At 44.5% G+C, this 56,041-nt stretch carries 60 protein-coding genes (2 of these 60 only partly in view); 33 read left to right on the plus strand and 27 right to left on the minus strand.

Features of this window, described 5'->3' with window-relative positions:
- The 6 genes from HUB64_RS18820 to HUB64_RS18845 all read left to right on the plus strand — a co-directional run.
- Positions 1-613 carry the 3' end of a hypothetical protein gene (locus HUB64_RS18820; RefSeq protein ID WP_173497612.1) on the plus strand. The gene continues 1,883 nt to the left of window position 1, outside the view, so only the last 613 of its 2,496 coding nucleotides appear in the window; the start codon falls outside the window, past its left edge; the stop codon is at positions 611-613.
- 11 nt (positions 614-624) lie between these two features.
- A complete protein-coding gene (locus HUB64_RS18825) occupies positions 625-1,584 on the plus strand; it encodes a hypothetical protein (RefSeq protein WP_168825213.1) in 960 nt (319 codons plus the stop codon).
- A complete protein-coding gene (locus HUB64_RS18830) occupies positions 1,577-1,879 on the plus strand; it encodes a hypothetical protein (RefSeq protein WP_131523173.1) in 303 nt (100 codons plus the stop codon). Before HUB64_RS18825 ends, HUB64_RS18830 begins: the two co-directional genes overlap by 8 nt.
- Complete coding sequence (locus tag HUB64_RS18835; protein ID WP_173497613.1) at positions 1,876-3,663, plus strand: hypothetical protein; 1,788 nt, start codon at positions 1,876-1,878, stop codon at positions 3,661-3,663. Before HUB64_RS18830 ends, HUB64_RS18835 begins: the two co-directional genes overlap by 4 nt.
- Positions 3,660-3,881, plus strand: coding sequence for a hypothetical protein (locus HUB64_RS18840; protein WP_173497614.1), 222 nt, complete (start codon positions 3,660-3,662; stop codon positions 3,879-3,881). Before HUB64_RS18835 ends, HUB64_RS18840 begins: the two co-directional genes overlap by 4 nt.
- A gap of 145 nt (positions 3,882-4,026) precedes the next feature.
- Positions 4,027-4,788, plus strand: coding sequence for a DNA adenine methylase (locus HUB64_RS18845; RefSeq protein WP_173497615.1), 762 nt, complete (start codon positions 4,027-4,029; stop codon positions 4,786-4,788).
- A gap of 434 nt (positions 4,789-5,222) precedes the next feature.
- Here HUB64_RS18845 and HUB64_RS18850 read toward each other — a convergent pair whose 3' ends face one another.
- Both HUB64_RS18850 and mutY read right to left on the minus strand, forming a co-directional pair.
- On the minus strand, positions 5,223-5,501 hold the full coding sequence (locus HUB64_RS18850; protein WP_011788659.1) for an oxidative damage protection protein: 279 nt from the start codon (positions 5,499-5,501) through the stop codon (positions 5,223-5,225).
- Between the two features lie 2 nt (positions 5,502-5,503).
- Complete coding sequence (mutY, locus tag HUB64_RS18855; protein ID WP_173243627.1) at positions 5,504-6,595, minus strand: A/G-specific adenine glycosylase; 1,092 nt, start codon at positions 6,593-6,595, stop codon at positions 5,504-5,506.
- Positions 6,596-6,795: 200 nt separating this feature from the next.
- Here mutY and trmB point away from each other — a divergent pair, with 200 nt between their 5' ends.
- The 5 genes from trmB to HUB64_RS18880 all read left to right on the plus strand — a co-directional run bounded on the left by trmB (position 6,796) and on the right by HUB64_RS18880 (position 11,187).
- Positions 6,796-7,512, plus strand: coding sequence for a tRNA (guanosine(46)-N7)-methyltransferase TrmB (gene trmB / locus HUB64_RS18860; protein WP_173497616.1), 717 nt, complete (start codon positions 6,796-6,798; stop codon positions 7,510-7,512).
- Positions 7,513-7,560: 48 nt separating this feature from the next.
- Positions 7,561-7,887, plus strand: coding sequence for a YggL family protein (locus HUB64_RS18865; protein WP_028761293.1), 327 nt, complete (start codon positions 7,561-7,563; stop codon positions 7,885-7,887).
- Entirely contained in the window at positions 7,887-8,801 is a 915-nt protein-coding gene (gene glsB / locus HUB64_RS18870; protein ID WP_113939414.1) for a glutaminase B, read from the plus strand. The genes HUB64_RS18865 and glsB overlap by 1 nt, the downstream gene beginning before the upstream one ends.
- 183 nt (positions 8,802-8,984) lie before the next feature.
- Entirely contained in the window at positions 8,985-9,806 is an 822-nt protein-coding gene (locus HUB64_RS18875; protein ID WP_173497617.1) for a YggN family protein, read from the plus strand.
- A 439-nt stretch (positions 9,807-10,245) separates the two neighbouring features.
- On the plus strand, positions 10,246-11,187 hold the full coding sequence (locus HUB64_RS18880; protein ID WP_006082526.1) for a LysR family transcriptional regulator: 942 nt from the start codon (positions 10,246-10,248) through the stop codon (positions 11,185-11,187).
- Between the two features lie 662 nt (positions 11,188-11,849).
- Here the strand turns inward: HUB64_RS18880 and HUB64_RS18885 are convergent.
- The 8 genes from HUB64_RS18885 to HUB64_RS18920 all read right to left on the minus strand — a co-directional run bounded on the left by HUB64_RS18885 (position 11,850) and on the right by HUB64_RS18920 (position 18,962).
- Positions 11,850-13,700, minus strand: coding sequence for a DUF885 family protein (locus HUB64_RS18885; RefSeq protein ID WP_173497618.1), 1,851 nt, complete (start codon positions 13,698-13,700; stop codon positions 11,850-11,852).
- Positions 13,701-13,852: 152 nt separating this feature from the next.
- Positions 13,853-15,019 (minus strand): radical SAM family heme chaperone HemW, encoded by a 1,167-nt coding sequence (hemW, locus tag HUB64_RS18890; RefSeq protein ID WP_028761289.1) that lies wholly within the window; start codon positions 15,017-15,019, stop codon positions 13,853-13,855.
- Positions 15,019-15,636 carry an RdgB/HAM1 family non-canonical purine NTP pyrophosphatase gene (gene rdgB / locus HUB64_RS18895; RefSeq protein ID WP_028761288.1) on the minus strand — a complete coding sequence of 206 codons (618 nt, stop codon included), beginning with the start codon at positions 15,634-15,636 and terminating at the stop codon, positions 15,019-15,021. The genes hemW and rdgB overlap by 1 nt, the downstream gene beginning before the upstream one ends.
- 122 nt (positions 15,637-15,758) lie before the next feature.
- On the minus strand, positions 15,759-16,193 hold the full coding sequence (locus tag HUB64_RS18900; protein WP_105251872.1) for a DUF4426 domain-containing protein: 435 nt from the start codon (positions 16,191-16,193) through the stop codon (positions 15,759-15,761).
- 135 nt (positions 16,194-16,328) lie between these two features.
- Complete coding sequence (gene yggU / locus HUB64_RS18905) at positions 16,329-16,634, minus strand: DUF167 family protein YggU (protein ID WP_028761286.1); 306 nt, start codon at positions 16,632-16,634, stop codon at positions 16,329-16,331.
- Positions 16,634-17,182, minus strand: a complete 549-nt coding sequence (locus HUB64_RS18910; RefSeq protein WP_105251874.1) for a YggT family protein — start codon at positions 17,180-17,182, stop codon at positions 16,634-16,636. The genes yggU and HUB64_RS18910 overlap by 1 nt, the downstream gene beginning before the upstream one ends.
- 46 nt (positions 17,183-17,228) lie before the next feature.
- Positions 17,229-18,047: a pyrroline-5-carboxylate reductase gene (proC, locus tag HUB64_RS18915; protein ID WP_173497619.1), complete on the minus strand. Its 819-nt coding sequence runs from the start codon at positions 18,045-18,047 to the stop codon at positions 17,229-17,231.
- Between the two features lie 216 nt (positions 18,048-18,263).
- A complete protein-coding gene (locus tag HUB64_RS18920) occupies positions 18,264-18,962 on the minus strand; it encodes a YggS family pyridoxal phosphate-dependent enzyme (protein WP_028761283.1) in 699 nt (232 codons plus the stop codon).
- 35 nt (positions 18,963-18,997) lie between these two features.
- On the opposite strand from HUB64_RS18920, the gene HUB64_RS18925 reads away from it, so the two are divergent.
- From HUB64_RS18925 to hemH, 4 genes are all read left to right on the plus strand, one after another.
- A complete protein-coding gene (locus HUB64_RS18925) occupies positions 18,998-20,035 on the plus strand; it encodes a type IV pilus twitching motility protein PilT (RefSeq protein WP_006082517.1) in 1,038 nt (345 codons plus the stop codon).
- A 9-nt stretch (positions 20,036-20,044) separates the two neighbouring features.
- Positions 20,045-21,157, plus strand: coding sequence for a PilT/PilU family type 4a pilus ATPase (locus HUB64_RS18930; protein WP_028761282.1), 1,113 nt, complete (start codon positions 20,045-20,047; stop codon positions 21,155-21,157).
- 186 nt (positions 21,158-21,343) lie between these two features.
- The gene (locus HUB64_RS18935) at positions 21,344-21,883 is read left to right on the plus strand and encodes a glutathione peroxidase (RefSeq protein WP_173497620.1); all 540 of its coding nucleotides are present in this window, start codon (positions 21,344-21,346) and stop codon (positions 21,881-21,883) included.
- Between the two features lie 32 nt (positions 21,884-21,915).
- Positions 21,916-22,929 carry a ferrochelatase gene (gene hemH, locus HUB64_RS18940; RefSeq protein WP_173497621.1) on the plus strand — a complete coding sequence of 338 codons (1,014 nt, stop codon included), beginning with the start codon at positions 21,916-21,918 and terminating at the stop codon, positions 22,927-22,929.
- A gap of 87 nt (positions 22,930-23,016) precedes the next feature.
- On the opposite strand, the gene ruvX is transcribed toward hemH, so the two are convergent.
- The 4 genes from ruvX to HUB64_RS18960 form a co-directional block, all read right to left on the minus strand.
- A complete protein-coding gene (ruvX, locus tag HUB64_RS18945) occupies positions 23,017-23,442 on the minus strand; it encodes a Holliday junction resolvase RuvX (protein ID WP_028761279.1) in 426 nt (141 codons plus the stop codon).
- Between the two features lie 29 nt (positions 23,443-23,471).
- Positions 23,472-24,035 carry a YqgE/AlgH family protein gene (locus HUB64_RS18950; RefSeq protein ID WP_028761278.1) on the minus strand — a complete coding sequence of 188 codons (564 nt, stop codon included), beginning with the start codon at positions 24,033-24,035 and terminating at the stop codon, positions 23,472-23,474.
- 66 nt (positions 24,036-24,101) lie between these two features.
- Complete coding sequence (gene yciH, locus HUB64_RS18955; protein ID WP_028761277.1) at positions 24,102-24,431, minus strand: stress response translation initiation inhibitor YciH; 330 nt, start codon at positions 24,429-24,431, stop codon at positions 24,102-24,104.
- A gap of 178 nt (positions 24,432-24,609) precedes the next feature.
- Entirely contained in the window at positions 24,610-24,927 is a 318-nt protein-coding gene (locus HUB64_RS18960; RefSeq protein WP_012587171.1) for a hypothetical protein, read from the minus strand.
- Between the two features lie 180 nt (positions 24,928-25,107).
- Here HUB64_RS18960 and HUB64_RS18965 point away from each other — a divergent pair, with 180 nt between their 5' ends.
- Positions 25,108-25,668 carry a DUF4136 domain-containing protein gene (locus tag HUB64_RS18965; RefSeq protein ID WP_028761276.1) on the plus strand — a complete coding sequence of 187 codons (561 nt, stop codon included), beginning with the start codon at positions 25,108-25,110 and terminating at the stop codon, positions 25,666-25,668.
- Positions 25,669-26,029: 361 nt separating this feature from the next.
- A complete protein-coding gene (locus HUB64_RS18970; RefSeq protein ID WP_028761275.1) occupies positions 26,030-26,671 on the plus strand; it encodes a trimeric intracellular cation channel family protein in 642 nt (213 codons plus the stop codon).
- 75 nt (positions 26,672-26,746) lie between these two features.
- Here HUB64_RS18970 and tpx read toward each other — a convergent pair whose 3' ends face one another.
- The 3 genes from tpx to HUB64_RS18985 all read right to left on the minus strand — a co-directional run bounded on the left by tpx (position 26,747) and on the right by HUB64_RS18985 (position 28,914).
- The gene (gene tpx, locus HUB64_RS18975; RefSeq protein ID WP_105251878.1) at positions 26,747-27,340 is read right to left on the minus strand and encodes a thiol peroxidase; all 594 of its coding nucleotides are present in this window, start codon (positions 27,338-27,340) and stop codon (positions 26,747-26,749) included.
- Between the two features lie 123 nt (positions 27,341-27,463).
- On the minus strand, positions 27,464-28,291 hold the full coding sequence (locus HUB64_RS18980) for a mechanosensitive ion channel family protein (protein ID WP_028761273.1): 828 nt from the start codon (positions 28,289-28,291) through the stop codon (positions 27,464-27,466).
- Positions 28,292-28,323: 32 nt separating this feature from the next.
- Positions 28,324-28,914 carry an OmpA family protein gene (locus HUB64_RS18985; RefSeq protein ID WP_028761272.1) on the minus strand — a complete coding sequence of 197 codons (591 nt, stop codon included), beginning with the start codon at positions 28,912-28,914 and terminating at the stop codon, positions 28,324-28,326.
- 343 nt (positions 28,915-29,257) lie between these two features.
- On the opposite strand from HUB64_RS18985, the gene ltaE reads away from it, so the two are divergent.
- Together ltaE and HUB64_RS18995 are read left to right on the plus strand one after the other, a co-directional pair.
- The gene (gene ltaE, locus HUB64_RS18990; RefSeq protein WP_173243661.1) at positions 29,258-30,271 is read left to right on the plus strand and encodes a low-specificity L-threonine aldolase; all 1,014 of its coding nucleotides are present in this window, start codon (positions 29,258-29,260) and stop codon (positions 30,269-30,271) included.
- Positions 30,272-30,465: 194 nt separating this feature from the next.
- Positions 30,466-31,941 carry an HDOD domain-containing protein gene (locus HUB64_RS18995; RefSeq protein WP_173497622.1) on the plus strand — a complete coding sequence of 492 codons (1,476 nt, stop codon included), beginning with the start codon at positions 30,466-30,468 and terminating at the stop codon, positions 31,939-31,941.
- Positions 31,942-32,036: 95 nt separating this feature from the next.
- On the opposite strand, the gene HUB64_RS19000 is transcribed toward HUB64_RS18995, so the two are convergent.
- The 6 genes from HUB64_RS19000 to HUB64_RS19025 all read right to left on the minus strand — a co-directional run bounded on the left by HUB64_RS19000 (position 32,037) and on the right by HUB64_RS19025 (position 38,152).
- Positions 32,037-32,585, minus strand: a complete 549-nt coding sequence (locus tag HUB64_RS19000) for a nuclear transport factor 2 family protein (RefSeq protein ID WP_173497623.1) — start codon at positions 32,583-32,585, stop codon at positions 32,037-32,039.
- A 23-nt stretch (positions 32,586-32,608) separates the two neighbouring features.
- Positions 32,609-33,433, minus strand: coding sequence for a zinc-dependent peptidase (locus tag HUB64_RS19005; RefSeq protein WP_173497624.1), 825 nt, complete (start codon positions 33,431-33,433; stop codon positions 32,609-32,611).
- A gap of 109 nt (positions 33,434-33,542) precedes the next feature.
- Positions 33,543-35,282, minus strand: a complete 1,740-nt coding sequence (locus HUB64_RS19010; RefSeq protein WP_173497943.1) for a GGDEF domain-containing protein — start codon at positions 35,280-35,282, stop codon at positions 33,543-33,545.
- Complete coding sequence (locus HUB64_RS19015; protein WP_028761267.1) at positions 35,269-36,672, minus strand: ABC transporter substrate-binding protein; 1,404 nt, start codon at positions 36,670-36,672, stop codon at positions 35,269-35,271. Before HUB64_RS19015 ends, HUB64_RS19010 begins: the two co-directional genes overlap by 14 nt.
- Before the next feature lie 279 nt (positions 36,673-36,951).
- Positions 36,952-37,386: a hypothetical protein gene (locus HUB64_RS19020; protein WP_028761266.1), complete on the minus strand. Its 435-nt coding sequence runs from the start codon at positions 37,384-37,386 to the stop codon at positions 36,952-36,954.
- A complete protein-coding gene (locus tag HUB64_RS19025; RefSeq protein ID WP_168824543.1) occupies positions 37,346-38,152 on the minus strand; it encodes an AAA family ATPase in 807 nt (268 codons plus the stop codon). Before HUB64_RS19025 ends, HUB64_RS19020 begins: the two co-directional genes overlap by 41 nt.
- A 524-nt stretch (positions 38,153-38,676) precedes the next feature.
- Between HUB64_RS19025 and HUB64_RS19030 the strand changes: the two genes are divergently transcribed.
- The 5 genes from HUB64_RS19030 (at position 38,677) to HUB64_RS19050 (ending at position 41,336) form a co-directional block, all read left to right on the plus strand.
- On the plus strand, positions 38,677-39,147 hold the full coding sequence (locus HUB64_RS19030) for a GNAT family N-acetyltransferase (protein WP_105251887.1): 471 nt from the start codon (positions 38,677-38,679) through the stop codon (positions 39,145-39,147).
- Positions 39,148-39,299: 152 nt separating this feature from the next.
- Positions 39,300-39,509, plus strand: coding sequence for a DUF3820 family protein (locus HUB64_RS19035; RefSeq protein WP_006082494.1), 210 nt, complete (start codon positions 39,300-39,302; stop codon positions 39,507-39,509).
- A 125-nt stretch (positions 39,510-39,634) separates the two neighbouring features.
- Positions 39,635-39,937: a hypothetical protein gene (locus tag HUB64_RS19040; protein WP_006082493.1), complete on the plus strand. Its 303-nt coding sequence runs from the start codon at positions 39,635-39,637 to the stop codon at positions 39,935-39,937.
- A gap of 189 nt (positions 39,938-40,126) precedes the next feature.
- Positions 40,127-40,645, plus strand: coding sequence for a GNAT family N-acetyltransferase (locus tag HUB64_RS19045; RefSeq protein WP_173497625.1), 519 nt, complete (start codon positions 40,127-40,129; stop codon positions 40,643-40,645).
- A gap of 166 nt (positions 40,646-40,811) precedes the next feature.
- The gene (locus tag HUB64_RS19050; RefSeq protein WP_173243682.1) at positions 40,812-41,336 is read left to right on the plus strand and encodes a GNAT family N-acetyltransferase; all 525 of its coding nucleotides are present in this window, start codon (positions 40,812-40,814) and stop codon (positions 41,334-41,336) included.
- Between the two features lie 247 nt (positions 41,337-41,583).
- On the opposite strand, the gene HUB64_RS19055 is transcribed toward HUB64_RS19050, so the two are convergent.
- Positions 41,584-42,294: a pirin family protein gene (locus tag HUB64_RS19055; RefSeq protein ID WP_173497626.1), complete on the minus strand. Its 711-nt coding sequence runs from the start codon at positions 42,292-42,294 to the stop codon at positions 41,584-41,586.
- A 13-nt stretch (positions 42,295-42,307) separates the two neighbouring features.
- Entirely contained in the window at positions 42,308-42,751 is a 444-nt protein-coding gene (locus HUB64_RS19060; RefSeq protein WP_173243685.1) for a DoxX family protein, read from the minus strand.
- 231 nt (positions 42,752-42,982) lie between these two features.
- Between HUB64_RS19060 and HUB64_RS19065 the strand changes: the two genes are divergently transcribed.
- The gene (locus tag HUB64_RS19065) at positions 42,983-43,876 is read left to right on the plus strand and encodes a LysR substrate-binding domain-containing protein (RefSeq protein WP_168824535.1); all 894 of its coding nucleotides are present in this window, start codon (positions 42,983-42,985) and stop codon (positions 43,874-43,876) included.
- A gap of 84 nt (positions 43,877-43,960) precedes the next feature.
- Here HUB64_RS19065 and HUB64_RS19070 read toward each other — a convergent pair whose 3' ends face one another.
- Positions 43,961-45,706 (minus strand): bifunctional UDP-sugar hydrolase/5'-nucleotidase, encoded by a 1,746-nt coding sequence (locus HUB64_RS19070; RefSeq protein WP_173497627.1) that lies wholly within the window; start codon positions 45,704-45,706, stop codon positions 43,961-43,963.
- Positions 45,707-45,850: 144 nt separating this feature from the next.
- Positions 45,851-46,942 (minus strand): CNNM domain-containing protein, encoded by a 1,092-nt coding sequence (locus HUB64_RS19075; RefSeq protein ID WP_028761257.1) that lies wholly within the window; start codon positions 46,940-46,942, stop codon positions 45,851-45,853.
- A gap of 151 nt (positions 46,943-47,093) precedes the next feature.
- Here HUB64_RS19075 and HUB64_RS19080 point away from each other — a divergent pair, with 151 nt between their 5' ends.
- From HUB64_RS19080 to der, 8 genes are all read left to right on the plus strand, one after another.
- Positions 47,094-48,215 carry a bifunctional tRNA (adenosine(37)-C2)-methyltransferase TrmG/ribosomal RNA large subunit methyltransferase RlmN gene (locus tag HUB64_RS19080; protein ID WP_028761256.1) on the plus strand — a complete coding sequence of 374 codons (1,122 nt, stop codon included), beginning with the start codon at positions 47,094-47,096 and terminating at the stop codon, positions 48,213-48,215.
- A 32-nt stretch (positions 48,216-48,247) separates the two neighbouring features.
- Positions 48,248-49,036: a type IV pilus biogenesis/stability protein PilW gene (pilW, locus tag HUB64_RS19085; RefSeq protein WP_028761255.1), complete on the plus strand. Its 789-nt coding sequence runs from the start codon at positions 48,248-48,250 to the stop codon at positions 49,034-49,036.
- Entirely contained in the window at positions 49,033-50,103 is a 1,071-nt protein-coding gene (locus HUB64_RS19090) for a RodZ domain-containing protein (protein WP_173497628.1), read from the plus strand. The genes pilW and HUB64_RS19090 overlap by 4 nt, the downstream gene beginning before the upstream one ends.
- Positions 50,104-50,151: 48 nt before the next feature.
- Positions 50,152-51,267: a flavodoxin-dependent (E)-4-hydroxy-3-methylbut-2-enyl-diphosphate synthase gene (ispG, locus tag HUB64_RS19095; protein WP_105251894.1), complete on the plus strand. Its 1,116-nt coding sequence runs from the start codon at positions 50,152-50,154 to the stop codon at positions 51,265-51,267.
- Positions 51,268-51,411: 144 nt separating this feature from the next.
- The gene (gene hisS, locus HUB64_RS19100) at positions 51,412-52,689 is read left to right on the plus strand and encodes a histidine--tRNA ligase (RefSeq protein WP_173243697.1); all 1,278 of its coding nucleotides are present in this window, start codon (positions 51,412-51,414) and stop codon (positions 52,687-52,689) included.
- 13 nt (positions 52,690-52,702) lie between these two features.
- Positions 52,703-53,323 carry a tetratricopeptide repeat protein gene (locus HUB64_RS19105; RefSeq protein ID WP_168824527.1) on the plus strand — a complete coding sequence of 207 codons (621 nt, stop codon included), beginning with the start codon at positions 52,703-52,705 and terminating at the stop codon, positions 53,321-53,323.
- Between the two features lie 11 nt (positions 53,324-53,334).
- Positions 53,335-54,522, plus strand: a complete 1,188-nt coding sequence (gene bamB / locus HUB64_RS19110) for an outer membrane protein assembly factor BamB (protein ID WP_028761250.1) — start codon at positions 53,335-53,337, stop codon at positions 54,520-54,522.
- Positions 54,523-54,601: 79 nt separating this feature from the next.
- Positions 54,602-56,041, plus strand: the 5' portion of a protein-coding gene (gene der / locus HUB64_RS19115) for a ribosome biogenesis GTPase Der (RefSeq protein ID WP_006082478.1). Its footprint extends 27 nt past the window's final position; 1,440 of the gene's 1,467 nt are visible here — the first part of the coding sequence; it begins with the start codon at positions 54,602-54,604; its stop codon lies beyond the right edge, outside the window.

The raw sequence follows: 56,041 nt of genomic DNA on the forward strand, positions 1-56,041 counted from the left end.
CACTGTCACCATTAATAGTGCCTTTACTGGTTTTGCGCCGCCCTTTGTGCTGACCGATGTCATTAGCGAACTGGCGTTAGTTTCAAGCTTTAGCGCAGGAAGCATAGTGCTGGCAAAACCTTTATCCCGCGAATACCCCATAGGGGCCACTGTGGCCAGTGTGCAGATTTTAGGTGATTTGCAGGCGCGTGTTGGCCAAGTACGGGATATGACCGCCTGGTCAAATAACTGGGATGTTGATGGTGCTCAAGCCACGGGTAATTTCAATGCCGTTGACTATCCGGTAGAAGTTAAAAATAACACTGCAGTAAACGAAGATTGGGTAATGATTATGACCAGTGAAACCGCGTTTCGCTGCGTAGGTCGCCGCCTCGGACAAATTGCGACTGGTGATACCCTCAATGATTTTGCCCCTATCAACCCCGTGACTAATACCCCTTATTTTGTGCTCAGAAAAGGCGCATGGGGTGGCGGTTGGCAAACGGGCGAGGCGGTGCGCTTTGCCACCTTTGCGTCATCAAAACCCATCATGCTGCTGCGAAATGTGCAGGTTGGCCACAGCCAAATCACTACAGATAAAGCCGTATTGTCATTTTTCGGTAACGAGTCATAGGAGCAATTGAAATGGGATTACCAGTTACAGTTTATCGCTACACAGACCCAGGTGCGCCACAGTTGGTTAATGCCACCCCCTCAGAGTGGATTAATATCCTAAAAAAAGTGCTGGTTGAGGGTTATGGCAATAAAGCCCCGCTAGGCTGGACTCTTGAATTCGAGAATGCCGCAGCGTTTAAGGTGGCATTTAGAAACTCACTCGCGAATGGTGGCTCAGGGGGCTATTTTCAATTTTGGTCAGCTAATGGTGGTAATACTTCGCAGCAAGGTTGTTATATAAAATGTGCAGGGGATATGTCTGCTATAGATGTGTTTTCTAAAGCTTGTGGTCTTAGAGCTGCAACACTTTCAAACTCTGGTAAAGGGTGGGAAATTATAGGTACATCAAGGGGATTCTACCTAATGCAGCATCGGACTGATTCACCAAAGATGCTTGTTGCTGCTAACACTATCTTTTGGTGTTACTTCATTGGTGATATTCATAGTTTTTATTCTAATGATATCAACTGTTTTTCACTTATTTCAGGTAATAACACCGCTGGTGATTTACCTTCAACACCTGCAGGTAGTGTCATTGGTTGGACTACGACACTTTCTGCCCAGTTATATGCGGTTGATGGTGTCAATACTAGCCGAATGTATTCAATGACTCTTCCGTTTATCAATACAAGCTCACCAGCAGCACCATTTCTTAACGATGCAGAGGTGTCGAACTTACAACATAATTTTGTTATGCCGTATTTAGAGATTGCATACAACAGCAATGATGCAAGTGGAGTTCCTGCAAATATCAGCACGTCATTACCAGTTTGTCGAGGGACAGCACCAGGGATGAAGGTTTCCTCATTTGTTGGCTACGGTAATAACAACTGGCCAGTTGATCGAATCTTTGACGGGATAACTTACATTTTACTCAGATCTGTTTACAACAATAAGTTATGGATTAGTACGGGTGACTGGTATGAGTAAATTTATCGATGTAAAACCCGTAAAGTCATCGATTTATCATCAAGCAGTTATAGATATTAAAGTTGATAACAACGCAGAGCGATTAATTGTAATGAATCGCTTAACATGCGAACTTTATTATGTTTTTAATTGCAATCAAGTGAAGAATGTCAAATTAATAATGCCATTGGAACATACAACAAACAATGAGTTATTGGTCGGCATACTTGATGATGACCGCAACTATAACGCTAAATTATTAGATGGTCGGCAAGCCGATTTAATTAATGGCAATCAAGTGACGATTCGCCCATGACAGCCATTGTTATCAATTTTGATAAGCCATGGATTGCCTCAGCATCACCTATTGTCATTAGCTTTACCGATGAACCCACGCCAGAGATACCAGAGGTACCCATTAGCCCAGGTACCATTGGTATAATGTGCGGCATAGGTATTGCGATTGCGCCGAGTGTTGCACAGCAGCTAACCATTAAAGAAGCCACCCAAAGCCATGCCACACAGTTAACGTCACAATGGCAAGTTGGCCATGTGACGCAAATCGTGACGGCCAAGTGGCAAGCCAAGGCATTAATGGGCATTACTGCCTCTGGAGTTTGGTGCTGGAATAACCTTGTGCCATGTAAAGCTGATTTGCTTTGGTTGGTGCCACAGTTACATGGTACGCAAGCCAATAGCCTATGGCTATCGCCAGAATCCGTGTCATCAAGGGTTGAAATGCTATGGCGGCAACCAGAGGCTACCACGCAGATTATCACGCTGGCTTTACTAAAGAGGGCGCTAGTCGCGACTGAGGTTAAGCTTGCCCACTCGAATATTCGTGCTGCAGGCGATATGAAAGGAATAGCATGGGGGCCACATGCGGCGCGGTGGGTGTGCTCGAGTAAGTATCGACCACCCAAAGGCAAGATCACCATTAACTTTAGCGATCCTTGGGTAAATGCAGCCAGCCCGATTGTGCTCAACTTTACCCCTTCACCAAACATTTGTTACTGGGATGATGGCGGCGGCCTGATAGGCACTAATCCACCATTACCTACCATTGATTTTAAGATCCCTATCGAACCGCAAATCAGAAGGAGTTACCTCATGCAGCCTCAAATCAGTTGTGTTCGTGTGAGTGACGGCGTTTCTGTGGTGCTCAAATCAGTATCTATTTCACAGTCCCGTTCGCAATGGGCCAGTAGCGGAAGCTTAGCGTTTTCATCCCGTATTGATGCCGAGCGTGCCGCTAATGAATTATTGAAAATAAGTATTAATGGCTATGACTTTTACCTGCTTTGCGAGTCTCCCAGCGAATCTAAAGCCTTTGGCAAAACCAGTTATAGCGCGACAGGTCGAGGCCGTTTAGCAACTCTCGCCAGCCCGAACCGAAAGGCCATCAACTATGTGAACGTAGTAGCCCGCAGCTTTATTGGCTTGATGGCCGATATCGTGGCCAATACTGGGTGGACTGTCGTCAGTAAAATTAGTGATTACCCTGTACCCGCAAACGCCTTTAGCTATGCCGCTAAAACACCCGCCGAAGCCATTAACATGATGGCCAACAGCATTGGGGCCATGCTCGATGTGAATGATGAAACTCAGACTATAACGGTGATCCCTCAGTGGCCAGTCGTGCCTTGGAATACCGCAAGCGCTATTCCCGATGTGATTTTGCATGATGGAGTGATCCTCGAATTTAACGAGCGTATCGATATTCGTCCCGATGCTAATGCAGTGTTTGTACGTGGTGAGCAACAAGGCGTGGCGGCGAAAGTGAAACGTTTCGGGACCGCTGGTGACAACTTTGCTGCTGATATAGTGGATAAGTTAATCACTGATAATCAAGCCGCGAGAATGCGTGCAACGGCCGAGTTAGCCAACGCAGGTAATAAGGTACAAAACAGCATTCGCGCTAAGGTCATGGCTGATTTGCCACCCATGCGACCAGGCATGTTAATTGGGGTTCGCAAAGGTGCCGAGGTGTTTAAGTCAGTGTGTGAAAGCTTCAGCATTAGTGGCAGCGTTAATGAGTCAACGGGGATGGTTACAGTGAATCAGACCGTGACGCTGTTGCGTAATGAGGTGGCAGCATGAGCAACATCTATCAACGCTTAGCGAACTTAAACCCTAGGCCCCAGCGCAGTGTTGCCACTGTGATTAGCGTGACAAATGGCACCACGACAGTACAGCACGCCGATGGCAGTTATCAGACCGTTTTGGGGGACTCAGTCACCAGTGGGAAAGTGTATATCGTCGATGGTCAGATCCAAGGCCAAGCCGCCGACCTGACGTATGTTGAATTAGAGATTTGATAAAAGAGAGCGGTCTAGCAATGCTACCAACACTGCTAGACCGTCAACACACAGGATTAGACCCTGTGAGCCAACCAAGGCTCCCTCACCGCGTCGACACGGCGAACCGAGCCTAGCATAAAAAATCCTAAAAAAGGAGGCTCACATGCCAAAACCGATTATCCCTTGGATGGGCGGTAAGCGTAGATTAGTTAAGCAGATTTTACCCATATTCCCTGAGCATCATACCTATGTCGAACCCTTCTGCGGCGGTGCAGCAATGTTCTTCAGCAAGGATGAGGCGAGGGTGGAAGTGGTCAACGATATGAATGGTGATCTCGTTAATCTTTATCGAGTGATTAAACATCATTTAGAAGAGTTTATAAGGCACTTTAAATGGGCTTTAATTAGCCGTGAAGAGTTTTTATGGCAGAAGAATACTAACCCTGAAACTCTAACCGATATTCAGCGAGCGAGTCGTTTCTACTATCTGCAAAAGCTGGCGTTTGGCGGGAAAGTATCAGGTCAGAATTTTGGGTGTTCAGCGTCTCGACCTGCTGGTTTGAACTTGTTAAGGATTGAGGAAGATCTCAGCGTTGCTCACCTACGCTTGGCAAGAACCTATATCGAGCGGTTGGACTGGGCAGAGTGCGTAAGACGATACGATAAGCCAGAAACCTTGTTCTATTTAGACCCGCCTTACTGGAGTACCGCAGGTTATGGTGTAGATTTTGGACTAGAGCAATATGCCTTGATGGCCGAGCTCGCGAAGACAATCAAAGGCAAGATGGTGATCAGTGTGAATGACATACCAGAGATGCGCGAGGCATTCGCTGGGCTACAAATGAAGACGCTGGGAATTAAATACACGGTAGGTGGCTCAGGCCGTTCAGGAGAGCAGCAAGAGCTACTCATCTGGAATTGGTAAAGTAAATGATAATGGCCACTCAATGTGACCAGTTCAGCTTTTTAGACTCCTGTTAAACCTCCAGTTTTTTTGGCTACATCACTATAAAAAACTGGCTAAAAATTGGTTGCTTGCACCCTGGTGACTATTGAGTACTTTGATGATTAGGTACTACGAAATGTTAAGGAGTGCGTAATGGGAAGAGAGAAAGCAAGGCAACTTCGGAAAGAAGAAGATTGGAATACCAAGGCGTTATTAGAGGATTATAGATGTGAGCTCCATGGTGGGTTAATCCCCTATGACGAAAGAGCGGTTTATTTTAAGACTAAGCGATGTGCATACTGTAACCACATTTTGTTGAAGGATGACTAAACGAAAGGCCCTCTTAGTGAGGGCCTTTGCTTTTTCTCATATAGGCGATACCATTTCTCACTTTGGTCGGCGCGCTACAAGAATTAATCTTGGTCTTTTTCTGGTACAAAACCTTCAATTTCAACATCTTTACCTTCAAATAGGAAAGAGGTCATTTGTTCTTCAAGAAATTTACGATCATCAACATTCATCATGTTGAGTTTTTTCTCGTTGATCAGCATGGTTTGCTTTTTTTGCCATAGGCCCCAAGCTTCTTTGCTGATGTTATCAAAAATGCGCTTACCTAAATCACCTGGATACAGTTGAAAGTCTAGGCCGTCGGCTTCTTTATTTAAATATACGCAATTGACTGTACGCGCCATGATTATTCCTTACTGACTGCGGATTGAACGAGTGATCCCAAATTGGCTAGCACGCGCTCGGTGGCGGCGGCGAGTCCCACTTTGGAAGGATGACTTATGTTATACCAGAGAGACTGGTTTTGTTCCATGACAGCGCCCACGCTCTCTTTATTGCCGAGGGCTTTATCTAGATTAAGCATCATGGGCTGAATATCTAAATGAAAGTGGCTAAATGTGTGCCTAAAGCCAGTTAACCATTCGAGTTGCTGCGCATCAAACCCTTGCTCTTCAAGATGAGTTTCAAGGGCGGCTTGGGTAGCGAATTCAGGGAAACACCAGAGTCCGCCCCAAATTCCCGCTGGCGGACGTTTAGCTAAAAAGACTTGGTTGTCTTGCATCATCACTAACATCCACGCCGCTTTGGTTGGTATGGTTTTTTTAGGTTTTTTGCCAGGGAAATCGGTTTGTCTGCCAATCAGTTGAGCTTTGCAATCAATCGCTACAGGGCAAGCGGCACAGTTAGGTTTGCTACGAGTGCAAATACTGGCGCCGATATCCATCATGGCTTGATTATATTTCTGAATATCTTGCTGCGGTGTGAAGGCATCCGTCAGTTGCCAAAGTTGCTCTTCAACCGTCTTTTGCCCTGGCCAACCTGCGATTGCCCCATGTCTTGCTAATACACGTTTTACGTTGCCATCGAGAATGGGGTGATGTTGCCCAAGTGACAATGACAATACTGCGCCTGCCGTCGAGCGGCCGATGCCAGGTAGGGCGAGCACTTGTTCAAAATGTGTTGGAAATAATCCCTGATAATCATCGCGGATTATTTTGGCTGCTTTATGCAGATTACGCGCCCTAGCGTAATAGCCAAGACCGGTCCAATGATGTAATACCTCATCGTCTGGCGCGTTAGCAAGTGCTAACACATCGGGGAAACGCGCCATAAATTTAAGATAATAGGGAATAACAGTCGCAACCTGAGTTTGTTGCAGCATAATTTCAGAAACCCATACGCGATATGGGGTTTTATCTTGCTGCCAAGGGAGGGTTTTACGACCGTGATTGTCGTACCAAGAGACGATACGTGTAGCGAAGGAGGCTGTAGATTTCATCGGCGCAGTGTAGCGGCAGTTATCTTCTTAGACAAGCGTCAAAGATAAGTTGGCAAGGGATCTAAAGCTAAAAATCGCTGCTAAATTCGCACTCTTAAATAATCTTGGTATACTTTCGCCCCATTAGTGCTTGCACTGTATGTTGAACTTTGGATAATGCCCTTCTTTTATGATGGTGTTGTCCACTAGACGAGGCAAAAATGAGCGAAGTCACTACCGCTGAATTTAATGAAGAAGGCAAGTATCTGCGCAAGATCAGAAGCTTTGTCCTGAGAGAAGGTCGCTTAACCAAAGGCCAAGCACACGCTATTGAAAGCCAGTGGCCAACAATGGGTTTAGATTACAGCCCAGTGCCATTGGTACTAAGCGACGTTTTTGGTCGTGAAGCTGATACTGTGCTGGAAATAGGCTTTGGCATGGGCGCCTCTTTAGTACAAATGGCTAAAGATGCACCAGAGCAAAATTTCATTGGTATTGAAGTACATAAACCGGGTGTAGGCTCTTGCCTCAGTGATGCCGCCATTGCTGGTGTGACTAATTTACGTGTGTATCATCACGATGCCATGGAAGTATTAGAACATGCGATTGCTGACGGTTCATTAGCCCGAGTGCAATTGTTCTTCCCAGATCCTTGGCATAAAAAACGTCACCATAAACGCCGCATCGTACAAGCTGAATTTGCCGAACTTATTCGTCGCAAGCTAAAAATTGGCGGTGTGTTCCATATGGCCACTGACTGGGAAGAGTACAGCGAGCATATGTTAGAGGTGATGCAAGCCGCACTGGGTTATCAAAACCAGTCGGCCGATGGCAGTGTTGTGCCGCGTCCTGATCATCGTCCATTGACAAAGTTTGAAGCCCGCGGCCATAGACTGGGTCACGGTGTATGGGATCTGATGTTTGAGCGTATCGCTTAATCACGAACTCAATTTTAGCTAATTTTAAACACAAAAGGGAAAATCACTATGGCAACTAATCGTAGCCGTCGTTTACGTAAGAAAATGCGCGTTGATGAATTCCAAGAGTTAGGTTTCGATATGGCTTGGACTTTTGATGCATCAGTATCTGAAGCCGATATCGATGCAACTGTAGATAAATTCATCGATGAAGTGATCGAAACCCGTAAATTAGGTTTCCATGGCGGCGGCCACATCGAATGGGAAGGCATTATCGCCACTCAAACGATTGGGAAATGTACCGAAGAAGATATTGCTGCAGTTAAGGCATTCTGGGCGACCCAAAAAGTGTCTCAGGTTGAAGTTAGCGAACTGTACGACATTTGGTGGGGTTAATGCCCGAGTTGGCATTACTTGAGGAAGTGGTCGAGAAAGTTCGACCCTTGCTCGGCCAAGGAAAGGTTGCAAATTATATCCCCGCACTGGCCAGCGTTGATGCTGGCAAATTAGGTATTGCCGTCACGACTGTTGACGGTGAAACTTTAGGTGCGGGCGATTACCTTGAGCCGTTTTCGATTCAAAGTATCTCTAAAGTTTTCAGCTTAACCTTAGCGTTAACTTTATATGAAGAAGCCGAAATCTGGAGCCGTGTTGGCAAAGAACCTTCGGGCCATTCATTCAACTCTTTAGTACAAGTCGAGTTAGAACGTGGCAAGCCGCGTAATCCCTTTATCAATGCTGGCGCGTTAGTGATTGCTGACTTATTGCAGAGTCGTTTAGGTGCTCCTAAACACAGAATGCTTGAGTTAGTCAGGCAACTAAGCCAAAACGATAAAGTGTGTTTCGATAAACAAGTTGCAGATTCAGAATATCAGCATAGTGCGCGCAATGCGGCGATTGCTTATTTGATGAAGTCGTTTGGTAATTTTCAAGGTGATGTTGATACTGTGCTGCGCACCTATTTTCATTATTGCGCCTTGAAGATGAATTGTGCTGACTTGTCTAAGGCCATGTTGTATTTGGCTAATCGCGGTAAAAGTATCACGGGGACTGAGCTTATCTCTCAAGTGCAAACTCGGCAACTTAACGCTCTGTTGGCGACTTCGGGCCTATACGATGGTGCGGGTGAGTTTGCTTATCGTGTTGGTATGCCAGGTAAAAGTGGCGTCGGCGGAGGTATTATTGCCGTGATCCCTGGAGAACTGTCGATTTGTGTATGGTCGCCAGAACTCGATAATAATGGCAACTCACTTGCGGGCACTGCGATGCTTGAGCATCTCAGTCAGCGTCTCGGTCGTTCTATTTTCTAGTCTTATCTCTCGTTTTTATTAGCACTATTAGACTAAATGTTAGCGAATTTCGCTAATGACCTTTTAGTGCTAACTTTTAAAAATTCAACATAATCAAATTGTTATAAAGTTGGCACGTCTCCTGCTATAAGCTATTCAGTAGTTTAGGTTTATCGAATTATTCAGATTAAAGGACGAACAAAAATGAAATTAAATAAGTTATTAACTGGATTTGCATTATCTGGCGTGATTTTAGGAACATCTAGCGTGCAGCTGGCGCAAGCACAAACAGAGCCAAAAATAGATGAACGCTGTGAAGTTTCCTTAAATTATGACGTTATGGTTGAGCCTAAAAAATTAGTCATGAGCGAGAAGGGCACAGAAAAGTATCGCATCGAAGTTGACAAGTTATTTGTGGAAGGTAAGCAAGTTAACTTAACCGACAAGCAGAAAAAATTGGTTACTCAATATGCCGATGAAGTTTCGACTCAAGTGCCAGAAGTGATTGAACTGGTGAATGAGGCAGTATCTCTTGCTTCCAAAGCGGTTGGTATGGCCTTAACACCTTTAATGGGTGATGCCGCTGGTGCAAAATTTGATGAAATGATGGCTGGCGTTCAAAAACGGGTTGATTCAGTGGCTTATAAGAATGGTGATAGCTTCTATTTAGGGGCGACTGAAGACTCGATGCAAAGTACATTTAACGATGAATTCGAGCAGGAAATGGAACAAATTGTCCAGAATTCAATTGGCGCAATTATGATGAACTTAGGTGGCCAAATCATGTCTGGTGGCGGTGAGAATTTTGAAGCCAAGATGGATACCTTCTCCAAAAAAATGGACAATTTAGGCCAAGATATTGAGCAACAAGTTGAGAGCCAATCTAAGGGATTAGAAGCTAAGGCTGACCGTTTGTGCGACCGATTTGAAAATTTGTTAGTGCTTGAAAATCAATTGCGCCAAGAAGTGCCAGAACTAGCACCTTATGTGTTGACACAAAACTCAACCAAGGAACTGCGTGAATAGTTCTTGTAAATAGTTCTTGCGAATCGCCCTTAGTTTTAACTGCAATAACTTCTATCTCCTTGTGCATGAGTCAAACTTGAATGCTACGCCCCTAGTCAATTTATCGACTAGGGGCTTTTTTATTGGCTACGGTTTAATCGTGGCGACAACCCTTATGGCTAAGTTGATGTGGCTTATAGGCTAGGCTTGCAGCGATTTAGTTCGGAATGTTACAGTCTAGAGACGAATATTTGGTATACTCTTAAAATATAATTAAAAGCTGGCATATCAGTCAGATATAACCCCCTACTTTAGTGGACTTTTTCGGTCTAAATCTCTGCGTTATATCATTTTGATGCGAGATATCAATGCTATGGTTATTTTTAAGCGATGATTACGCTAACCATAGCTGCTCACCGAAAGTTAATATCATTGTCGTAAACAGCTTAAGGCGACTTCCATGTTAGAACTGTTAGAACCTATTGCGATTTTTACTCATGTGGCCAGAGCAGGTAGTTTTAGTGCCGCCGCAAGAAGGCTTGGGATCTCTAAGTCTAAGGTCAGTACACAAGTCGCCGATCTTGAACATAGACTTGGTGTTCAATTAATTCAACGTACCACCCGCAGCTTAAGCCTGACTGAAGCAGGGCATTTGCTGTATCTGCAAGGTGAAGAATTGCTACGTGACGCTGAACAAGCGATAGCCAGCGTGCATAACTTAAATGATGCGACCCGCGGCGTGCTTAAGGTGGGAATTTCCCAATCCTTTGGGGTGATGCATATCATTCCTGCGTTGCCATCTTTTATGGCAAAACACCCTGAGCTTGAGCTACAAGTGAGCTTACTGGACCATAAAGTGGATGTCGTGAGCGAAGGCTTAGACTTACTGTTAACTATGTCTGAGCAATTACCGCTTGGCATGGTTGCTAGACCTCTGATGAAGTGCCAATTCCTGTTAGTTGCTTCGCCTGGCTATATTGCTCAACATGGCGAGCCAACTCGACCTGAGCAGTTAGTTGACCACAACTGTTTGGTCTATCAAGGCGAGTGGCACGAGCACAGCATGTGGCAATTTAAGAAGGGTGATGACTACTGTGAAATTGGCGTATCGGGTAATTTCAGGGTGGATAACGCACCAGCATTAAAATCTGCTGCAATCAGTGGTCTTGGGGTTGTGTATCTTGCGAGTTATCTGATGGAAGATGAGATTGCCAAGGGGACATTAGTGCCTTTACTGAAGGATTGGCAATTGACCCACCATCTGCCATTGCAGGCGGTTTATCCCCGTCGTAAGCACTTAGCACCTAAGGTCAGTTCTTTTATCGAATTCATCAAAGATCACATAGGAACGCCGCCGTATTGGGATGCACCCTATGTCGAATTATTCAGTAAACGTCAGTAAAATAGGAAACATTGTTCTCAAAAGCAGTCTTATGTGATTTCAAATTAACCAAGCACTTTTATGGCTATTTAAAATCAATACTTTAGATTGAGTTGGTGAGTACATTTGCTGATGGTTTTTTAGGGTGTTCTAAAGCACTTTTTTATAACATCCTTGAACTCTGTTCTTAATTGAATACAATGGTAACAGTTGATTCGGAATGATCTGAGTCCTATACGTTTATTGGAAATGACCCCTTTCAATTTTTGTGTACAGGTCGGCATTAATGCAGTTTTGGATCACAGCCAACAGAAGTTTGAGAACTAAAACAATGTTGGCTCTTTAAACCATCATCCTAGTTTTTGGTTTACCTCAGCCTTATCGCTGAGGTAATTTTTTATTGATGGTTTGTGCAGCCTTGGGCAAGCGTTTTGTCTCTCTGTACCCTAAAGTCGCAACTGTGTGTTAAGTGTGTGAAGGCGAGTGCTAAAGCATAAATTAATACAACAAATATAGTGACCCACAGTGAGAAGGGTTCTGTTATCTAACGGGATAATGGTACCAATAAAAAAGCCACTTTCGAGTGGCTTTTTTATTGGGCGTAGCTATATATGTCGCTTTAGTCGTGAAGCAGGTTAACAATGCTTCACGACTCAGCATTAAGGCATTAAAACATTAGGGTATTAGGCCTTCTTCTTACTGGCTATCCAGAGAGCGACTTGTTGTTCTAACACATCCAGTGGCAATGCGCCGTTAGCAAGTACTAGCGTATGGAAGTCGCGGATATCAAATTGACTGCCAAGCTGTTGCTCTGCTTTATGTCTGAGTTCCTGCAGCTTAATCATGCCCACTTTATAGGCTGTCGCTTGTGATGGCATAACGATATGGCGTTCAACCATTTTCACCGCATCTGATTTAGCATTTGGCGTATTGTCCACGTAATAGGCAATGCCTTGCTCGCGGGTCCACTTTTTAGCGTGGATACCAGTATCAACGACTAAGCGACAGGCACGCCACAACTCCATTGCTAGGCGACCAAAGTCAGAATATGGATCGGCGTAGAGTCCCATTTCTTTTGGGAAAGATTCGCTATATAAACCCCAGCCCTCAATATACGCGGTATAGCCACCAAACTTTCGGAACTTAGGAATATTTTGCAGTTCTTGGGAAATGGCAATCTGCATATGATGACCCGGAATACCTTCGTGGTAGGCCAGCGCCTCCATTTGGTATTTTGGCATGGCTTTCATGTCATATAGGTTTGCATAGTAGCTACCGGGACGCGAACCATCCGGTGCCGGTTGTTCATAGAAGGCTTTACCAGCAGATTTTTCTCTAAAGGCTTCAACCTGCTTCACTACCATGGCGGCTTTAGGTTTTACTTTGAACACTTCATCCAAGCGCGACTTCATATTGTCGATGAACTTAGTCGCCTCAGCTAAATAGGCGGCTTTGCCTTCGGCGGTATTGGGGTAGTAGAACTGGGGATCGTCACGCATAAAGCTAAAGAATTGCTGCAAATCGCCTTTAAAATTGACCTTCTTCATGATAGCACGCATTTCATTGTGAATACGTTCCATCTCAGAAAGTCCTAAGTCATGGATTTGATCGGCGCTCATGTTTGTCGTGGTCGTTCGTGCCAAGGCATTATTGTAATAGGCGGAGCCGTTAGGGAGTTTCCAAGCACCATCGCGGTCATCAGCTTTAGCTGCTAAGGTTTTTACGTAACTGATGAGTTTGTTATAGGCGGGCTCGACTTGAGTCACTAGTGCTTGTTCAGCTTGTTGAAGCAGTGCTTGCTTCTCTGTCTCTTGAATCGCTAATGCGTTCACTTTACGGCGAAAATCTGCGAGTAGCGCGCTATCGTCGCCCTTATCAAAAGGCGCACCTTTGATAATGTTTTGGCTGTCTGAAATCACATAAGCGAATACAAACTTAGGCGCGATAATGCCTTTATCTGCGCGAACGTCTAATACTGTCTGTAATTGACTTAAGCGTTTGGGCATGCCATTCAAGCGGCTGATATAGGCCTTAGCATCGCTGACATCTGTGATTTGATGTTGGTTAATTAAGAAGGAGGCGATCATAGAGTGGCCGCCATACATCTGATTCACAGGATAATTATGATAGCGCCATTGGTCATCTTCGATGTCATTTTGCAGATTTTGCTTCAGTAACGTGAGGCTAAGGTTTGTTTGTGGATCGAGTTTGGCCGCATCAATCTGATTGACTTGCGCCAGTTGTTTTTTTGTGCGATCTAAGGTTTTATCATCGGCGGCATCACCCAGTTCATCCCATTTATCATAGTCTTGCTTGATCCCCATATAGGTCTGCGAAATGGGACTCGCCATAATGTTTTCCATGAAGATGGTTTCGAACAGAGCATTGGCTTTTTCTGACTCGGTTTGCGCTACTGCATTCACAGGTTCGCTTGCACTGTTTAAGGCTGGCGAAGTTGATGCTGCATATGCGGGAATGGTCAGCAGAGCTGAAAGGGTCAGTGCGACTAAGCTGATTTTAGTTTTTATTGGCATGATCAGGCTTCCTAGATTGATTTGCATCAATACTAAAGAAGCGGAACAAGAATGTATGGATATTAGTGTTAGAAAATGTGTTAGCAGTAATAGTATTAAACTGCACTATTGAAAGCTAACACATTATTTATAGAGCTATTTTAACGGCAGGCTTAGCAGAATTGTGTCAGTAAATCATTAACAAACATATGACCTTTACTGGTTAATTGCCAATGTTCAGCGGATTCTGTGAGTAAACCGCGTTGTTTGGCTTTTTCCATTCCTTCGGTCAATGTGTCTCTGTGTTGTCCGGTGCGCAGTTCAAATTCTTGCTTAGGAATAGGTGTCATCAGACGCAGGCGATTCATTAAATATTCGAGCGCGCGGTCTTCCTCTGCAACTTCAATCGATTCGAAGGTGTAGTTGTGGGCACTCAGATATCCCTTGGGATGTTTAATTTTTACCGTGCGTATGATGCGGTTTTCTTTTGGCAGCGTCACTTTGCCGTGTGCGCCACAGCCTATGCCTAGATAATCACCAAACTGCCAGTAGTTGAGATTGTGCCTACATTGGTAACCAGGTTTTGCGTAGGCAGATATTTCGTATTGCTCATACCCTAATGCGGCCAGCTTTTGTTGACCTTGCTCATAGATATGCCAGAGCGCTTCGTCATCGGGCAGCTGCGGCGGTTTTGAGTGGAATAGGGTGTTGGGCTCAATCGTTAACTGGTACCAAGATAGGTGTGGCGGGTTAAGCGCCGCTGCCGTGTCGATATCGGCCATAGCTTCTGCAAAACTTTGGTTGGGTAATCCATGCATTAAATCGAGGTTAAAACTCAAGTATCTCGCTTGGCTGGCTTTTTGAGCGGCGACTTGTGCCTCGTTTTGATCGTGAATACGTCCAAGTAAGTTGAGTTTATCCTTAGAAAAGCTCTGCACCCCGATAGATAAACGAGTGACGCCCGCTGCACGATAGGCACTAAAGTCATCGTGTTCTAAAGTGCCAGGATTGGCTTCCATAGTGATTTCGATATTGTCACTAAAGGGAATTAGCGCATTGGCACCATCGAGTATGCGTTTGATTTGTTTAGCATCGAATAATGATGGCGTGCCGCCACCGATAAAAATGGTATGAATTTGCCGCCCTTGGACGAGATGTAAATCTTGGCGTAAGTCTTCCAATAGCGCATCAACATAAGCCTCTTGTGGCAGTTCGCCATTTTGGCCATGGGAATTAAAGTCACAATAGGGACACTTTTGTACGCACCAGGGAATATGGATATACAGACTGAGTGGTGGCAGTTCGAGCTTCATTGCAGTAGTCACGGCAGTTGACGACATTATTGTGCATTCCCGCCTGTTAATACGCCTTGGGCTTGCATGGCGGCGATGAGTTGCACTAGAGCTTTACCACGATGACTTAAGGCATTTTTCTCGTTGCTGCTCAGCTCTGCCGCGCTACATTGATAATTTTCAGGGATAAAAATCGGATCGTAACCATGGCCATTGGCGCCGCGTTGGCTAAAGTCGATTTGGCCTTCCCATGAGGCTTGGCAAATAATCGGGGTAGGGTCTTTCGCATGGCGCATATATACCAGTACGCATTGGAATCTTGCCCCGCGAGGTGCTGGCTGGTCTTTTAACGTCTCAAGTAGTTTCAATACGTTGTCTTGATCTTTGGCATTTTCGCCTGCGTAACGTGCTGAATAAATGCCTGGAGCGCCTTGGAGTAAATCCACTTCTAAACCCGAATCATCGGCAATGGCCGCAAGTCCGGTGATTTCGGCGGCATGCCTTGCTTTGATAATGGCATTCTCTACAAAAGTGGTACCCGTTTCTGCTACTTCGCTGACATTAAACTGGCTCTGCGGCAGTACAGTGACACGGTAGCTTGCGAGCATTTGATCGAATTCGGCGAGTTTGCCTTTATTACCGCTGGCGAGGACGATTTGTTGCATGGAATACCTATCATAAATGGGACGACGTGCGTTGGCACTATGATACCCAAGCTCAATAGTAAAGGACAGGGAAAGGGGTTGGCGCTACAGGAAAGCAACGCCAACAAAGGTATAAAATAGGTTTATTCAACGTAGAATTTTTGCTTGAACTGTAAGTTCGTGTTCAGTTGATTGCCATATTTAATTGCGATATTGAAGTTGATTTCCTGATCATCGCGGTAGGGCACTTCGGCAATGTAATAAATCGCATCACCTTCGCGGATCTCTTTAAACGTTAGATTGATTCGCGCATCTAACAAATTATTAGCAACTCCAGTAATTTCAACGGGTACTGCGGGCTTATTCGCTTCGCTAATATCTAATACGGCAATATTGATGATGCCAGTGTAGTTACTGCGCTTAATGCCATAGGATTTGGCTATGCTAGGCGTTAAAAATGTACTGCCAAGTGCCATGTAATGAATATCAAAATTGCCGACAGTTTCTTTTTGCTCGGCATTTGCAACACCGCAAAGGCTGGCCGTGAGGGCTAATACAGCGAGAAGATTACGGAACATGATGGGATACCTCATATTAGGGAATGTTGGATTATAGGGCCGCTGTGACTATTTTTTTCAATAAATTAATAGCATTCAAAGGATTAATTCGTTTTCAGTTGTACGATTCTTTAACTAATTGATCTTTCAACTGAATTACTTTTCACTATCTTGCCCCATCAGTTCAGTAATGACACTTGGGATGATCTTAGGGTCAATAATGCGGATTTGTTTATGTCGGCCAAGTTCACCTTTTATTATGTGAATGTCGCTCTTTGGCACTTTAAAAGCTTTTGCTAAGTACTTGCTTAAATGGGCATTCGCTTTGCCATCAATAGGCGGCGCAGTGATGGCTACTTTTAGCTCATCACCGTGCAATCCTACAATTTGATCTCGGCTAGCCTTAGGCTGAATGTAGAGATTAAGCAGCAAGTCACCTTGCTGCAAAGTCACTGCACTCATTAGATCACAGCCCAATAAGGGATATATTGAGCAAGTAACATATTGAGGAAATTCATACCAATAATGACCAGCATTACGGATAAATCTAAACCACCAATTGGCGGTATGATACGACGTATTGGTGCTAATACGGGTTCAGTTAACTGACCCATGATCATTACAATTGGATTATAGCCTTGGTTAAACCAGCTTAAGATTGCGCGTATTAATAGCATCCAAAATAGCAGTACCCCTGCTTTTTTGACCACAGATACAACGGCAAACAGCAAAAATAACAGTATGTCTATGCCACCGCCCGCAATGAGGCTAATTAGTAGCAGCTTGGCTATCACAACCAATAATGCGAGGACGAAAGATGCGGTATCAAATCGCCCTAAGGAAGGCAAAATACGGCGCATTGGTGCGATGAGCGGGTGAGTTGCTTTAACAATAAATTGGCTAAAAGGATTGTAAAAATCAGCCCTTGCCAGTTGTAACCAAATCCGCAAAATCACCACCATCAAATAGAGATCGAATAGAGTGGTGATTAAAAAGGTAAATGCATTCATCGAGATTTCTACCTATTAAAGTTCGATATAAAAACGTGTTAGTGGATCAAAATGTTTTAGCCATTTCTTCTGCACGATTAATACAGTTTTCCATGGCTTTTTTTACTAAGCCGCGCATATCCGCAGCTTCAAATGTCGCCAGCGCTTGTGCGGTGGTGCCGCCCTTTGAAGTAACATTCTCCCTTAAATTACCTAAGGTCAGTTGTGGGTTTTGCTTTGCCATCATAGCAGCGCCAAGCGCAGCTTGCTGCACTAAACTTCTGGCTTTTGTTTCATCCATTCCCATTTCTTTGCCTGCATCTATCATAGACTCCATTAGCAAAAAGAAATAAGCCGGTGAACTGCCCGATAATGCAATCACTTGATCTAAATCTGACTCTTCATTTACCCACACTATTTCGCCGCCGCTTGACATCAAACGATCGCAAATGGCTTTCTGCTCGGTAGTAATGCTTTGAGGCGCATAGAGGCCAGTCATACCAACACTAATTTGCATCGGCGTATTTGGCATGGCGCGGATAAGCTTGATGTCTTGTGCCAGATAGTCGGTATATCGCTTTGCTTTAATGCCCGCAGCGATAGTGATGACTAACTTATTCGACAGCTCGACTGTCTGTAATGCTTCACAAACTTGTTGCATCAATTGTGGTTTTACTGAAAGTACTATGACATCGGCAGCTTGCGCCGCTGCCAAATTATCCTGAGAAACCAAAATCCCAAAATCGTCTTTTAGTGCATCGAGTTTACCTTGGCTGGGATTAGTCGCTTGGATGAGTTGAGCTGGATAGCCGCTATTGATTAAGCCACTGATGATGCTGCGCGTCATATTGCCGGCACCGATAAAGCAGATTTTCTGTTGATCCATTTGATTCTCTTCAGTGTGTTAACCGTTAACTTGTAACATCTTCACCTTAAATTAAGATGATAAAACGGTTAGTCATTTGAATGACTGAGCCTGATTATCGACTCTCGCTAATTGCTCTTAAATCGTTAATGTTCGGTGTTCTTAAATACAGTATTTGGGCATAAAGTGCTAAAAACAAGGTTAAACTGACCTCTAACTAAATGCCGAACGTGGATTTTACGCAGCGTAATTGCGCTCACCAAAAATGGCACTGCCAATACGCACCATAGTTGAACCGCAGCTAATCGCTGTATCTAGGTCATTACTCATCCCCATTGAAAGCGTATCTACAGCGGGATAATGCGTTTTAAGTTCTTGAAATAGATTGTTTAACATGGAAAACTCTTTAAGCTGCAACTCTGTATCTGCGGTAGCCGTTGGAATTGCCATTAGGCCCCTCAGTGCTAAGTTAGGTAGCTGAGCTATCAGTTCGGCCAGTGGCAGCATTTGAGCCGCATCTATGCCAGATTTTGTGTCTTCAGCACTGATATTAATTTGAATACAGACGTTTAATGGCGCCAATTCGGCCGGACGTTGCTCATTGAGACGTAGGGCAATTTTGTCGCGTGAAACGGTATGCATCCAATCGAAATGCTGGGCGACTATGCTGGTTTTATTGGATTGGAGTGGGCCGATAAAATGCCATTCTATGTCCGGGAAATCCCCCTTGAGCGCAGTAATTTTTTCAGCGCCTTCTTGGACATAGTTTTCGCCAAAGCAACGCTGACCCGCTTGGTAGGCTGCTATAATGTCTTCAATAGGTTTAGTCTTGCTGACGGCAAGTAAGCGAATACTGCTGGGGTGGCGGGCACATTTTTGCGCTGCTTGTGTGATCCTGCGCTGTGCGATTGCGAGTCTGTCTGCTATTGTTGTCATGATGTAATTATCTAGTTGCAAGGATATCCCAAACGATGGAAATCACTGAGTTATTGGCATTTAGTGTAAAACACAAAGCCTCGGATCTACACCTTTCTGCAGGGATATCTCCAATGATCCGTGTTGACGGTGAAGTGAGAAAAATTAACCTGCCCGCGCTCGATCATCAAGGTGTACACAGCTTAGTGTACGACATAATGAATGATAAGCAGCGCAAGGACTACGAAGAACATTTAGAAATCGATTTCTCGTTCGAAGTCCCTAATCTTGCACGCTTTCGTGTTAACGCATTCAATCAATCCCGTGGTGCAGCGGCTGTGTTTCGTACCATTCCAAGTGACATTTTGTCACTTGAGCAATTGGGTGCGCCGGAAATTTTTAAAAAAATTGCCAGTTTCCCTCGCGGATTGGTGCTAGTGACTGGACCTACGGGGTCGGGTAAGAGTACCACACTTGCCGCCATGGTGGATTACGTGAATGAAAATCGACATGATCATATCTTAACCATTGAAGATCCTATCGAATTCGTTCACCAAAATAAGCAATGTTTGATTAACCAACGTGAAGTTCACCGCCATACCCACAGCTTTAATGCGGCGCTTAGAAGCGCACTGCGTGAAGACCCAGACGTGATTTTAGTCGGTGAGATGCGTGACCTTGAGACCATCCGTTTGGCGATGACCGCCGCTGAAACAGGCCACTTAGTGTTTGGTACCTTGCATACTACTTCTGCCGCGAAAACGATTGACCGTGTGGTCGACGTATTCCCCGCCGGTGAAAAAGATATGGTGCGCACTATGTTGTCAGAATCGCTGCAAGCGGTTATTTCGCAAACCCTGATTAAAAAGGTGGGAGGAGGCCGTGTCGCCGCCCATGAAATCATGATGGGCACGCCCGCTATCCGCAACTTAATTCGTGAAGACAAAGTAGCGCAGATGTATTCGGCAATTCAAACAGGTATGGCCCATGGAATGCAGACCTTAGAGCAATGTTTACAAAACTTAGTCAATCGCGGTCTTATCACTCGTGAAGATGCAATGGCGAAAAGTTCGAATAAACAAGCGACATTTTAAGGATTTATGATGGATGTTCGTCCGTTTTTAAAAGTGATAGTGGAACGCAAAGCCTCCGACTTGTTCATCACAGCGGGTTTTCCGCCGAGTGCCAAGATTGACGGTGAATTGCGTCCATTGGCAGAAAGTGCGTTTACACCAGCACAATCACTGGATTTTGTTGAGTCGTTAATGACTGAGGCTCAGAAGCAAGAGTTTCATTCCACTCGTGAGTGTAACTTCGCTTTTGCGGCAAAGGATTTAGGTCGTTTTCGGGTGAGCGCTTTTTGGCAGCGTGAATCGCCTGGCTGTGTGATGCGCCGTATTGAGACTAAAATCCCTGATGTCGATGATTTAAAATTGCCGCCTATTCTAAAAGATCTAGTGATGAGTAAACGTGGCCTCATCATTATGGTAGGCGGAACGGGAACGGGTAAGTCAACGTCCTTGGCGGCCTTGGTGGGTTATCGCAATGGTCATGCTCGTGGGCATATTTTGACTATTGAAGATCCGGTTGAATTCGTTCATGACCACAGAAAAAGCATTATCACCCAGCGTGAAGTGGGCATAGATACTGAATCTTTCGATGCGGCGCTAAAAAGCTCCCTTCGCCAAGCTCCCGATGTGATCTTGATTGGTGAAATCCGTACCCAAGAGACGATGGAGTTTGCGCTGTCATTTGCAGAAACGGGTCACCTTTGTATGGCAACCTTGCATGCCAACAACGCCAACCAAGCGTTAGACCGGATTATGCATCTCGTGCCTGAGAGTAAACACCAACAGTTATTGTTCGATTTATCATTGAATTTACGCGGTATTGTGGCACAGCAATTGATACCTAAAGTTGATGGCACAGGGCGTCGCGCCGCGATTGAAGTATTGATTAACACCCCAAGGGTGGCGAGTTTAATTGCGAAGAACGAGCTGCATTTACTCAAAGAAACCATGGCAAAATCCAACGAGCAGGGTATGCAGACGTTCGATCAGGCCTTGCTGAAACTTTATGTCGATGGCGAGATTAGTTACGCCGATGCGCTGCACCATGCTGATTCACCAAACGATTTACGTTTGATGATTAAATTGCAGAATAAAGAATCCACGGGCTCAGGTTTTATGGAAGGTGTCACCTTAGACATGGACTAGCGCGATAGTCCGGTTCTGGGTTAGGCAGCTCTTTATGGGCTGCTTTTTGTTTGTGTATTAGATTTTCGTTCAGCTCAATCGGTTCTACTTCATCGCTATGTTGCCATTATCCATAGCTTTTATTTTTTAATTCAATATGATCTTTACCCAGTGCGTTTGCGTAATGTACTGGTAAAGGAGAAAGCAATGAAAAAATTACCCATGATATTCGCTATGACAGCGAGCTTGATGAGTGTTGGCGCTATGGCGGCCACTTGTCCCGAGTATCTGAACCTTGAAGTACGAAAATTACATTCTGAAGAGACAGTTAATCTGTGTGAATTGACTCAGGGAAAACCAGTGTTGATTGTTAACACGGCTAGTAACTGTGGTTACACCCCGCAGTTTAAAGCGCTCGAAAAATTGCATGAAAACTACAAAGATAAAGGCTTAGTGGTCATTGGTTTCCCATCGGATGATTTTTTCCAAGAAGAAAATGATGAGAAAGATACGGCTAAGGTGTGTTACATCAATTACGGTGTCACCTTTACTATGCTGTCGACATCGCCAGTACGTGGTAGTGACGCTAATAGTGTCTTCAAATACTTAGCTGAAAAAACCGGTGCGCCTAAGTGGAATTTTTATAAGTATGTCGTCAGCGGTGATGGCGTGGTTGTGCAACAGTTCAATTCTAAAGTAAAGCCAGATAGTGAAGAGCTTAAGCAAGCGATAGAATCTGTACTTTAATCTTACGAATATTTATTAATTAAGAGGCTGTTTTGGCTAAATTTTCAGGCTTATCCAAAGAAGTTGGACACGGGCAGCGCGGCAAAGTAGGCGTGTTGTTGTTGAATTTAGGTACTCCAGATGAACCCACAGCATCTGCTGTTAGACGTTATCTTGCAGAGTTTTTAGCAGATCCCCGAGTCGTCGAGATCCCTAAGCTAGTGTGGATGTTGATTTTACACGGGATTATTTTACGGGTACGGCCAGCAAAATCGGCAGCATTATACCAAAAGGTATGGACTGCGGCAGGTTCACCGTTAATGGACATTAGTTTGCGTCAAACGGCAAAGTTAGCGGATAAGCTTAAAGCTGATAACCATGATGTTTCTGTGCATTTAGCAATGCGTTACGGTAATCCGTCGGTTGCTAGCACCTTGCAGACTATGCATCAAAATGGCATAGATAAAATCGTGGTGTTACCTCTGTATCCCCAATATGCGGCCCCAACCACAGGTTCTGCATTTGATGCGATTGCGGCTGAGTTGTCCAAGTGGCGCTATATTCCAGCACTGCATTTTATTAATACTTATCATGACAATGCTGACTTTATTAACGCGTTAGCCAGTTCGATCACGGCTGATTTTGAAGCCCATGGTAAACCGCAAAAATTGGTGTTGTCTTACCATGGTATGCCTGAGCGTAATTTGCATTTAGGCGATCCGTATTACTGCTTCTGCATGAAAACGACTCGACTGGTTACCGAAAAGCTTGGGTTAGGTAAAGATGAGTTTGTCATGACTTTCCAATCGCGTTTCGGTAAAGCCAAATGGCTACAACCTTATACCGATGCGACTTTGAAAGCGTTGCCGCAACAAGGCGTGCGTGATATTGCTATCGTCTGCCCAGCTTTTAGCGCTGATTGTTTAGAAACGCTGGAAGAAATTGTTGGTGAGAATGGTCATCTCTTTGCCGAGGCGGGTGGTGAGAAGTTCCGTTACATCGCTGCACTAAACGATGATGATGCACACATTACTATGATGGCCAACTTAGTGAAGCCACATTTTTGAACCGGTAATTTATCGGGTTAAACATCAAACTAAAAGGATAAGGCAACTTATCCTTTTCTTTTTTTTGTAGTTTTATTTATTGTGGCATTACTTGCTGAAGTTATTTTCGAAGTAGCTTTCGATGATAAGGACGGCAGACACCGCATCGACTTGACCTTTGGTCAGTGCCTTAAACCCGCCCAATTCGAATAATCTGGCCTTAGCATCAGTGGTAGTTAATCGCTCATCTTGAGTGGCTATTTTGACTTTGAACTTAGCATTGATGCGATTAGCAAATTTACGCGCCCTGTGGGTCATATCTTGCTCTGTGCCATCCATGTTTAAAGGCAGACCAACGACGACTAAGTCGGGTTGCCACTCTTTGATTAAGTCGCCTATCTGATCCCAATTTGGGATACCATCGACGGCCTTGAGTGATAATAACGGTGTGGCGCTGGCAGTGATCTCTTGGCCTATAGCCACACCAATACTTTTAGTACCAAAATCAAAGCCTAATACGGTTTTCGAATTCATAGTGTGCTGACTTATATTAAGAAATAGGCTTAAGCGTGACCCGCTTGAGCAGAAACTTGCCAAGCATCAAATCCGAGAGCACGACTGGCCTGTGGCCAACGGTCTTCGTGTTTAATGTCAAACAAGAGCGCATTCGTTGCTGGAATTGTGAGCCAAGAATTATCGGCAAGCTCTTGTTCGAGCTGATCTTTACTCCATCCAGCATAACCTAATGCGACGAGAAACTTCTCGGGCGATCTGTTGCTTCCAATAGCGGTTAACACATCACGGGAAGTGGTTAGCATTAAACCAGAACCCAGATCTGTGCTATTGGCCCAATAGGGCTGAGAGGTATGCAGCACAAAGCCGCGATCTTGGGAGACGGGGCCGCCCATCATGACACTGGTATTGAGCACTAAATCCGCGGAGACTTGCTCTGCCGGCAAATCCATTTGTTCTAATAGCGAATTAACTTCGATACTGAGCGGTTTATTGATCACCAGCCCCATGGCGCCTTTGGCATCATGTTCACAGATATAAATGACTGAGCGTTCAAAAAACGTACCGTGTAGTGAGGGCATGGCAATTAAGAAATGGTTCTGCAAACTCTCCATTAAACTACTCCGTTTGATGTGGCTAAGTTGATCTAGCTTGCTGCTATATTACTAAGTCGGGCGAGATTAACCGCCAGCTAATTTAACTTTGTAGTTTTGTTTCTCAAGTAATAGCTTTAATTGCTCGCGGTTGTCCGTTTGGACCTCAATAGTGAAATCTTTAACCGTACCACCACAACCACATTGTTTCTTAAGGGTTTGTGCCATTGCTTTTAACGCTGCTTCATCGAGACCTAACCCTGAGATAATCGAAACGCCTTTACCTTTGCGGCCTTTACTGTCTCTGTGGATCCTGACTATGCCATCGGATTCAGGAATCGCTTTAGTGGCGGGCTCTGCATTTATACGGCCTTTGTCGGTACTGTACACTAAGGATACATTAGGATCTGCTTTCATCGGTTTCATTCATTGATATTAGAAGGTGACTTATACCGACTCAGTTTATCAAATTTGCAGAGGTTCTGGGAGGTAAAAAAAGACCACTTGAGGATTCTCCTTAAGTGGCCAATACAAAATGCTAACTCTTTGCAGGGAAGTAAGCATATTTTTGAAAAAGGGAGCGTTATCAGCCGTTTTAATTTATGCGCATAAAGACCATGACGATCAGCGCTACTGCAGTCAGTAAGGCGCTGGGCATAATAAATTTATGCAGCTTAGGTAACGCAATTAAGCAGGCGGTAGTCACAAAGCCGAATGCGGCGACTGTCGCATAGTTAGTACCATTCGCGACGGCATCTATGACCAACCAGCCAAGTACAATGAGAGGTAAAATCAGTAAGCTGACGGGCAAATGACGCTTTATCTTAGCGTTATTGGCCTCGAGTGAGATTTTTTCTGGAGCAAGGAAAAAAATGGCTGATGCAACCAAAAACGCGCTAATAAACCAGTACATTTCAACACCCCCTTTAAATCTCAATTGATAATCATTATCATCTTTGATTTTGCTGAAGTCAAGCTGAATGAGATGCCGCTTTTTAATCAATTGAGTTGTAGATTAGGCTATTGCTCTGTAAGCTAAATTCATATCTCTGATACTTGTCTTTGTTCGGGTCGAACATCTGAGGAAATTAAGATGAAAAATATTTTTGTAGCATTAGCTGTGTTGGCACTCAGTGCCTGTAGTTCGATGAAGTCAGGTTGGGATTTTGATCCTAGCGCCAATTTTACCCAATATAAAACCTATGCTTGGGTTGCTCAGAAAACGGATTCTGCTGGATATCATTTGGATGGCTTGATGGACCAACGGGTCAGAGAAGCGGTGAATAGCCAGTTAGCGAGTAAGGGGATGACATTAGTTGATGCAAAAGATGCTGATGTACTTGTTAATTATCTGACTAAAGTTGATAAGAAGATTAATGTTGATACCTTCAATAGTAATTTTGGCTACAACCCATACTATGGTCCAGGATGGGGTTGGGGCGGCAATATGCAGACCCAAACCACAGTAAGAGAATATGAAGTCGGTACCCTGATTATTGATTTGGTTGATAATAAAACCACTAAACTGATCTGGCGTGGTTCTGTTGCCGATACCATTCGCGACAAAAATACCCCAGAAGAAAGAGTACAGATCATCAATCAAGCAGTGGGCAGTGTAATGGCAAATTATCCACCTAAGCCTGACACTAAGTAGTTCTGATTCAGTTTGAATGAACATTAAGCGGCCTAAGGGCCGCTTTTTTTGTGGTTGATTTTTATGTTTTTTGTCTACGGTATTAGATGATCTGCAGTTATTTATCATCTGATTGGATTTACGTTATTAATACTTATTAAAAATTCTATTTTCATAGATGAAAATGAGGAGGTAACATTTTTGTAACTAGCTATTTTGTATAATATTTATCCTGTAACTTAATAAAGTTATAGGAATCAGCATCAGATTATTAATAAGATGATGAATTAATTTTTCTAATGATGAATTCAAAATAAAATCATTATAGAACTGAGAGGTTATCAGGCAGAATCAATTCTTTGAGTTGTTGGTAGTAGCAAAGATGCATGAGACGCAGATTATTGGATTACTTTGGCTGATTGGGATTATTGCTGAGGCGATGACGGGCGCTCTGGCGGCTGGCCGCAAGCAGATGGATTTGTTTGGTGTGGTGATCATTGGCTGCGCAACGGCAATTGGTGGCGGCACACTAAGGGATATGATGCTCGGAAATTACCCCTTAATTTGGGTTGAGCATGTGCATTACCTTATTGCGATTGCATTCGCTTCTTTGCTCACTGTCGCTATCGCCCCTGTGATGCGTTATCTGTCTAAGTTATTTTTGGCTATTGATGCCTTAGGCTTAGCCGTATTCTCCATCGTGGGCGCACAAAAGACGTTAATGCTGGGATTTAGCCCAACAATTGCCGTAGTCATGGGATTGGTCACAGGTGTCTTTGGTGGCGTTATCCGCGATATTCTGTGTAACCAAGTGCCTTTGATTTTTAAGAAAGAACTCTATGCGGTGATTTCACTACTGACGGCAGGCTTGTATATCGTCTTAAAAGCCTATCAGTTAACGGAATGGATTAATCTGGTTATTTGTTTAAGCGTTGGTTTTAGCTTACGGATGTTGGCGCTGCGATATCATTGGTCTATGCCAACCTTTGACTACCAATCCAGTGGCGATCAGCATACACATTAAATCGTAAAACCAAATCGTAGAAATAGAACCGTTAAACAAAAGGGCAGCTAAGGCTGCCCTGTTTTTAGCTGTGAATTACTGCTGGGCTTGAAGGGTTTTCAAGGCTTCAAGGGCAGCATCATAGTTAGGATGCTCTGTGATGTTTGGTACTAACTCTTGGTATTGGAGCTTACCTTCTGCATCTATGATGAAAATGGCTCTAGCCAGCAAGCCGTAATCTTGAATTAACAAACCATACTTTTCACCAAAATCACGCCACACGCTATCTGATAGCACTTTGATTTTATCTACGTTTTCCACTTTACAGAAACGCTTTTGTGCGAAGGGTAAATCGGTACTGATTGTTAGCATGATGACGTCATCGGAAAAATGGCCAACTTCGCTGTTGAAGCGCTTCGTCTGCAGTGCGCAAACACCTGTATCTAGGCTTGGCACGGCACTTATCAGTACAGTTTTACCCTTAAAATCACTTAGCATCACTGGCGTGAAATGCTCATCAACGACTTTAAACCCTGGCGCCATTTGCGACAATTTTGGTCTTTTCCCTTCTAAGGTGACTGTTTTTTCACCCATTAAAACCTGTGTTTTCTCACTGGCGAGTGTATTGGGGCTCATCAGAACTAGGCTATAAATACAGCTTGCGGCTAAAAATGAAACATATTTTTGCATTGGATTTCCTCACACATGAATATCTGTGCCTTCGCTAATATCTGTCCATTAAGGTACGCTAAAATGATGCGTAGAACCATAAAAAAAGGTCGGTAATTACCGACCTTTTTTATCCACTAATTGTTATTTGCTTAGTGGCAATTCTTTGACATGGATATCCATTTGTGGAAATGGAATACCGATATCTGCAGCGTCTAATGCATTTTTTATTTGCTCAAGCAGTTGGAAACGTGCAGTCCAATAATCAGATGTTTTTACCCAAGGACGAACCACGAAATTGATTGAAGAGCTAGCCAATTCAGAAAGTCCAACTGTATATGCTGGATCTTTTAACACATACTGGTTGTTATCTAAAATATCGGTCAATACTTTTTTAGTGAGTGCGATATCAGCGGAATAAGATACACCAATCACTAAATCGATACGACGACTATCCATTGCTGAGTAGTTAGTGATAGTGCCATTCATGATAGATGAGTTTGGCGCTACGATAACTTTATTATCAGGAGTGCGAAGCTTGGTTGAGAATATGGTTATTTCATCAACAGTGCCGGCGATACCTGCAGCTTCAATATAGTCACCTACGCGGCAAGGGCGGAATAACACCATTAACACACCCGATGCAAAATTAGACAGAGAACCTTGTAGCGCTAAGCCTATTGCTAAACCTGCAGCACCGATAACGGCTACCAGTGATGCGGTTTGTACGCCAATTTGGCCTAACGTAGCAATAACCGCGAAAACAAATACCACTGCCCAAGCGAGGTTAGCGACAAATGAAACGACTGTCGGATCAACTTTACGGCTGTTAAGTAATTTACGAACAAGCTTCTGTGCTACGCCCGCAAAGTATTTACCAACAAAGAAGATGATAATGGCGAATAATGTTTTTAAGCCATAAGTCACAATCAGATCTGGTGCTTGCTTTAATAAACCTTCGAGGTTTTCCATTGAATAACTCCCTAAATATACGCTAACAAAAACTATTTATTATTGACGATAAATTCTACTCGTCGATTTAAACTGCGCCCTTCGCTAGAACGGTTGTCCGCTACAGGTTCAGATATACCTTTACCTATTACGGTAAAGCGATTTGGATTAAAGCCATAATCTTCAACCAAAATACGTTTTACATTTTGAGCCCGTTGAAGTGATAGTTGATAATTAAACTCTGGTGTACCAACGATATCTGTGTGGCCTACTAAGGTTAATTCAGCATCATTTGTTTCTAAGAATGCTTTTACTAAGGCTAAAGTTTTCCATTGAGAAAAGTCAACCTTGGCAATGGCAAATTCAAAATACACCATAGCTGCAGAAATATTATGACAATCTGTGTTTAACTCAGCATTTGAATGACTCATATCGCAAACTGGTGATGCAGTCATTTCCACAGCGGCTTCTTCCACACAACCATTAGCCATAACAGGTGTATTTGGCTCTGTGTTAGGACAGGCATCTTTGATATCTGGCACTCCATCTCGGTCAGTGTCAGACCAAGCAAATACCTGTGATGTTAGGCTTAAACTTAATAGCAAAAGCGCTAGCTGAATCCATCGAGATTGGGAGTTTTTCACTACAAATCACCTATTGAACGATAAGTATTAGTCAAAATTACTAAAGCGATCGCATTGTTGTAGCATGACCATCTTAGTGTGGCATTCTAACGAGTAAGACTCTTTTCGCCAAGCTAAACGCGTACAAGCGTCCATACATCGACAGATAGATATCGGCAAGATCTTGAGTATATTTATGTTTTTATTAGTAGATGTCAGTATGTCGATACTTGCTTCAAGTATATGCGAGGTTCTACATCGGTAAATTTGTCGACAAGTATGACGATAAACTATACAAAATAAGCCTTTAGCGCTAGAGTCTTGAGCCCATTATGCGCCAACCAAACTTTAAGTTGAGGACAAGATGATAGATTTACGCAGTGATACTGTTACCCAGCCAACAGCAGCCATGCGGTTAGCCATGTCCAGAGCCGAAGTGGGTGATGATGTTTACGGTGATGACCCTACGATAAATAGTTTGCAGGATATGGCTGCGGAGATGTTTGGCTTTGAAAGTGCATTATTTACCTGTTCGGGTACTCAAGCAAATTTATTGGCTTTGATGGCCCATTGTGATCGTGGTGATGAGTACCTGTGCGGTCAGCAGGCTCACAATTATAAGTTCGAGGGCGGCGGCGCTGCTGTCCTAGGCAGCATTCAACCTCAACCTTTAATGAATCAATTAGATGGCACTATTGCATTAGCTGACATTGAAGCTGCAATTAAGCCTGATGATATCCATTTTGCTCGTACTCGTTTGCTTAGTTTAGAGAATACGATTGGCGGTAAGGTTCTCCCGCAAAGCTATTTGGCGGACGCGCAGGCATTAGCCTTTAATCGCGGATTAAAAATTCATTTAGATGGTGCGCGAGTTGCCAATGCTGCGGTTGCGCAGAATATTGCAATAAGTGATATCACGGCGCACTTTGATTCAGTGTCGATTTGTTTATCCAAAGGATTATGTGCGCCAGTCGGCTCATTACTCTTAGGTGATGAACGCTTGATTAAGAAAGCCATTCGTTGGCGTAAAATGCTTGGTGGTGGCATGCGTCAAGCTGGGATACTTGCCGCTGCGGGTAAGCTTGCTTTAACTGAGCAAGTACAACGGCTTAGTGAAGACCATGACAATGCGGCGTACTTAGCTCGGCAGTTGGCAGAATTCAGTGAGTTCGACGTCAATTTAGCCGCAGTACAAACTAATATGTTATTTGTTACATTAACATCCCATATTGATGCGAACTTATTGGCTAAACACTGTCGAGCGGAAGGCATTCTGATAAGCCCAGGGCGTACGCTTCGGCTTGTGACTCATAAAGATGTCAGCCGTCAGGACATAGATAAAGTGTTGCGTGTTGTTAAGCAGTACCTCAAAGCCTAAGTGTGGATTGATTTCCTGTTTTACTGAAATGCCCGAGCTTTGTCTTGGGCATTTTTATAGGCAGGCATTGCTTAATGTTGAATTATTAAGCAATTAATGAATGATTTGCTAAAACAAGCTTTAGACAACAGGCGAAATGTTTGCGTTTATCTATACTAAAAACAACAAGATTATATCGCTAAGGTAACTTTAGGTTGAAGCCTAATAACAATACTAATAAAGGGGTCGATTATTGGACAAATCGGATCAGTGAATTGGAAATGCCAGCACTGTGTTCGACTGTTAAATCGCTAGAAAAGCTCGCCAAGGATGACGTTTCCTCTCTCGCATTACTCGGGCGTAGCGTGATGCACGATAACGCCTTAACCTCTCGTATTCTTCGAGTTGCTAATAGCGCTATTTACCATAAAGGTAGTAGCCAAATCTCTACTGTTAGCCGAGCGGCTATAGTGCTTGGTTTCGATGCGGTGCGAAATATCTGTATCACAGCCAAGTTACTCTCAAGCTTGTTAGAGAGTAAAAATTTGGCACCTAACGTATATCAAAGATTAATAAAGTTGATGGCTAAAGCATTTCAAGCAGCCATGATTGCACGGATGATGTTGAGCCATTATGATGAAGAAATGCAGGAGGAAGCTTTTATAGCCTCTTTACTGTATCACATAGGTGAGAGCGCTTTTTGGAGTATTGGTGGTGAGTTCACCGAAGAGTTAGATCTAAAACTACGTGAATGTGCAACGCCAGCAGAGGAACGAAGTATAACCCGCGAAGCCCTCGGCACTTCTTTTTCACTATTAACTCAAAGTATTGCCCGCAATTGGGGATTGGGAGAACTGTTGGTCCATGCAGTTAATAATCCTGAAGACCAAAGACCTGAAATTCGATCTATTTTTATTGCAGATAAGCTCTGCGATATTTTATCTCAGCCTAATCTTGATAAGCAGGAATTAGGGAAACGTATCACGCAAGCGGCGAGTTTTACTGGACTAGAAGAAAATGAGTTTATGGTGCGGATGCAACGCTGCGCGAATGCGACCCATAAGTTAGCTGAAGTATATGGTGCTAAGGTGTTGCTAGACTATCTACCAGATCCTAAGCGTATGGTCACAGTTAAACCTGTTCCACTTCCCATTCCGTTAGATATGCCTGTCTATCAAGTTAACTTGAATATTCAGTTAGCTAAGCTACGAGAATTAACAGGCTTCGCCATTAATAAAGCCGATTTTAACCAAATCATGCAAACGGTTCTCGAAGGTATACTTGAGGGCGTTGGCGTTGACCGGTGCGGCGTGCTGTTATTGTCGCCAAGCCGTAAACAACTTCAACCTAGAGTGATATTAGGTCGTGATGCCGATGCCATTAAGCAAGAGTTTATTATCGATTTGAGCGATAGGCGGGGATTATTTTACCAAGCGATGGAGCATAAGTTACCGCTTTGGGTAGATGATCCTAGCTCTAAGAAATGGCAAGAGCAGTGTAAAGAATTACAAGCGCGACATGTGTCACGTCAAGGCTTTTTATTGGCGCCATTATTAGTCGATAGTAAAGTGATCGGGTTTTATTATGCGGATAGGGGCCCTTCGGAAAGGGCATTTGAAGACGTGGATTTTCAAAGTTTCATCCACTTCTCCCAATTGGCGAATGTGTGTTTTACTGTGTCTTTGAGATAGTGGTATAACTTAAGTGATTACTTTTAGTGATTTAATTTCAAACTGTATTCTTTCGAAATTGCACTCTTTCAAACCGTATTTTGGGGAGTGCTGCTCTATTGTTTGTTTGCGGCTTTAATCTCGGCAGTTATTTGCTTAGCTACCTCATTAGGAATAGGAAAGCTTAAATGGTATTGCGCTATTTCCCAGTTGCCATTGGTTTTGATTAAAGTGCCTGTTCCTCGACTGACGCCATAGGCTGGACTATTTAATAACTCGTCAAACAATATGACATTGCCGTGTTGGATTAAATGCCGCTCAGTTAAATCATAGCGCCAACCTTTTGTGGGGCGGGAGTAACGTTCAAATTCCGCCATTCCCCAGCGCTCACTCGCATCCGTGCCAATAAAAATGCCGTCTTTTCGGTACAGGGCAAAATATTTATCCCAATTGGCATCGCTTGAATATTGGTTGAGTAAATCTAATACGTGAGCCGCCGCTTGTTGATCAGGATTCGAAGTCGTTTGAGCGCTTTGTGTTGGCGAGTCCTGTGCCTGTACGCTTACATTAAGGCCGCCAAGCATTAACGCGCTGAGCAGTAACCCCAAGATAGCGCGATGAATATTGGAACCTTTAACTGAGAATGCATGAGTGTCTTTGAGCATTTGCGTGCCTCTACTTTTATGGGTTAATGCCAGTTTATCGGATCGAGTTGATAAAAGCGGCTCAGTTCCCGATACAATTCTGGGTGTTGTTGGTAAAAATCCTCTGGTTTCTCAAAAAAGACTTCGGTGATGACGGCAAAAAACTCAGCGGGATTAGTCGCACCATAATAATTAAATAATGAGGGGGTGCCAAAATTTGCACTGTGTTGTAATTGGGTAAATTCCCTATTTAGCACTTCAGACCAAGTGCTGTAGTCGGCAAAATGCTGCAGAATGGGTGCGCCATTGGCTTGGCCATCTTCTTGATCGAGCTGATGGGCAAACTCATGGATTACGACATTATTACCATCATGGGGATCGGCGGCGCCGTCTAAAGTATTTCTCCATGAGAGTACAACTTTACCGTATTCCCATGATTCCCCTGCCAGCACATTGCGTTGTTCCCACACGATACCGCTAGTGTCTTTATGTTGATTATTGACGATAAAGGCATCGGGATAGACCAAAATCTGTTTCAGTTTGGGGTAAAAGTCGGTTTTACGATTGAGTAGCAGTAGACAGGCTTGGGCCGCGATTGTGACTCTTACTTCATCCGTGATCTCAAAATTATCGCAGCCGATAAAGACTTTCTCATCGATGAAAATTTGGATATGCCGTTTGAGTTGCAGTTGTAGATCTGCGGGTAGAGCATGGAAGTAAGGCAGTCTTTTTTTGAGAATGCTGCGCCATTCTTTTGGAAAAGGTTTCATCGTGACTCGTCGACGATGTAAGGTCTTGCGCCAACGACTCGACAGTAGCCAGGTAATTGCGCCAATTCCTAGGATAAGCGTGATAACAATAGCGAGCATACTTCCCTGACTTTATCCTGATTAACTTAGTATTAGCTAATGGGGGTGAAGTCAGCGTAACTCAATCCTCTGGTGAAAAAAGAAACTGAATAGTTGCCGCATTTTATGGTTAGGAATAGCGAACTGGTTGGTTTAGTCGTGTCTCTGTACGATTGCGACCTGTTAGTTTGGCGTGATAGAGAGCCTCATCAGCTTGATTAATTAAGCTATTCGTATCCATAGGTTGTGATCGCTCCCAGCAAGTAATACCAGCGCTGATGGTCAGTATGCCGTCATGGGGGGAGTCTTCATGTGGTATTTTTAAACTGATGATTTTATTGCGTAATATTTCAGCAAAATGATATGCCTCCTCGAGATTGCTCGATGGCAGTACTATCATGAACTCCTCTCCGCCATAGCGGGCAAGCATGTAAGTGGGTTGTTTCAAGATCGATTTGGTTGCATTCACGATTTTCTTAAGACATTGATCGCCTGCGACATGACCATACCTATCGTTAAATTGTTTAAAATTATCAATATCAAACAGAATTATACCTAGGGGCATGTTGTGGTCCCTTGCATACTCTAATTCTTTTTGGAGTTGTAAATCTAAATAGCGGCGATTATAGCAGCCAGTTAATCCGTCGGTTTCGGCCATGCCTTTAACCTGAGCTGCATAGCTTTTTAATGTCTCTAAGGAGCTCACCATTTGCTGGAGCTCTAGGTTATCAGTGACAGGCATTCTGGCGTCGAGTTTTTCATTGGCAATGGCATTCATTGCATCTCGAGTCGCCATGACAGGCTTGATGATTCCCTTAGTGATAAAGTGCCAACTGGTGAGCCAGATGAAGAAGCAATATAAGATGCCACTGCAGAAAATTAATACGATAAATGCGGTGCTATCGTTTTTAAGTTCGCGGCCTGTTTGCTGAATTTCATTTTCAACTTGGTTAACGAGATCCTGCGTATAGGTCGCAACGATTTGTGCGGCATCAGCTTGGTATTCTAAATGCGCATTGGCGATATGAGTGCTTCTAATCGCTTTGCGAGAAAGTTCAAAGAGATTGTCTTCACCGACCATGGTCTGTTTTATTTGTGATAACAAATTCAAATATAAGTTTTTATCGCCACCGATACTATCAAGCATAGCCTCCATGCTTAACAGCAGTCGCATAGCATCTCTTTGGGTTTGGTTTAGTTCAACCAGATTGTCGATGATATTCACTTGAGTTAACTGGGTAAATAAGTGTTCTCCTAGATGACTAAATAAAGATAGCTGCTGATTGGTATTGATATTTAAAGCAATCTGGTCAACGTTTTTCAGCTTAAGCTGACGTTCAGAGTCCGTATTGATACGCTGAAATTGGGTTTGCATTTCATCGCTAAATCCCGACGCCATTGACGTTAAGTTGGCTTGAATATTGGCTGCCTGTGAATTGGCTTGTAAGGCAGTATCGGTTAACGTGTTGAGTAATGGCAGTTGTTGTAAGTAATACAGTTGAGTATCTAAGGCGTGATTTAATTCTTGCTTATTGACTGTAGAAGTTTCTATTGAGGCCAGTAGTCGTGAGTCATTGATGAGTAATTCCCATTGTGCAGAAAGTTCACCTAACAGGCTAGTTCTTTGTTTTTCATCATAATAGTTATTCAAGCGTGCAGTAATTATTTGTAGTTTTTCACTGTTTTTTGCCAGTTGCAGCGCGGTGGTGACTTTTACCACATCTACCCCGACTAAGTGTTCAATTTCTGATTTGAGTTGCTGTGACAGTAATATGGCGACAACACCATTTAATAGCGCCATGCCCACTATGATATAGAAGGCTGAGGTTATTTTTTGTTTCAAACTTTTCAGTGGTTTAGTGCTTGGCATTATTTTCTTTGTCAATAGCAGGTACCTCTCCATAGGTATTTTGGAGGTGTTTTATCTCTGCACTTAATTTAATGAAAATATCTTCACTGTTAGCGGGTCTGCGGCTTGCGCTAAAACAGGCGTGGCTGAGTTCAGGGTAAATTTGTCCCATGGCAGTACTGGTGAAATGCCCAAAGGATAAGACCTTAGTAGACCAAAACATATTGGCCATGTGGCTTGCCTCAAATGCGCCAGCTATGCCTCTTAAGGATTCATCTTTAAATTCTGGGGCTGTTACTACATCCATACGACAGGGATTACCACCACCCATAGCATAAGCATGTTGTGCCTCATAGGTGCCCATATATTTGAGCAGCCAATAGGCAGCTTGAGGGTTTTTGCTGTCGTAGCTAACGGCAAAGGCATAAGCGCCATTGTAGGGATGACCGCCAGGCACTTGGCTTACGGCTAGACGCGCGCCGAGAATGTTCTGTTCAACTTTAAAGGATTTATACCACAGATTATTGTAGGCAAAAGGCCACATTGCCGCTTGACCTGTTGCAATAGCATTAGCTGCTTCATTGAAAGCAAACTGCTCGTTAGCGGGAACGGCATAGGGCATTAATTCGCGATATTGCTTGGCCGCTTCAATGGCTTCATGGTTGATGGTGGGCACTTCAAAATGGGAGATCTGTTTCTGGCTGTTATAGACGGGCTGCATCCAAGTGCCACCTAAGCTCCAAATCATGCTAGAGAATTCATCGTTAATATGGGGTTTATCACCCGACATTAGCGCTAGACCGTAAAAGTCATGAGTCAGTATTTTATCCGCCAATATAGTGCCTGCTTTACGAGTGAAGAACTGAGCTTGATCTCGTAACTCTGTTAAGGTTTTTGCTGGTGCGAGTGGATAGCCAAACTGACGCAGAAAATGAGCTTTTTCAGTTTTATTATCAAAGAGATCTGCTCGATAATGATTTCCCATAACATAATTGTTATAGGGAATAGCATGGATTTCACCTTGATAGGACAAGATGTTAAGTAGCGATGGGTAATAGGGTTCTAGGTATTTCTCCATGGCCTTTTCGCCATCGGGATCGTAAAGTTTAGCGAGTTCAATTAAGGGCACTGTATAACCATTGGCAGCCCATTCTTTAGCCCAGCCCGCTTCCATTGTGAGTAAATCGTATTTGCCTGAACCTTGAAGTAAATTCTGGGTCTGTAAGTTAAACATATCCTCTAATTCAGTACTGACCACCTGCACTTTTACGCCGGTTTTAGCGGTGAATTTAGGCAACATTTCTTGGGTTAAATAGTCGGTCCAAAATCCTTTTTCAGCGACCAAAGTGATAGGTGTTTTGTTTGTTAGCGGCGGGATTTGTGCCAATGAAAATTCTGCGTAACAGGGCATCATTATCGCTGCGGTTAAACAAAGAAAAATAAATCTGATCCGGTTTAACAAAAATAACACCTTAATGTTACGTATTGACTCTGAGTTAATATCATTAATTCAGCATTATGTATATTTAAGGATAGGTGGGATCAGAACTTATGCCGCAATTTTATGATGGTTTTTATTGTGTTTTTTACTTTTTGAGCAAAAAGCCGGTAACTCGATCTTAGCTAAGTTACCGGAAAAGGGTGGGAGTAGTGTGAATCGTTAACGGTTTTGGCGTTGTTGTTCTCGTAATTACCTCAAGGCAATAGGTAGGTCGAAGTGTTGTTCAATCAAGAGTCGGAGCAGCTTTGATTTGGATATAGTGCTTTCTTCTGCCAGTGTAGCAAGATGGGTTATAGCCGCTTCACTGAGGGAAAATGTTGCTTTGCGATAGTGTGTTTTAGTTTCTACTTTTGCCGGGAATAATACGTCTGTTTCTAGGCTTTGGTTGTGTAAGCTCAACATATTGGAATGGCTCTGGGCCATGTCAGTTGTGATGTGATTTGCCTGTGAGCCTGTGTTTTTTGTGACAGTTGCATCTGCTTTATGATCTAGATTGCTTTTTATCTTATTCAGACTTTGTCCCATTGCGTACAAGTTTGCCGCCTCAATAAACTCATCTAACGAAAGCGAGTGCTGTAAGCTGCTAGATGACATAGCGTTTTTCTTGAGATCGCTGAGTCCCATTTTGCCCCCTTCGTTGAGTGGTCGTGTGAGTGGATTGAGTTTGATTGGTCAAATGATGATGCATTTGACTCACCCCCTGAGCGTGTATCGCGGGATGTAGGAGATTGGCTAAGCTGGCAGCACAATCGACTTGGAATAGTTCGCAGGCGATAGTGCGAATTTCTTCGGCTGCTTTTCCTGTGGGCTCGATTTCAATTACCGATAATCCTGATTCTTCACTGTCATCATAAACATTGCGACAGTAAGTTATCGCGTCAAGGACATGGATATCATAGGTTTTACAGACTTCTTTGGCCTCCAAAATTCGGTTAGCTTGATTGGGTAGACTTGGACATTGGGTGATCACAAAAGAAGCCCGTAACTTGGGATTAATCATCTTACACGTCGCGACGATATCGTCCATATGACACACAGTTTTTAAATCGCGGCGCTTAGGTCTTAAGGGCATTAAAATGTAAGAGGCGACAGACATGGTTGCTCGTAGCGCTAGGTTATCTTGCCCACCGCAGTCGACTATGACTACATCATAGTGTTGCTCAAGACTGAGTAAGTCATTACGGATCTTACCGTAAAGCTGCACGCAATTGATGCTGGCAAGTTGCGGATTGTTGTTTCTTGCATGGATCCAATCAGAGGTAGTGCGCTGGGGATCGCAGTCCACCATAATGACCGAGGCGCTACATTCTGTGGTTAGAAATACAGCTATATTTTGGGCCAAGCAACTTTTACCACTGCCGCCTTTTTCTCCACCGATTAAGACTATCATGACGCATTCCTTAATTCTTTTGATGACCCTTGTGCAGCGAGTTGATGAGTTTGGAGCTATCCGCATTGATGTCCGAAATCGAATGTAAACCTAATGTTAATCTCGGTCAATTGGCTGATTTTTGACGCTTTTAAATTAAATTGTCGTAGGCGTTTTCTGTCAGTATCTGGTCATATGCCGTTAATTTGACAAAAAAGATGAGACGAGGGATTTATAAAAATGTTTTTTATCTTATTGGTTTTAAATTATTTTATCTGTTATCCGTCAGTTAAAAGGGTTGTTTGTGGTGATCGGTAACTGTGCATAGGACTTAGGGTGTAGTTTTTTATTTCTTTCTTGGTACAAATGTTAATTTTATATTTCTAAATGTTATTGGCTGATCTGAGTAAATTATCAGCTTCTCAGTCGAAAGTGGTCTTGTTTGGTGAGGCACTTGTCATCAAACTGCCAAATGCTGGCTTTATCATCTCTATAGACTGACGTCTAAATCGCTTGAAATTTCAACCATGGAGAAGGGATGCCAAATGGATATCAAAACTATTATGCCTATTAAGTTTGAACTCGTTGAAACTGCACCGTTATTTCATGAACTACTTAATCTGCGGGCCACAGTTGGCCTCCCTTCTATTGGCGTTGAACTTGCGGATGTACAGGCATTGTTCTGGGTCTCTATTCGATTAAGTGACAAGACTGAATTGGAACATGCAGGCGCTGGGGCCGCTAAGTCTAATCTATTGGCAACGGCGTGTGTTTATGGCAACAAGCCCGGGCATTTGATGATTGAAGATTTTATTGTCTTACCCGAATACCAATCCTATGGGCTAGCAAAGATAATACTTGAGCGGGTGATGGCCTTTGTTGATGACCATGCGAGTGCGGGAACTTGTGTCAGTATGACCGCCCATGGTGAGCATGAGCGCTTATGTAGTGAATATGGTTTTCAGTATGCTCCCTGCGCTAATTTAGGGCCTAATCTGTTAAAAATTATCGCTTAATATTCGTGTGAGAATGCCTTTTAGGTGTTAGCTAGCGCGTATTTTAGCCCTTGGGTATATAGTCACTTTTGCGTGAGTTAACGGCGACATTCGTTCGCTTATGTTGTAGCATCCGTAGGATTATCGTGACGTTCTGTATGAGATAACAACCTATGGATCAGCAACTCCTTATTGATGCTGTTAATCAAAAAATGCCCTTTGGTAAGTACGCTGGACGTAAGTTGCTCGAATTACCCGAACCTTATTTGGTGTGGTTCCATAAGCAAGGTTTTCCTCAAGGGAAACTTGGTGAGCAATTAGCCCTAATGTACGAAATCAAACTTAATGGCTTAGAAGGCATGCTAAAACCGCTGTTGAAATGAGTTCCCTTCTTTTAAGAAAAATACTGCTTTTGCGATAAGTGTTGTATTTCGTGATAGAGATTAGCGATTTATTGTTTTTAGCGTGCTTTAATGCAGCATATTAGCAAAACAAAAGGAACGCAGGCATGATGGCAAAATGGGTAAAATTAGCGGCAGTAGCGACTTTAGCGTTAGGCATGTCAAGTGCTTGGGCTCAGGGTGTCACCCACGAAGGTACTGTTGTTGATACGATGAACGGTGGTGGTTACACCTACGTACAGATTAAAGAAGCTGATACCACTTTTTGGGCCGCGGGTCCTCAAACTGAAGTGAGCAAAGGCGATAAAGTGGCTGTGGTTGAGCAAATGTGGATGAACGAATTCACCAGCAAAACCTTGAACCGCACCTTTGATAAACTGTTATTTGTTGGCCAAATCGATAAGAAATAGTCAGCAGTATCGAGTGCGCTAACCTGAGCGCCTCTGTAATTCAACGGCTTCGATACTTTCGAGGCCGTTTTTGTTTTTAGCGTTCAATGCCGCTAAATCTGAGTTTGTGACTATCTCGATGGGGACAAAGGCGGCAAAATAGCGGCTATTTTTCTAGCCGTTATTACTCAGCAGGGGATCACTCAAGTTATGGCGTTTGAACAGTTCGAGATCCAGCCTTATCAGTCATGTTATGCACGTGAAGTGAGTGAGTTATTTCACCTTTGCGTGCACAGCATTACCCATGTTCGTTATGCGCAGGCGCAGCTTATGGCTTGGTCTGCGGCGCCAAGATCGGCTAAACATTGGCATTTACGGTTAAGCCGCTCGAAGGCGTGGGTGGTTTTAGCCATAGATGAAGCGACAGCTTCTTCAGTTTGTTGCGGTTTTATCAATGTCGAAACCCATTTCCCCCGCCAAGGTTACTTAGATAGCTTATATATACATCCAGATTATCAAGGTCAGGGATTAGGTGAGCGCGCTTATCTTGTTTTAGAAGCTTGGGCTAAGGCACAAGGCTATGTGCGCTTGAGCTTGGACGCATCTTATCTCTCTAAAGGGTTGTTTACTCGGATGGGATTTATTCAAATACAGCGCAGTTATCAGCAAAAACTTGGGCAAGTGATCCCCGGTTTCTATATGGAAAAGAATATAGGAAAGAATATTTAACGCGCGTTTACTATGGTTTCAGCTAGAAAGTGATGTAAGGTATTCCACAGTAAAACATTAGCTTAACGCCGTTTAGTGACACTATTTAACTTAATCAGCACTGTTTAGCTTAAATTAGAATTCGGTTAATCTAAGTCAATTAATGATTCAAGATGGAGGGCAGAGAATGAAGATTCGACTATTTACGCCATCGGATGTCTCGCAGCTGGCGGCAATATTTGAGGCGAGTGTAATGCAAGGCTCTGGCGAGTTTTACTCGTTTGCCGAGCGCTCTGCTTGGGCTTATATCGAAGGTGAGATCCGCAGTGAGAACTATTGGCTTGAACGCTTACAGGGAACCACTATTTGGGTTGCCGAAACCGATAATATGCTGGTGGGTTTTATCAATCTTAAGATAGGCGCCGACAGCGATGTTGAAGCCGCTGCTGAAGTGGAATGTTTGTTTGTTCATCCAGAATATGCCCGTTCTGGGGTTGCTACCTCTTTGTATTTTGCGTTGTTTGAAGAAGTTAAAATCTTAGCGCTGAAACGATTAACGGTTGAAGCATCCTATCTCGCGCGGCCTTTTTTTGAGAAACAGGGATTTCGCAGTATTCGTCGTAATGAACATAAACGTTTTTTGAATGCGGCGGATAAAGCACAGGGCCAAGCTCAAGTGTTGGTTAACTTCAGCATGACGCTCGCCCTCTAACTCAGCTTATCAAGGGCTGTTCTGGTAGCTAAACGAAGCCGTTAGCACTGCTTTATAACATCGCCTTATAACATCGCCATAGAAGCGCCAATAAAAAACACTGCCAAAGATGACTTGTGGCAGTGCTTCTCGGTGAGTGCTTATCAAGCTGGCATCTAATCACTTACTTAATTGTTTGCTTGGTAATAACCAATAACTAATAAATAGTGAAGCTGAATTACTGAATCGCTTTGTTAAATCACTTGTATTACGCATTAGGCGATAAATCGAACACTAATGCGGTAACTGGGCCGCTTGTTGCAGTAAAGTCGACACTCGCGAGTTGTGTCAGATGTGCGCCGTCCCCAGCCGTGAGTGTTGTGCCATTGATATCCAACGTACCTTCAATCAATTGAACATACAGATGACGATTTGCTTGAGCGGCGCTTCTGTCCATCGTTACTTTTTCGCCCTCACTCAACACTAAACGATATAGGGTCGCATCTTGTTGCACTTTGAGCGTGCCATTTTCACCGTTTGGTGTCACTACAGCCGTCAGTGGTGAGCTTTGCTCGAATGCCTTTTGCTGATAACCCGCATCTATGCCTAAAGTATCTGGGCGGATCCAAATCTGTAAAAAGTGCAGCGGCTCAGTTTTAGAGGCATGAAACTCGCTGTGGTAAATGCCTTTACCTGCGGACATCAATTGAAACTCTCCTGCGGGTAAGGTTTTGATATTGCCGAAGCTATCCTTGTGAGCGATAGTGCCGGATATCACGTAACTGATTATCTCCATGTCTTTATGACCATGGGTATCAAAACCTGCGCCGGGTGCCACTCTGTCATCGTTGATGACTCTTAGGGATGATATCCCCATGTGCTCTGGGTCATAGTAGCTAGAGAAAGAGAAGGTATGTTGACTCTTTAGCCAGCCTAAGTCTGCTTGACCGCGATCTTGTGCTTTTCTTAATGTGATCATCTTGCTTTCCCCTTTATTTGATGCGGTTAGCGAATAGGTTATCTACAGCGAATTTGCCAGCACCAGATACCGTCAATGAGACTGTGGCTGCTAATAGGGCGAGACCAAATTCGTAACCGTTATTGGCAAGGAACAGACCGTTGCCTATATGTACCGAGAAAATCGCCACAACCATAGTGAATGACAAGACGAGGGCCGTTGGGCGAGTCAGCAGGCCGAGCAACAGGAACAGGCCGCCGAAGAATTCACTTGAACCTGCCATCAATGCCATTAAGTAACCTGGCGTCAAACCAATCGATGCCATCCATTGTCCAGTGCCTTCTAAGCCGTAACCACCGAACCAGCCAAACAGTTTTTGTGAACCATGGGCGATTAAGATAATCCCGATAGGAATACGCAGTGCCAGTGGGGCAAGACTAGGGGCTGATTTGAGTGTTTTTGCTATGAGTGCTTTCATGGGGTATTCCTTATTTCAAATTATTTAATAAGTGTTTAAGTGTGTTGTTCAATCAGTCTTAACTCAGTTTTTTAATCTGTTCTAACTTAACTTTACTCAGTATCTACATCCGATTTCGGCAGTGAGTTCCGCAGAACCTCTCCATTGCTAAGCAGTGTAGACTTGACCTTTGGCAAAGAAAATCGGAACATTTTCAATGTCTACTTCAAATAATTTGAATATGAGGTTTTTATGTTGCCATCTATTAGTCTCGATGGATTAATCGTGCTCGATGCCATTGATAAGAAAGGCAGTTTTTCCGCAGCGGCCGAGTCCTTGTTCCGAGTGCCGTCGGCGCTGACCTACACAGTGCAGAAACTGGAAAGCGATTTAGGCACAAAATTATTTGAACGTAAGGGCCAGCGCGCCGAGCTGACCTTAGTCGGTCAACTTGTGCTGCGCCAAGGCAGAGAAATCCTTGCGGCAACATCAAGGCTCGAAGAGGCGGTGCGTCAACTCGAGACAGGCTGGGAGTCTTCATTGACCTTAGCCATAGATACAGTGGTGCCGGATTTACCCCTGCTGCAGTTGATTGGTGAGTTTACTGAGCTGGGTAAGCAAGTGACTGTGAATATCAGCGAAGAGTCCTTAGGTGGCGGGTGGGATGCGCTCTATTCTGGCCGTGCCGATATCGCCATCGGCGTAACAGGGGAGTTGCCCAAAGGCCAATATCATGTGGTTGAAATTGGGGAGTTGGAGTTTGTATTTGCTTTAAATCCTGCGCACCCATTGGCGCAACATGCAGGTCCAATTCCGACCGAGGCATTGCTGCAATTTCCTTCTATTGTGGTAGCAGATAGTTCGACTGCCCTAGCACAGCGATCAAGTGGTTTATTTGATAGTCGCCAAGTGATCCGTGTGCCGAATATGCAGACCAAAATTAAGGCGCAGCAATTGGGATTAGGTGTGGGTTACATTCCAAAGCACTTGATCTTAGATGCGTTGGCGGCGGGAAGCCTAGTGGCTTGTCATGTGGAAATGCCGCGCCCAACGCAAGCTGTGTTTATGGCATGGCGTAAATATGCTGAAGGCAAGGCGCAGGATTGGTTTACTGCGCGTTTACCGCAATGTGATTGGCAATTTTAAGCTCAGGTTTGTTTAGTGCTTTGTAAGTTGCCACTCACTTTGCACCTCACAGCATTAATGTTTACGCCATGAGGAGCATAGCGCCTAACCTATACGTTGGCTGTGGCTGGTGTAATGCACATGCTGTGACAATAAATCAGACAGATTCGGTGAGCGATTCAAGAATCGAATAAAGGCCTGTGGCAAAGTCAGTGACTCCATCGACTCCTGCCAGCGGGCTTGCAGCAATGGAGAATAACCTTCTTTACCAGCGGCGGTATAAGATGTTGAAACTCCTACGTAAAGTGACTCAGGTTCAACGGGATACCATAGTGATTGGCTGTCCTGCTGCATCATCTCCAATCTAAATAAACGCTCACCCAGTGGGCGTCGCCCATCGTAGTAATACCGTAGGCCGTAAGTGTAGGGGAAGCTGCCTGCACCTGTGCCACGGACACTGTTGTTGGTTGCCGCGTTAATCGCCGATTCGAGCGCTTGATAGAGAAACTGACCTTGAATTTCATACTTAACTAATGGTAATTCGAAGGGGAGTAATTGCCCCATCACATCGGCTAGTGTCAATTGGCCTTGGGCCACCGATTGGCGCACACCGCCAGCATTATGCAGAGCAAAGTTCACCCTAGGGTCGACAAGCTTAGCTTCTTGGAACATGCTGCGACTCACCCAAGGTGCTATTTCACTGCCGTGGGGCAGGGCTTTAGAGGGTAAGCGGGTATGGACTAAGTTCTTCGGCACCAGTGCTAACACTTTGTTTTCCATCTCTGCGATAGCGGGTTTATAGATATCTCGGATCACGCCATCGATATCGGCATCGGAATCATCCCAAAAGATATTCGGATGCTGATTAAGCTGCTGGCGCACAGCTTGGTAATCTTGATTATCCACAGCTGTGTTAGCACTTAAGATAAAGTGTTGATCTAGCATGAAGTAGTTGCCGCCTGTTAAGCTCAGCATTTTACCTTCAGCGTCAAATACTACCTCGGCCAAGCCGACGACTTCGGCATATTTACCCGCATGCACTATGGGCGTGTTATTAATAACTTCACCGTAGGGCAGGTTGCTCAAACCTAAGGCGCGAAAATCCCCCTGTAGTGTATGCGTGTGACCGCCGACGATAAGGCTAATACCATCGACTTCGGCCGCGAGGCGTTTATCCTGATCTAAGCCTAAGTGGCTGAGCACGATAATATGCTTAATACCTTGATTTTTAAGGTGCTCAACCGTGCGCGCGGTAGTGGCGATAGCATCGACAAAATGTGTGTCGGGATCGGGACGAGCGATCTCTTTCATCTGATCTAAGGTAATACCGACAATGGCTAATGTCTTATCGTGGAAGGGCTTAAGCAGGTATTTCGCGTGTTTTTGCTCATGATCATAATCCAAGATATTAGGCAAACCCCGCAGACAACCGGGTTTGTTTAGATCCTCTTGGCTTAAATCCATATTGCCCGCAAGCAATGGGAAATCAATTTGCTTGGCAAACTCGGCAAGTCTGGCGTTACCTTCATCGATATCGTGGTTGCCAATGACCATAGCATCAGGTGCCAACAGATTGAGTAAGTGGGCGTTGGCCTTACCTTTAAAATGGCTGAAATACAGCGTGCCCTGGAAGCTGTCACCACCATGCAGGAAAATAAAAGGAGTATTGGTTTGTGCAGCGGTGTGACGCGCTTTTGTGATGTGATGGCCGATGCGGGCATAACCACCGCTATGGCTGGTCACATCTAGCTTATGTTGGCCTATGTTAAGGCTAAATTGGACGCGGCAGGGTTCAAAATTCGAATGGGTGTCATTAATGTGCGCGAGTGAGAGTGTGTAGCTCTGTGTCATAACTTACCTCTATTACGGCGGGTGAGTATATACCCAAGCAACCTGAAAATGCGAGTTTCAGAGGGTTCTGAGTCATCCGCATTCTAAAAGAATAAAGGGAGCTAGGCTCCCTTTATATTAACAAGCACTAAACTTGGTTAGCCTTCAGCCGGATTTGGCTTCATCATCATCGGATGCGGCTTCAAAATCACCGTCATCGGATAGGCGAATACCTTTTTGCTTCATGCGCTTAGTCCAAAGTTTACGTGCCAATTGCTGCATATCGGTCGCGGGGTCGTTTAGATCGACAATCTCTAATCCTAACATAGATTCGATGATATCTTCTTGAGTTACGATACCTTGGCTACTGCCGTACTCGTCGACCACCATCGCAATTTGGGTGTTACGTTTAATCATACGCTCAAAAAGTGGCAGAATTTTTGCGGTTTCAGGCACCACAAATAAACTCCGTTTAAGTTCACCAATCGGTGCTTCTGGCGTGTAACGCTCTGCTAGCAATACATCGGTGCGGGTAATGTAACCAATCACATCATCATGATCTTGGTCGTAAACTGGAATTCGGGTAAAAGGTTTGTCGCGGTATTGGCGCACAAACTCATTTTGGGTGAGATCTATGGGTAAAGAAAACATCACAGTGCGCGGCGTCATGATTGCCGTAACTGGCATATCTCGCACCTTCAGCATTTGCGTCAAAATTTTTGACTCTTGCTCATCAAGCTCACCGGATTCATGGCCAATTTTGGCCATAGCACTCATCTCTTGGCGTATGTAGTGGCCTTCATCACCTTTGCCCATTAGGCGAGTGACTTGCTGTGACATCCAGATCAGCGGTTTAGTGGTACGTTTCATCCACAGCACGGCAACAGAAACACTTGGTGCGAGGCGACGCCAATGGTTTGCACCCAATGATTTAGGAATGATTTCTGAGAAAAACAGGATAATAAAGGTTAATACGCCCGAGAAAACACCTAACATATCGTCACCAAATACTTTAGCCGCTTGCGCACCTGCAACGGCGGCACCGACGGTATGAGCGATAGTATTTAGGGTAAGGATTGACACCAAAGGGGCTTCGACATTCTCTTTCAATCTACGTAAGCGCGCGGCTGCGGCACTGTCAGTTTGTTCGAGTGATGCGATATAACTTGGGGTAACCGATAACAGAACAGCTTCGAACACACTGCACAGAAAAGAAACAGCGACAGCGACAAGCACTATAATGATGAGGGTTAACATATAGGTGGAATTACAACTCCGTATTTTAGGCCAATATTAGCCCGTGGAGATTCTATCATAGGTGAATTGAGTTACTGGCTAAAATTTATTTGCGTCTGTATAATTCGCCGCCCTGTTGCAGGATCCGGTTTTTGGTGTTGAGGTTAGCTATATGAGTGAAAAGAAGATCAATTTATTAGACCTTGATCGTAAGGCGATGCGCGCATTATTTGCGGAAATGGGTGAAAAACCCTTTCGTGCCGATCAGCTCATGAAATGGCTATATCATTTCGGTGTCAGTGACTTCGAAGAGATGACCAACATCAACAAAGTGTTACGTCAAAAGTTGGCGGCCCGCTGCGAGATCGTTGCACCAGAAATTTCGAGTTTCCAAAAATCGACCGATGGTACGATAAAATTTGCAATCAATGTTGGCCAAGGCCAAGAAGTGGAAACGGTTTATATTCCTGAGGATGATCGTGCGACCTTGTGTGTATCTTCACAGGTTGGCTGTGCGCTGGAATGTACTTTCTGTTCGACGGGTCAGCAAGGTTTTAACCGTAACTTAACGGTTTCTGAAATCGTCGGCCAAATCTGGCGCGTGTCGCACTTTTTAGGATTTGCAAAAGACACGGGCGAGCGTCCGATCACTAACGTCGTGATGATGGGCATGGGTGAGCCATTACTCAATTTAGCCAATGTGATCCCTGCGATGGACATCATGCTCGATGATTTTGGTTTTAGTTTATCAAAGCGCCGCGTGACTTTATCAACATCAGGCGTAGTGCCAGCGTTAGATAAACTGGGCGATGCCATCGATGTGGCACTTGCTGTCAGTATTCATGCACCGAATGATGAGTTGCGTGACATTCTGGTCCCGATCAATAAAAAGTATCCGCTGGATGAGTTTTTAGCGGGTATTCGTCGCTATATTGCTAAATCAAATGCTAACCGCGGCCGCGTGACGGTTGAATATGTGATGCTAGATCATATCAACGACAGCACAGACCAAGCCCATGAGTTAGCTAAGTTAATGAAAGATACGCCATGTAAGGTGAATCTGATCCCATTTAATCCGTATCCTGGCTCGCCTTATGGCCGCTCATCTAATTCACGTATCGACCGTTTTTCTAAGGTTCTTATGGAATACGGTTTTACTGTCATCGTACGTAAAACCCGTGGTGATGACATTGATGCCGCTTGCGGTCAGTTAGCTGGCGATATTCGCGACAGAACGAAACGTTTAGCGAAAAAACGCATGCAAGAAAACCAGATTTCAGTCACAATGAATTAACTCTTTGTTTGCACAGATTTATAGGCTTGCCCATGAAGCATGGATTGCCAAGGTTTTCGTTGATTTTAAGCCTGTCATTATTGATGACAGGATGCGTCACTGAGCGTACTTATACTGGGACAGATATTCCTGTTTCGGAACGAAAGTTAGACAAAGTCGCCGCCGCAAGAGAGCGGATGCAGCTCGGTTTAACCTATTTAAATCGAGGTAGCACGGAACAAGCCAAATACAATCTTGATAAAGCATTAGAATATGCTCCAGAGCTCGAAGATGTGCATACCGCTCTGGCTTATTACTATCAAACCGTGGGCGATTTAGTGCGTACCGAAGAGTCGTACATGAATGCCATTAGTACTAAGGACGCCTCTGGCGATTCCATGAATAATTTCGGGGTGTTTTTGTGCCAACAAAAGCAATACAACAAAGCTGAAAAAATGTTTTTGGCCGCAATTGAAATGCCCAAATATACGCGCACTGCCTCAAGCTATGAGAACTTAGGTCTTTGTAGTCGCGAAGCAGGACAAGCAGAAAAGGCACGACAGTATTTTCAGATGGCGTTAAAGTATGACCCGAGACGCTCGGTGTCATTACTGGAGTTGGCAGAGTTAGAAGTCGATCAAGGTGATTTTATTCAGGCGCGAAACCAATTAGCGCGCTATCACCAAGTGGCTGAGCAAACTCCAGAAAGTTTAGCGCTCGGGATCAAAATAGAGCAGGCAGTGAATGATGATGCCGCTGTGAAGAGATTTGGTATTTTATTGCTTGCCAAATTCCCAGCATCACCTCAGGCCAAGCAATACAGAGTTAATTTGCATCAATGAAAGATCATGAAACCAATGCGCCAGTTGAGTCGGTAGCACCGCAATCAGTCGCGCTAGATGTCACGCTTGGTACTTTATTAAAAGCCGCCCGCGAAAAAATGGGCCTTAGTATTCAAGATGCCGCTGTAAAGCTGCATCTACGTCCTCGTATTATTGAAGATATTGAAGCTGACAATTTTACCAATATTGCCTCATCGACTTATGTACGTGGCTATGTGAAAAACTACGCGCGTATGGTCAGTGCCGATGCGGCTTTGATTGAAGCTTGTCTTGTGCAGCAAGTGCCAGTTGTGACTGAGCCTGCAATGCAAAGTTTTTCACGCAAAACCACATATCAAGCTCGCGATACACGTTTAACTTGGCTGAGTATTTTTATCGTCATAGTGTTACTCGGTTCGTTAGTCGTCTGGTGGATGCAAAAAACCACCTTGCTAAGCACTATTGATGTGTCGCAACCCACGGCTGAAGAGGTCGCAGCAGCGAATCAGACGCTGCCAGGTGATGTGTTATTGACCGAAACGGATGCCAGTCCTCGTTTGACTGAGATTGCCGCAAACGGCTCAATGTCTATCGATGGTCCAATTAAAGATACTGATGCAAGCACTATTGATGTCAGCACAGGACCAACGGACAATAATTATCCTCAGACCGTTGATACGAGTAATGAAGATGGCGGTTCAGCAATCGCAGCCACTACGACAATGCCATCGGTTCCGCAAACGACAGCTCCTGTAGTCCAACAGCCTGTTAGTGCAACGCCTTCACCGACCACAACATCACCGACCACTGCCACTACAGCAAGTACTTTGGTTGCTGTTGCAGGACAATCGATTATAGATGTCCAGTTGACGGGTGATTGCTGGATAAACATTGTTGATGCTAAAGGTAAAGCGTTAGTCGATGGTGTTAAAGGCGCTGGCGCAACAGTGCAAGTGAGCGGTGTGCCACCGTTTAAAGTCATTTTAGGTGCACCCCATGTAGCGACCTTAAGCTTAGATGGTCAAATTGTTAGCCTAGCGGATTTCCCCAAGGGACGAGTCGCGCGTTTAACCTTGCCTAAAGTCTAACGACCGCGTAATGATCTGCAGCACGTACCGAAATAGAGCGTATTAAGCATGTATAATGAAACTCCCATAAAAAGACGTCCTTCCACCCGCATTTATGTGGGTAATGTACCGATTGGTGATGGGGCGCCGATTGCTGTTCAGTCAATGACCAATACTAAGACTACAGATGTTGAAGCGACAATCGCTCAAATTCGTGCCTTAGAGAAAGTCGGTGCCGATATAGTGCGTATCTCTGTACCCACTATGGATGCGGCTGAAGCCTTTAAACTCATTAAGCAAGCGGTCAATGTTCCTTTAGTGGCCGACATTCATTTTGATTATCGCATTGCTTTAAAAGTTGCCGAGTACGGTGTCGATTGCCTTCGAATCAATCCGGGTAATATAGGCAATGAAGAGCGTATTCGTAGCGTGGTGGAATGTGCCCGTGACCATAATATTCCTATCCGTATTGGTGTGAATGGTGGTTCATTAGAAAAAGATCTAATGGACAAGTATAAAGAACCCACACCTGAAGCCTTGCTTGAATCAGCTATGCGTCATGTGGATATTCTGGATAGATTGAATTTTGACCAGTTTAAGGTCAGCGTTAAAGCCTCCGATGTATTTTTAGCGGTCGAATCTTACCGTTTATTAGCAAAACAAATTCGTCAACCCCTGCATTTAGGCATTACCGAAGCCGGTGGCGCGCGCGCGGGTTCAGTGAAATCGGCCGTAGGCTTAGGTATGTTATTGGCCGAAGGCATAGGTGATACCCTACGTATTTCCTTGGCCGCTGATCCGGTCGAAGAAATCAAAGTCGGTTTTGACATTTTAAAGTCACTGCGTATTCGTAGCCGTGGCATTAATTTCATTGCCTGTCCATCTTGTTCTCGTCAAGAGTTCGATGTGATCAGTACAGTCAATGAGTTAGAGCGTCGCCTCGAAGACGTGACTACCGCCATGGATGTGTCTATTATCGGCTGCGTAGTTAACGGCCCTGGTGAAGCCTTAGTGTCGCATATCGGCTTAACCGGTGGGCATAATAAGAGCGGATATTACGACGAGGGTGAACGTCAAAAAGAACGTTTTGACAACGATAACATTGTCGATTCCCTCGAAGCGAAAATTCGTGCAAAAGCCAGTCAAATGGCGAACCGTATTCAAATCAAAGACACAACTGAGTAATATGTACCCGCATTTGTGCATAGATTACGCCTAATGATGTTGAGCTAGGCCCCGAAACCGACGGGGTCGTTTTACGTTTTACGCTCAAAAGCCTATAATGCGTGACATTTTTATTAATTTAGCGAAATCGGACGAGTCGATACAGTGGCAAAACAGATCCAAGCGATTCGCGGAATGAATGACATTCTGCCAACTCAAAGTCCTCTATGGCAAAAAGTGGAAGCGGTACTACGTTCGAGCGTCAGTGCTTACGGTTACAGCGAAATCCGCACTCCAATAGTGGAAAATACAGATCTTTTTAAACGCTCTATCGGTGAAGTGACTGATATTGTTGAAAAAGAAATGTATACCTTCGCAGATAATAACGGTGACAGCTTAACGCTACGCCCTGAAGGTACCGCGTCGACAGTGCGTGCAGGTAACGAAAACGGTCTGCTATATAACCAAGAGCAACGTCTTTGGTATATGGGGCCTATGTTCCGCCACGAACGTCCACAAAAAGGCCGCTATCGCCAATTTAACCAATTTGGCGTTGAAGTGTATGGCATTGGCTCGGCTGATATTGATGCTGAAGTCTTGATGCTATCGGCACGCCTGTGGGAAAAACTCGGGATTAGCGAGCACGTCTCGCTGCAGCTAAATACCTTAGGTGATCCTGCTGAGCGCGCTGTTTATCGTGATGCCTTGATAGCGTTTTTAGAGCAGCATAAAGATGAGCTCGATGAAGACAGTAAGCGTCGCATGTACAGCAATCCACTGCGAGTATTGGATTCAAAAGATCAAAATGTCCAAGCCATATTGGTTGATGCACCTGAGTTAATGGATTTTCTCGGTGAAGAATCGAAGACACATTTTTCACAATTGCGTGAACTACTTGATGCTGTGGGTATCAAATACACCATTAATCCGCGTCTAGTACGTGGTTTAGATTACTATAATCGCACTGTATTTGAATGGGTTACATCTAGTTTAGGCTCACAAGGTACTGTACTTGCGGGTGGTCGCTACGATGGTTTAGTCGCCCAGTTAGGTGGTAAAGATACTCCAGCGGTCGGTTTTGCTATGGGCTTAGAGCGCATTGTCTTGCTGCTTGAAACCTTAGAGCTGACCAAAGATATTCCGCCAGAAGTGGATGTGTATGTCACGACCATGGGTGATAGCTGTCTGGTTGAAGCCATCAAGGTCGCGCAGGAATTACGTAACGCACTGCCAAACCTTAAAGTGATGAGTCACTGTGGCGGCGGTAACGTGAAGAAACAAATGAAGCGTGCCGACAAAAGCGGTGCGAGTGTGGCACTACTGATAGGTGAAGATGAACTTGCCGAAGGTATGGTTACGGTTAAACATTTACGCAATGACATCGAACAACAACGGGTAGCTCGAAGTGCCTTAGGCGCATTTTTGGCTGAACTGATCAAATAAAGGGGACGTGCGCGTGGAAATTTATAGCACAGAAGAACAACAAGTTGATGCTATCAAGCAGTTCTGGAAAGATTACGGAAATTCAATTTTAATCGGTGCCGTAGTGGGTTTAGGCGGCCTATATGCGTGGAATTATTATTCTGACGTTAAAGTGGCGCAAGCGGAAGAAGCTTCAAAAGCGTTCCAAAATTTGACCACTAAATCTGCCGATGAAGCCGCAATGCTTGCGGGTGTCGCCGAGTTTTCTAAAAATCACGATCAAAAGGGCTATCAAGCCTTGTTAGAACTGATCGTGGCCAAAACTGCGGTAGAAGCGAAGGATTATCCAAAAGCGATTGATGCCTTGAACAAGGTGATTGCGGCTAAACCTGGTGCTGGTTTAGATGTGATTGCGACTTTGCGTTTAGCACGAGTACAAGCAGAGCAAGGTCAAATTGATGCAGCTCTAGCGACCTTAGATCAAGTAACAGATAAAGCTTTCTTCGCTCAGCGCGATGAGTTGAAAGGTGATTTCTTAGTTCGTCAAGGTGAAGTTGAGAAGGCAAAAACAGCTTATCAAGCTGCCATGGACAATGGTGGTGTGGTGACAAGCCCTGCGCTTAAAATCAAACTTGATAGCCTAAATCAGGCATAAGGGATCCCTTGATGAAGTCTTGGTGCAAAAACCTGCTAGCCGCTGGATTAAGTCTGGCCATGTTATCCGCCTGTTCGTCGAGCGATGTCGAAGAAGAACCGGTAAGTGAGTTAACTGCCATTCAGGCGACAGTGTTTCCTGAAGTGAGTTGGAGCACCTCTGTCGGCAATGGTGTTGGAGATTATTATTCTCGCCTCGCCCCCGCCGTTAGTTATGGAAAAATTTTTGCCGCCGACCGTTATGGTGAAGTGGTTGCCTTCGATGAGGCCACTGGCGAGCGCGTTTGGACTAAAGATTTCAGCGAAGAGTTTCGTGATAACGCTTTAGCGAAAAATAAAGGTGCGCGTATTGCTGCTGGTGTGACTGCTGCGCGTAATAAAGTCTTTTTAGGTGGCGAAAGTGGGCTGCTTGCTGCATTGAACGCTGAAGATGGTCAAGTGTTATGGCATGTCGTTGCTGGCGGTGAATTACTGTCTGCTCCCACTGTGGCCGATGACGTCGTGGTGGTCAGTACCAGCTCTGGTTCACTCGAAGCGTTTAACGTTGATACTGGCGCCAAGCTGTGGGTGTATGAAATGCAATTGCCGAATCTGACCCTGCGCGGTACAGGTTCTGCAGCTTACGAAGCGGGTGGTTTCTTCATAGGTACCGCCGATGGCAAAGTGGCTGTTGTGATTAAAAACAATGGTCAAGCTGCGTGGGAACAGGCGATTTACAATCCAACTGGCGGTAACGAGTTTACGCGTATGGCCGACGTGGATATGACCCCCTTGATCCTTGGCGACAATTTATATGCGGTGAGCTACAACGGTAACTTAGTGTCGATGGAACTGCGCACGGGTCGAGTTGTGTGGACACGTAAGTATTCTAGCTTTAACGAGTTAGCATCAGCGGGCCTAAGCTTGTACTTAGTTGACGATCACAGCCGTATCTACTCAGTTGATAAACGTAACGGTTTGGAACTGTGGAGTAATTCTGAGTTAGCTAACCGCACTCTGACATCTCCGGCTGTGTATAAAGACTATTTAGTTGTGGGTGATTTCGAAGGTTATTTGCACTTCATCGATCGCAGTACAGGGACGATTGTGGGTCGTGTCCAAGTGGACAGCTCAGGATTATACAGCCAGCCGTTAGTGGTGGATGATAAAATCTATGTTCAAGGTCGCAGCGGAAAGTTGGCTGTTGTAACACTTCCATAGTTAAAAGTGTTATCCTTGCTGAGCCCCTGGAAGTGTGTTCCGGGGGCTTTTTATTGAAAAGTTTTTTAGAGGCAAAATCATGATCCCTGTAGTGGCCCTTGTTGGTCGGCCGAACGTCGGTAAATCCACCCTATTTAATCGTCTTACGCGCACGCGTGATGCGCTGGTTGCTGACTTTCCTGGCCTAACACGTGACCGTAAATATGGTCGAGCATTCTTATCCGGCTATGAGTTCATTGTGGTCGATACCGGCGGTATCGATGGCACTGAAGAAGGGATCGAGACGAAAATGGCTGAGCAATCCCTTGCTGCCATTGAAGAAGCCGATGTCGTTCTATTTATGACCGATGCGCGCGCGGGTTTAACCGCTGCGGATCTGTCGATTGCCCAGCACTTACGTAGCCGTGAAAAAACCACCTTTGTGGTTGCTAACAAAGTTGACGGTATTGATGCCGATTCAGCTTGTGCCGAGTTTTGGTCTTTAGGTCTTGGTGAAGTTTACCAAATGGCGGCGTCCCAAGGACGCGGCGTGACCAATATGATCGAATACGCGCTGACTCCTTATGCCGAAGCGATGGGCATTGTGCGTCAAGGTGAAGACGAAGTTACTGAAGAGCGTGAATATACCGAAGAAGAAGCCGAAGCTGAGCAAAAGCGTCTGCAAGATTTGCCTATCAAGCTGGCGATCATAGGTAAACCTAACGTCGGTAAGTCAACCCTGACTAACCGTATTCTAGGTGAAGAGCGTGTCGTGGTATTTGATGAACCAGGTACGACCCGTGACAGTATTTACATTCCAATGGAACGCGAAGGTCGCGAGTACGTGATTATCGATACTGCGGGTGTTCGTCGCCGCAGTAAAGTACATCAAGTCATTGAGAAATTTTCAGTGATCAAGACCTTGAAAGCGGTTGAAGATGCTAACGTGGTTTTGCTTATCATCGATGCCCGTGAAGGTATTGCCGAGCAAGATTTAGGTCTGTTAGGTTTCGCACTCAATGCGGGTCGCGCTTTGGTTATTGCCGTCAACAAGTGGGATGGTATCGACCAAGGCATTAAAGATCGCGTGAAGAGCGAGCTTGACCGTCGTCTTGGTTTTATCGACTTTGCCCGCATTCACTTTATTTCGGCGCTGCACGGTACTGGTGTTGGCCATTTATTTGAATCGATTGAAGAAGCTTACGACAGTGCTACACGCCGCGTCAGCACTTCTATGTTGACTCGTATTATGCAAATGTCGCAGGACGATCACCAGCCGCCATTAGTGAATGGTCGCCGTGTGAAGCTTAAATACGCTCACGCCGGTGGTTACAATCCGCCAATCGTGGTTATTCACGGTAACCAAGTGAGTAGACTGCCTGACTCGTACAAACGCTACATGATGAACTACTTCCGTCGTTCGTTGAAAGTGGTGGGTACGCCAATCCAGCTGCGTTTCCAAGAGGGTGATAACCCATTTGAAAACAAGACTGAGAAGTTAACTATGAGCCAAGAGCGCCGTCGCAAGCGCGCACAAAGC

It is taken from the genome of Shewanella sp. ISTPL2, from assembly GCF_013283205.1.
Classification (GTDB): domain Bacteria; phylum Pseudomonadota; class Gammaproteobacteria; order Enterobacterales; family Shewanellaceae; genus Shewanella; species Shewanella oncorhynchi.

What these genes read in the sequence shown, in the direction of transcription:
- HUB64_RS19070 (WP_173497627.1), bottom strand. Translation starts at nt 45,706, where the DNA reads ATGACACAGAGCTACACACTCTCACTCGCGCACATTAATGACACCCAT.
- HUB64_RS18980 (WP_028761273.1), bottom strand. Translation starts at nt 28,291, where the DNA reads ATGGAAAACCTCGAAGGTTTATTAAAGCAAGCACCAGATCTGATTGTG.
- HUB64_RS18880 (WP_006082526.1), top strand. Translation starts at nt 10,246, where the DNA reads ATGTTAGAACTGTTAGAACCTATTGCGATTTTTACTCATGTGGCCAGA.
- yggU (WP_028761286.1), bottom strand. Translation starts at nt 16,634, where the DNA reads ATGAGTGCAGTGACTTTGCAGCAAGGTGACTTGCTGCTTAATCTCTAC.
- HUB64_RS18935 (WP_173497620.1), top strand. Translation starts at nt 21,344, where the DNA reads ATGAAAAAATTACCCATGATATTCGCTATGACAGCGAGCTTGATGAGT.
- HUB64_RS18830 (WP_131523173.1), top strand. Translation starts at nt 1,577, where the DNA reads ATGAGTAAATTTATCGATGTAAAACCCGTAAAGTCATCGATTTATCAT.
- HUB64_RS18840 (WP_173497614.1), top strand. Translation starts at nt 3,660, where the DNA reads ATGAGCAACATCTATCAACGCTTAGCGAACTTAAACCCTAGGCCCCAG.
- HUB64_RS18845 (WP_173497615.1), top strand. Translation starts at nt 4,027, where the DNA reads ATGCCAAAACCGATTATCCCTTGGATGGGCGGTAAGCGTAGATTAGTT.
- HUB64_RS18950 (WP_028761278.1), bottom strand. Translation starts at nt 24,035, where the DNA reads ATGGAGAGTTTGCAGAACCATTTCTTAATTGCCATGCCCTCACTACAC.
- hemW (WP_028761289.1), bottom strand. Translation starts at nt 15,019, where the DNA reads ATGTCGTCAACTGCCGTGACTACTGCAATGAAGCTCGAACTGCCACCA.
- HUB64_RS19050 (WP_173243682.1), top strand. Translation starts at nt 40,812, where the DNA reads ATGAAGATTCGACTATTTACGCCATCGGATGTCTCGCAGCTGGCGGCA.
- ltaE (WP_173243661.1), top strand. Translation starts at nt 29,258, where the DNA reads ATGATAGATTTACGCAGTGATACTGTTACCCAGCCAACAGCAGCCATG.
- HUB64_RS18825 (WP_168825213.1), top strand. Translation starts at nt 625, where the DNA reads ATGGGATTACCAGTTACAGTTTATCGCTACACAGACCCAGGTGCGCCA.
- HUB64_RS19040 (WP_006082493.1), top strand. Translation starts at nt 39,635, where the DNA reads ATGATGGCAAAATGGGTAAAATTAGCGGCAGTAGCGACTTTAGCGTTA.
- HUB64_RS19075 (WP_028761257.1), bottom strand. Translation starts at nt 46,942, where the DNA reads ATGTTAACCCTCATCATTATAGTGCTTGTCGCTGTCGCTGTTTCTTTT.
- pilW (WP_028761255.1), top strand. Translation starts at nt 48,248, where the DNA reads ATGAAGCATGGATTGCCAAGGTTTTCGTTGATTTTAAGCCTGTCATTA.
- HUB64_RS19025 (WP_168824543.1), bottom strand. Translation starts at nt 38,152, where the DNA reads ATGATAGTCTTAATCGGTGGAGAAAAAGGCGGCAGTGGTAAAAGTTGC.
- HUB64_RS18910 (WP_105251874.1), bottom strand. Translation starts at nt 17,182, where the DNA reads ATGAATGCATTTACCTTTTTAATCACCACTCTATTCGATCTCTATTTG.
- HUB64_RS19065 (WP_168824535.1), top strand. Translation starts at nt 42,983, where the DNA reads ATGTTGCCATCTATTAGTCTCGATGGATTAATCGTGCTCGATGCCATT.
- HUB64_RS18900 (WP_105251872.1), bottom strand. Translation starts at nt 16,193, where the DNA reads ATGTTCCGTAATCTTCTCGCTGTATTAGCCCTCACGGCCAGCCTTTGC.
- HUB64_RS19030 (WP_105251887.1), top strand. Translation starts at nt 38,677, where the DNA reads ATGGATATCAAAACTATTATGCCTATTAAGTTTGAACTCGTTGAAACT.
- ruvX (WP_028761279.1), bottom strand. Translation starts at nt 23,442, where the DNA reads ATGAATTCGAAAACCGTATTAGGCTTTGATTTTGGTACTAAAAGTATT.
- HUB64_RS18835 (WP_173497613.1), top strand. Translation starts at nt 1,876, where the DNA reads ATGACAGCCATTGTTATCAATTTTGATAAGCCATGGATTGCCTCAGCA.
- HUB64_RS19060 (WP_173243685.1), bottom strand. Translation starts at nt 42,751, where the DNA reads ATGAAAGCACTCATAGCAAAAACACTCAAATCAGCCCCTAGTCTTGCC.
- HUB64_RS18885 (WP_173497618.1), bottom strand. Translation starts at nt 13,700, where the DNA reads ATGCCAATAAAAACTAAAATCAGCTTAGTCGCACTGACCCTTTCAGCT.
- trmB (WP_173497616.1), top strand. Translation starts at nt 6,796, where the DNA reads ATGAGCGAAGTCACTACCGCTGAATTTAATGAAGAAGGCAAGTATCTG.
- HUB64_RS19035 (WP_006082494.1), top strand. Translation starts at nt 39,300, where the DNA reads ATGGATCAGCAACTCCTTATTGATGCTGTTAATCAAAAAATGCCCTTT.
- HUB64_RS19090 (WP_173497628.1), top strand. Translation starts at nt 49,033, where the DNA reads ATGAAAGATCATGAAACCAATGCGCCAGTTGAGTCGGTAGCACCGCAA.
- yciH (WP_028761277.1), bottom strand. Translation starts at nt 24,431, where the DNA reads ATGAAAGCAGATCCTAATGTATCCTTAGTGTACAGTACCGACAAAGGC.
- HUB64_RS18970 (WP_028761275.1), top strand. Translation starts at nt 26,030, where the DNA reads ATGCATGAGACGCAGATTATTGGATTACTTTGGCTGATTGGGATTATT.
- HUB64_RS19045 (WP_173497625.1), top strand. Translation starts at nt 40,127, where the DNA reads ATGGCGTTTGAACAGTTCGAGATCCAGCCTTATCAGTCATGTTATGCA.
- mutY (WP_173243627.1), bottom strand. Translation starts at nt 6,595, where the DNA reads ATGAAATCTACAGCCTCCTTCGCTACACGTATCGTCTCTTGGTACGAC.
- glsB (WP_113939414.1), top strand. Translation starts at nt 7,887, where the DNA reads ATGCCCGAGTTGGCATTACTTGAGGAAGTGGTCGAGAAAGTTCGACCC.
- ispG (WP_105251894.1), top strand. Translation starts at nt 50,152, where the DNA reads ATGTATAATGAAACTCCCATAAAAAGACGTCCTTCCACCCGCATTTAT.
- tpx (WP_105251878.1), bottom strand. Translation starts at nt 27,340, where the DNA reads ATGCAAAAATATGTTTCATTTTTAGCCGCAAGCTGTATTTATAGCCTA.
- HUB64_RS18960 (WP_012587171.1), bottom strand. Translation starts at nt 24,927, where the DNA reads ATGTACTGGTTTATTAGCGCGTTTTTGGTTGCATCAGCCATTTTTTTC.
- HUB64_RS18865 (WP_028761293.1), top strand. Translation starts at nt 7,561, where the DNA reads ATGGCAACTAATCGTAGCCGTCGTTTACGTAAGAAAATGCGCGTTGAT.
- HUB64_RS18930 (WP_028761282.1), top strand. Translation starts at nt 20,045, where the DNA reads ATGGATGTTCGTCCGTTTTTAAAAGTGATAGTGGAACGCAAAGCCTCC.
- HUB64_RS19005 (WP_173497624.1), bottom strand. Translation starts at nt 33,433, where the DNA reads ATGCTCGCTATTGTTATCACGCTTATCCTAGGAATTGGCGCAATTACC.
- HUB64_RS19080 (WP_028761256.1), top strand. Translation starts at nt 47,094, where the DNA reads ATGAGTGAAAAGAAGATCAATTTATTAGACCTTGATCGTAAGGCGATG.
- HUB64_RS19020 (WP_028761266.1), bottom strand. Translation starts at nt 37,386, where the DNA reads ATGGGACTCAGCGATCTCAAGAAAAACGCTATGTCATCTAGCAGCTTA.
- rdgB (WP_028761288.1), bottom strand. Translation starts at nt 15,636, where the DNA reads ATGCAACAAATCGTCCTCGCCAGCGGTAATAAAGGCAAACTCGCCGAA.
- HUB64_RS19055 (WP_173497626.1), bottom strand. Translation starts at nt 42,294, where the DNA reads ATGATCACATTAAGAAAAGCACAAGATCGCGGTCAAGCAGACTTAGGC.
- HUB64_RS18850 (WP_011788659.1), bottom strand. Translation starts at nt 5,501, where the DNA reads ATGGCGCGTACAGTCAATTGCGTATATTTAAATAAAGAAGCCGACGGC.
- HUB64_RS18925 (WP_006082517.1), top strand. Translation starts at nt 18,998, where the DNA reads ATGGAAATCACTGAGTTATTGGCATTTAGTGTAAAACACAAAGCCTCG.
- HUB64_RS18920 (WP_028761283.1), bottom strand. Translation starts at nt 18,962, where the DNA reads ATGACAACAATAGCAGACAGACTCGCAATCGCACAGCGCAGGATCACA.
- HUB64_RS19010 (WP_173497943.1), bottom strand. Translation starts at nt 35,282, where the DNA reads ATGCCAAGCACTAAACCACTGAAAAGTTTGAAACAAAAAATAACCTCA.
- proC (WP_173497619.1), bottom strand. Translation starts at nt 18,047, where the DNA reads ATGGATCAACAGAAAATCTGCTTTATCGGTGCCGGCAATATGACGCGC.
- HUB64_RS18875 (WP_173497617.1), top strand. Translation starts at nt 8,985, where the DNA reads ATGAAATTAAATAAGTTATTAACTGGATTTGCATTATCTGGCGTGATT.
- HUB64_RS18965 (WP_028761276.1), top strand. Translation starts at nt 25,108, where the DNA reads ATGAAAAATATTTTTGTAGCATTAGCTGTGTTGGCACTCAGTGCCTGT.
- bamB (WP_028761250.1), top strand. Translation starts at nt 53,335, where the DNA reads ATGAAGTCTTGGTGCAAAAACCTGCTAGCCGCTGGATTAAGTCTGGCC.
- HUB64_RS19015 (WP_028761267.1), bottom strand. Translation starts at nt 36,672, where the DNA reads ATGCCCTGTTACGCAGAATTTTCATTGGCACAAATCCCGCCGCTAACA.
- HUB64_RS19000 (WP_173497623.1), bottom strand. Translation starts at nt 32,585, where the DNA reads ATGCTCAAAGACACTCATGCATTCTCAGTTAAAGGTTCCAATATTCAT.